Origin of the sequence: Rathayibacter sp. KR2-224, from assembly GCF_049446075.1 — a bacterium.
Classification (GTDB): domain Bacteria; phylum Actinomycetota; class Actinomycetes; order Actinomycetales; family Microbacteriaceae; genus Humibacter.
On sequence record NZ_JBMSEB010000001.1, the window covers coordinates 1,025,196 to 1,080,391 of the forward strand.

Genomic DNA, 55,196 nt, shown 5'->3' on the forward strand with positions numbered 1-55,196 from the left:
TACAGGCCGACGGAGATGACCCCGCCCAGGAGCGGAAGGCCGAACACCGACCACACGCTCTTCTGAGCGGTAGCGTCGACGCGGCCTGCAGCGGTCCAGTGCGTGGCAATCACGGCGGGCAGCGAGGGGTAGACGGCGACACCGAGCGCCACCGTTGCGCAGACGACGGCGAGCGACGCCAGAAGCCACCCGATAGGTGGATGCCCCGTCTCGCGCGGCGATGCGTCGGCCACGAGGCGAGTGGGCTTGCCCACGTACCATCCGCCCTCACGTTTGGCCTTGACGATGCGACGCCTGACAACGACGTACGCGGCGAACGACAGGCCTACGAAGCACAATGGCATGGCGACGGCCGCAACGGCCGGGAAAGAAGATGCGCCCGCAATCCCGAGGACAGCGCACACGACCCATGCCGCAGCAATGCTCCACCGATAGAGCCGCACCGAAGCTCGCACGACCGGGTCGTTGCTCCGCTCCGTCGGCACGCTCACGCCGAGCGGAAGCGTCGGCCGCACGATCGAGGGCATCGCCAGCAGGATCGCCGCGATCACGGCGGTGATGGCGACGTTGAAGATCACGACGAACGCGGTCACGACAGGCCTCCGAGCCGGGGGTTCTGAGACTGGAAGCCGGCGATTGCGTCATCGACGAGCTCGGTGATGCGCCCGGCTGTGGCGCCGTGAGCGATCGCCTCTGCGACGAGGGTGCGCATGCGCGATCGCCACGCGTTCTCGGTCGCTTCGTTCCAACCGTGCAGAGCGTCAGGGGCGACGACGGATCCCGCGCTCCTGTGAGTGGTGAGCAGCCCTTCGCCTCGCAGAAGGTCGTACCCCTTGGCGACGGTCGCAGGGTTGATTCCGAACTGGACCGCGAGCTGGCGCACAGAGGCGAGCGGAGCGCCCGGTTCCAGTTTCCCGGCCGCTATGCCCTCCACGATGCGATCTCGAAGCTGCTGATACAGAGGGACCTCGGAGACCGGATCGATCTCGAGCTGCATGGCGCCCTCCCGCCTCGAACTGTACTACTGATCATAGTACAGCTAGTACAGGTGAGGAGCAGCCTGCTCCGCAGCGCGGCCCGAGGGGTCAGACGGTGAACATCGCGGAGATCCGTTCAGCTTCTTCGGCACTCGGATGCCAGGACGCACCGGCCTCGGTGTTCGCGCTCACCTGCTCCGGCGACGTCGCTCCCGCGATCACGCTCGTCAGTCCCGGCTGCGCCAGCAGCCAACCGAATGTGGCCTGCAGCATCGTGATGCCGCGCTCGTCGCAGAACTGCTGGTAGGCATCCATCGCGTCCCAGGGCGCCTCGTCGAGGATGTGCTTGCGCTGACGCATGATGCGGCTGTCGTCGGGACCGCCTGAGCGCGAGAACTTGCCGGTGAAGAGGCCGTTGTAGAGCGGGAAGTAGGGCAGGAACCCGAGGCCATAGTGGCGCACCGCAGGGAGCACCTCATGCTCGGCGGCACGGTGCACGAGGTTGTACTCGTTCTGGGCGGAGACGAACTTCGGATGCCCGTGCAGCACGGCCTGATACTCCGCGTCCGCGATCTGCCACCCGGCGAGGTTCGAGTGTCCGATGTAGCGCACCTTGCCCTCACCAATGAGGTCGTCGAGCACGTCGAGCGTCTCCTCGATGGGGGTCGACGCGTCGGGTGCGTGCAACTGATAGAGGTCGATCCAGTCCGTCTGCAGGCGGGTGAGCGAGGACTCGACCGCGCGGCGAACGTAGCGGCGGGATCCGCGCGCGCCCCAATCCGGGCCGTTCGTGCCGCGCATGTCCATGCCGAACTTGGTCGCCAGCACCACCCGGTCGCGCCGCACCTTGAGCGTGTTGCCCATGAGCCGCTCGCTCAGCCCTGGCTCGCCGCCGTAGACGTCCGCGGTGTCGAACAGCGTGATGCCGGCGTCGATTGCGGCGTGGATCACCGCATCCGTGCCCTCCTGCGTCTGGGTTCGCGTGCCCGCCCGGCCGAAGTTGTTGCAGCCGAGGCCCACGGTGGAGACGACGAGGCCGGAGTGTCCGAGGGTGCGGTATTCGATGTCAGCCATGGGTCCACGTTATGACGGCGGGCGGGGTCGTGGTTTCGATACGCGTGCCGCTTCGCCGCGCGCTACTCAACCAGCGGTGCTGCGGGGGTGTCAGCGGCCGGCCGCGTACCCCTGCATGCCTCGCGGGTTGGCGGCCGCCCACAGCACGGACGGCGCGCCGCCGTGAGCCCGCGCACTGCCGACCCCGCTGAGCCTGCCCAGCGTCCACGCGCCGGAAACGGTGACACGGTGTCCGCGTCGTTCCAGTTGCGCGATCACGTCTTCGCCCACACGGTCTTCCACGACGAGACCAGCGGGTTCCCAATCGCGCGGCCAGAAGCTGGAGAGGTGGCTCGTGGTGTGGAACGTGGGCGCGTCGATCGCGGCCTGCGGGTCCCACCCGGCCACGAGCATCCGCAGCAGTGCCGGGAGCTGCCACTGGTCCTGCTGATCGCCGCCTGGCGTGCCCAGCGTCATGACCCGCTCGTCGTCGGAGGCGGACGCCGTCACAAGCGTCGCCGAGAGTGTCGTGCGCGGGCGGGCACCCGGCCTGAGGGCCGACGGCGAGCGTTCGTCCAGCCACGCCATCTGCAGCCGCGTGCCCAAGCAGAAGCCGAGCTCCGCGACGGTCGGCGAGGACTGAAGCCATCCGCCGGAGGGCGTCACGGTCACGACGTTCCCATGGGCGTCCACCACGTCCAGATGGCACGTGTCGCCGCGGGTCTGCCCGTGCCTGTCGACGGTGGGCTCGCCGACACCCATGTCCGCCCCAGCGGCCCGCGGTCGCTCGTCAGACGTCTGCACTTCAGGCCGCTGATCATCAGGCGCCTCGGCGAGGCCATCGTTGGCGGTTCCCACTGCCACAGCCGGCAGATAGGGCGGCCGGCCGTTCGGGGAACCCGGACGCAACCGAGTGCTTGCGGTGTCTCCGATCAGCGCCGCCCGGCTTTCCGCATACTCCGGCGAGAGCAGCGTCGCAAGCGGCACGTCGGCGAAGTCCGGGTCCCCGTACCACGCATCCCGGTCGGCGAGCGCCAGCTTCTCCGCTTCGGCGATCACGTGGATGCCGAATGCCGTGCCCGGGTCGAGGTGTTCGTCGGTGAGCCCGTGCAGACGTCCGTACCCGTCCAGGATGGCCAGCGCCTGCAGCAGCACGGGCCCCTGACCCCACGGCCCCGTCTTGTGCACGCGCCATCCGCGGAAGTCGTACCAGAGCGCATCCTCGCTACCCGCCGCGAAAGCCGACAGATCGGATGCCAGCAGCACGCCCGCATGATCGCGACCGTCGCTGTGCCTGTGCGGTCGGCTCGCGGCGCGTTCCACCGCCTCGGCGATCGAACCCGTCTTCCACTCCCGGCGCGCAGCGAGAATGCGCTCCTCGCGTGACGACTCACCGTCGCCTGCGGCCACGAGCCGACGCAGCACGGCGGCGTACGCCGGGTTCGTGATGACCTGACCGGCCTTGGGCGGGTTGCCGTCGGCATCCAGCCACAGTGCCGCAGAGGTGGGCCAGTGCTCGAGGAAGAGCCGCCGCACGCGATCGATCGTCGTCACGACGTTCTGGTGCACCGGATGCCCGTGCTCGGCATACCCGATCGCGTACGCCAGAACCTCCCCCAGCTCCCACGTGCCGTGTTCGGCGAGCAGCCAGAGCCAGGCGTCGACCGAACCGGGCACGGCGGCAGCGAGGGCGCCAGCACCGGGGACATCGGCGAGCCCCTCGACGTCGCGGTAGTGGGCGATAGTCGCGCCTGCGGGAGCCGGACCCTGTCCCATGAGCACTCGCACGTCGGCGCCAGCGGGCCGGTAGAGCCCGGTGAGGTCTCCGCCAGGCCCGTTCAGGTGCGGCTCGACGATGTGCAGCACGAACCCCGCCGCGACGGCGGCGTCGAAGGCATTGCCACCGCGCTCCAGCACGGACTGCGCACTCGCCGTCGCGAGCCAGTGCGTGGACGCCGCCATGCCGAACGTTCCCCGAAGGGTCGGGCGCGTGGTGAAGGCCGGAGGCGGAGCGAACGTCACCGCTCGACGGCTTCCCGCTCCGGCTCGACCTCTGGCTGCGGGAAGATCGCGTCGAGCAGCGTGCGCACCCAGGAGATGAGCTCCGCGTCGGGCAGCGGCTCGCCGTCTTTCACGGGCAACGGCACGAGCAGCACCTTCTGCGCCGTCACGATACGGGACTTCGGATACAGGCGCTGCAGCCGCACCTGCAGGGAATCGGGCAGTTCCGCGGGCGCGATGCGCAGGTTGGAGCCCATGGCGACCACGTCGGAGAGGCCCGCCTGTTGTGCGCGCCTGCGCAACCGCGACACCGAGATGAGGTTCGTGACGGCCTCGGGCGGCTCGCCGTAGCGGTCGGTGAGCTCGTCGAGCACGAGGTCGATGGCATCCGGCTTCGCGTTGGGGCCGGATGCTGCCGACAGCTTCTGGTACGCCTCCAACCGCAGCCGCTCCGAGTCCACGTACTCCTCGGGGATGTGCGCGTCGACCGGCAACTCGAGCCGCAGCTCGGTCTGCCCCTCTGCGACCTCGCCGCGGAAGGTGCCCACGGCCTCGCCGATCATCCGCAGGTACAGGTCGAACCCCACGCCCGCGATGTGTCCGGACTGCTCGCCGCCCAGGAGGTTGCCGGCGCCACGGATCTCGAGGTCTTTCAGCGCAACCTGCATGCCGCTGCCCAGCTCGTTGTTCGCCGCGATGGTGGACAGGCGGTCGTGAGCGGTCTCCGAGAGCGGTTTGTCGGCATCCCAGAGGAAGTACGCGTACGCGCGCTCGCGTCCACGGCCCACCCGGCCACGCAGCTGGTGCAGCTGCGAGAGCCCGTACTTGTCGGCCCTGTCGATGATGATCGTGTTCGCGTTGGCGATGTCGAGACCCGTCTCGATGATCGTCGTCGAGACGAGCACGTCGAACTTGCGCTCCCAGAAGTCCACGACGATCTGCTCGAGCGCGTGCTCATTGAGCTGACCGTGCGCGACGGCGATGCGCGCCTCGGGCACCAGCTCAGCCAGCTGCGAGGCGACGCGCTGGATGCTCGAGACCCGGTTGTGCACGAAGAACACCTGGCCCTCGCGCAGCAGCTCGCGCCGGATGGCCGCGGCCACCTGCCGCTCCGAATACGGCCCGACGAAGGTGAGAATCGGATGCCTGTCCTCAGGCGGCGTTGCCAGCGTCGACATCTCGCGGATGCCCGTCACCGCCATCTCCAGCGTGCGCGGGATGGGCGTAGCGCTCATGGCGAGCACGTCGACGTTCGTCTTCAGCCGCTTGAGGGCATCCTTGTGCTCGACGCCGAACCGCTGCTCCTCGTCGATGATGACGAGGCCGAGGTCTTTCATGGTGAGGTTCTTGGAGAGCAGCCTGTGCGTGCCGATCACGACATCGACGGTGCCGTCGGCCAGGCCGTCCAGCACCTCCTTGGCCTCGCGGTCGGACTGGAAGCGGCTGAGCTGACGCAGGTGCACGGGGAATCCGGCGAACCGCTCCTGGAAGGTCTCGAAGTGCTGGCGTACGAGCAGCGTCGTCGGCACGAGCATGAGAACCTGCTTGCCGTCCTGCACTGCCTTGAACGCCGCGCGTACGGCGATCTCCGTCTTTCCGAAGCCCACGTCGCCCGAGATGAGGCGGTCCATCGGGATCGGCCGCTCCATGTCGGCCTTCACCTCGTCGATGGTCTGCAGCTGGTCTGGCGTCTCGACGAACGGGAACGCCTCCTCGAGCTCGCGCTGCCACGGCGTGTCGGGCCCGAACGCGTGGCCCTTCGACGCCATGCGGGCCGAGTACAGCTTGACGAGCTCGACGGCGATGTCGCGCACGGCCTTGCGCGCCCGCCCCTTCGCCTGCGCCCAGTCGCTTCCGCCCATCTTCGACAGCTGGGGCGCCTCGCCGCCGACGTAGCGGCTGAGCAGGTCGAGCTGATCGGTCGGCACGTAGAGCTTGTCGCCCGGGTAGCCGCGCTTGGACGGCGCGTACTCGAGCACCAGGTACTCGCGCTTGGACTTGACGGCATTTCGGCCGCCACTGGAGACCTCGCGCTGCACGAGCTCCACGAACCTGCCGATGCCGTGCGTCTCGTGCACGACGTAGTCCCCCGCCTTCAGCTGCAGCGGGTCGACGACGTTCTTGCGGCGAACGCCGAGCTTCTTCACCTGTCGAGAGTCGTAGCCGATCGTGCGGCCGTAGAACTCGGTCTCCCCGATCAGGGCGAGCTTCGCCTCAGGGAGTTCGAAGCCCTGCTCGACGGATGCCGCCAGCACGTAGGCGACGCCGGTCTCGGCATCCGCCGGGTAGTCCTCCGCCTGTCTGGCCGCGACCCCGTGCTCGGAGAGCACGTCCACCGCTCGCTCCACGAGGCCGTGCCCTTCGGCGACGATCGCGACGCGCCACCCCTCGGACAGCCGCGCGGCCACATGCCCGACGGCGCCGTCGACGTTGCCAGCGAAGCTCGGCACCGTCCGCGCCGCAACGCGTACGTAGTCCCCCGCCGATGCCACCAGGTCTTCGACGGACTGCTTCGCGATGGACGATTCAGCCGGCACGACGGGTTCCGAGCCACCCGTGTCGAAGCTCGAGAAGGTCCACCACGGGTGGTCTGGCGCCTTCTCTCCCGGCCGGCTCAGCTTCGCGGCGTCGCGCAGCTGCCGCAGCGACATGAAGTCCCCCGAGGCCAGATCGATCGGAGCTGCGGCGCCCACCGTCGCCGCGCTCCACGCCGCCTCCAGGAACTCGCGATTGGTCTCGGCGAGGCTGACCGCGCGCGCTGCGACGCGCTCTGGCGACATCACGGCAACCGCGGCACCGTCTGGCAGGTATTCGGTGAGGGGTACCAGGCGGTCGACGAGCGCGGGCGCCAGGGATTCCATGCCCTCGACGGGGATGCCCTCGGCCACCTTGGTCAGCAGCTGTTCGAGCCCCGGGAACTCGTGGGCCATCTCCGCTGCCCGCTGGCGCACGGCATCCGTCAGCAGCAGCTCGCGTGCCGGAGCGAGCTCGATGCTCGGCACGTCGTGCGAGAGGGACCGCTGGTCCGCCACCGAGAATGCCCGGATCTGCTCCACCTCGTCGCCGAAGAAGTCGACACGAACGGGATGCTCGGCCGTTGGCGGGAAGACGTCGAGGATGCCTCCGCGCACCGCGAACTCGCCACGGCGCGTCACCATGTCGACCCTGGAGTACGCCAGGTCGACCAACCTCGAGGCGATACCCGTGAGGTCGTTGCCCCTGCTGCCTTCGCGCAGTTCGATGGGATCGAGCGCATCGAGACCGGCGGCAAGCGGCTGCAGCGCTGCGCGCACCGACGCGACGACGATGAGCGGATGCCCCGCTTGCGGCGTCCACGTTCCCATGCGCCGCAGTGCGGCCAGCCGCTTGCCGACGATCTCTGGACTCGGGCTCAGACGCTCGTGCGGAAGCGTCTCCCACGCCGGGAACTCGATGATCTCGGCGCTCGGCGAGACGCCGTGGAGCGCCGAGCGCAGGCCTTCTGCTTCGCGCCCGGTGGCGGTGACGACCAACAGCACTTGCTTGTCGACCGGACGGGTGCCGAGCAGCGCCGCCGCGAGCGGTACGCGAAGCCCGGTGGTCACCGAGAAGTCAGCGTCGCGATTCGCATAGGCGAGGGCGTCAGCGAATGTCTGGGCGCGCGAAAGCGCCCCGGTCAAGCCCTCGAGGATCACTGAATCAAGTGTAGGGCTCTGGGAATAGTCCCGCGGATCATGCGTTTGCATATACGCGCGGCGACGTCGCGCATCCTTTCCTTCCATTCGTTCGTACGAGGAGAACCATGACCGACACCGCCACCACCACACTCGACATCCCCGGTTACCGCGAGGGCACCTGGGTCATCGACCCCGCGCACAGCGAAGTGAGCTTCAGCATCCGTCACCTCATGATCAGCAAGGTGAAGGGCAAGTTCGAGAAGTTCGAGGCGACTTTCGTGACGCCTGCCAACCCGCTCGAGGCGACCGTGACGGCAAGTGCAGAGGTGGCATCCATCAGCACGGGTGACCCGAACCGCGACGGCCACCTGCGCACCGGTGACTTCTTCGAGGCGGAGACCCACCCCACCATCGACTTCGTGTCGACGGGGGCGCGTGTGGAGAACGGCGACTTCTTCGTCGACGGCAACCTCACCATCAAGGGCGTCACCAAGCCGGTCACCTTCGAGTTCGACTTCGGCGGCTTCGGCGGCGACCCGTACGGCAACTACAAGGCCGGCGCGAGCGCGAAGACCGTGATCAATCGCGAGGACTTCGGTCTCAGCTACAACGCCGCGCTCGAGACCGGCGGCGTGCTGCTCGGCGAGAACGTGACCATCACGCTCGACCTGCAGGCCGCGCTGCAGCAGAACGCCTGAGCATCCCGATGCTCGGCCCGAACGGGCGCTGACCGCTTCGGGCAATCGTCGAGCCACCCCTGATCCGATCGGATCGGCGGGTGGCTCGGCCGCGTCATGGCAGGGTCGCGTGGATAGGCTCGGGCCATGGCCACCGAGATCACGACCATCGAATACATGGTTCCCGCCGAGGTGTATGCGCGCTACGGCGCCGACTTCGACCCTGAGGCGGTGAACGACGCGGTGCTGGCGCAGCTCAACTCGATCATTCCCGAGGGCGTCGTCGTTCAGCGCAACGGCAAGGTTTTCGCCGAGGCCGGCGTCGAAGACGTTGCCAGGGAGCTGGACTGGAAGCAGCTGCTCGACCACATCGACCTCGACCAGATCCTCGCGGCGCACGGCCGCTGAGCGTCGGAGATCCGACGGCGGCGCCCGCGGTTCAGGTTCACCATCCAGCGCCGTAGCACAGGAACGGCGTGACGATGCCGGTGCGCGCCTGCGCCCGAGCCAGGGCGACGGCCGGTCCGGCGCCACACGAGAGGCCCTCGTGAACAGCACTCAGCACTTCGCAGGCGTCGTCGTCGTTCACGCTCACGGGAGAGGCGATCACGCTTCTCGTTCCTGCGTGCAGCCACGTGCGAGCCATGCCGAGCGCCTCGTGCCCCCAACCGACCGACGACCTCCCCAACTCGCACGCTGAGATCAGCACGGTTTCGGGCAGGTGTTGGATGCGCTCGACGTCGTAGCCGAACCACGGCCCATCGGCCAGCTCGATGCCCGAGAAATACGGGTTGTCGGCCGCGTGCCGCCCGTGGCCGGTCAGGTGGAACACATCCACCGCGGCGGCGAGTCCCGCCGCCTCATCCGTGGTCGCCGCCACGCCTTCGATCACCCGGGCATCCGCCCATCCGGATGCCGCACGCATCGCCTCCTCCGCACCGCGCGGCACCCGCGGTCCAACCACGAACCCCGCGCTGCCCCGGCGGTGCGTGCCACGCTCTTGCTCCGCGATCCACCTCGTGGCGGAGGGAGGCAGTGCGACGGCATGCCCTGCGAGGCCGGGCAGCATCGTCCATGGCACGCCCGCCAGCACACCGGGTGCCACGACCACGAAGCGCGAACCATCGCGCGCCGCACGGGGCGATGCCGACATGATCGGCGCGATCAGCAGCTCGTCGAGCATCTCGAGGCGCCCGCGGAGGGATGCCTCGACCGCCTCCCCCATCGCACCGCCGAGCCTCGCGGCGTGCACGTCGAGGTCGGCGAAGAGCGCTGCGCGCTCGGCCGTGTCGTATCGGCCCGGTGATAGTTCGATCGTTCGCGAGACATCGTTCTCGACGATCAGCGCCACCAAGCGCTGCCCCGACCACACGTACGCCACGAGCACCGTCTCCGCATCGAGCGCCGAGTGTGCATCGTCGAGCGATGCCAGCTGCGCCACCACTCCGGCCCCAGTCTTCGCCCACTGCCTGATGCGGATGCGCTCCCGCAACTGAGCCTCGAGCCGCTGAGCCTCCGGGCCGGGATCCGCTGCGACCCGCAGCGCACGGAGGCGCGCGAGGTCGGCCGCCGCCTTCGCGTCCGTTGGCGGACGCGGCGACACGGAATGGCTCGCAATGCTTCTCGCTCTCTCGGACCACTCGAAGACGTTGCGCGACTCGCCCGATCTGAGCGCCGCCGAGATGCCCGCTTTCACCAGGCTCTGGCCGTGCATCGCGGTGCTGGCCTGCAGATCGACCGAGCCGAACAGCGCTTGCCACTCGGCCAGCTCATCGAGGCCGCGGGACGCTTCGCGTGCTGCTCGCCGATCGTCGAAGAGCACGGATGCCGCTTCAGCTCGCACCTCCCGCGCCAGCAGGCGGCGCGTGATCGGGGCCGCACCCGCAACCCTGATGCGCTTCAACGCATCCCGTGCCGCGCCCACGCCCCCTCGCCGCACACGCACCCGAGCCGCGATCAGCCGGAGCTCGCGCGCGTCCTCGTGCAATCCATGCCGCGCCAACTGGGTGGAGACGTCGTCCAGCTCGTCGAGAAGACGCTGCGATCTTCCCCCGTTGGCGACCGACGCTCGCAAGGCCACGGCACGTGCGCGAAGCGCACCAGCCAGGTTCCCGTGCGATTCGTAGAGGCGACTGGCAGACCGCGCCTGACGCACGGCGGCGGCGAGATCCAGGTACAGCAGAGTGCGGGCCCGGCGCCAGACGACATCCGCCTGACGAAGCCGCAACCGTCGGGAGCTATAGACCGCCGCCGCCTTGGCGAGCACTGCTGAGGCCTCGAATGCCATGCCCGCGGCGACGAGAGCCTCGGCCCGATCGACGTCGCCCACTGCGGCGTCAACGGCGGATGCCGCGGATGCGCGGGAGCGCGCCGCTTCCATGTAGCGCAATGCCGACACGAGATCGCCGGCCAGCAGCGACGCGTATCCCTGGTTGTGCGTCGCCTTGGCCGCATCGTCGCTCAGGCCGGCCGTGTGCAGGAGCCGCGCCGCCTCGCCGAAGTCGATGCGGGCATCCTCGAACCTGCCGAGGTCGAGCAAAGTGTTGCCGCGGTTCATGGCGATCGTGCCTGCCGAGACAGGATCTTCTTCAAGGCCCCGCCGAGCGATCGTGAAGAGCCGGAGGGCTTCGTGGAGGTCTCCCCTGCGCAAGGCGACGAGACCCGACTGACCGAGAAGCACGGAGCGTGTGTGCTCGCTGATCCCGCCGATGCGGATGGCATCGCGACACAGCTCCGCCGCCTCGTCGAGCCGGCCTATTGCGATCAGGAGGTAGGCCCGGGTGCCCGCGATGCGCGCGCGAAGGTTCGCATCCTCCGCGCGGGTCGCCGCCTCCACGAGGCTCCGTCGCGCCGCGGCGTGCCGCCCTGCGTTGGACTGGGTCAACCCGCGCTCGTAATACTCGAGCGCAGTGAGCATTCTTCGATTATGGCCGTCTGGGTCGTCCCGATCGCCACGTCCTGCTGCGATCGTCTGCTTGTCAGCGTGCTTTCGGTGCCTCGTTCAGCACGAGCTCGATGGCCTTGGCCGCGCGCTCCCGCCGCTCCTGTGCGGTGTTCGCGGGTCCGAGTCCGTCGATCGCCGAAGCGATCCTCCCAGCGACGACGGGAGCCGCGAACGACGTTCCGCTCCACACCGCGAACCCGCCGCTGAAGTCATCCGGATCGATGGACGAACGGTGCCTGCCTTCGAACCAGCGGGAGCCGGACGGGTTGAATCCACCGTTCAGGTGCGGCATCGTGCTGACGACCGACGCGCCGGGTGCCCAGGTTCTGACCCACGGCCCGTCGTTGCTGAAGAGCGCAACCGTGCCGTTCGGGTTGAGTGCGCCGACCGAGACGATCGGCGTTGCCTCGTCGTCCGGCTGCACGAGGGACCCGTCGCCGCCTGGCCAGTCCCACAGCGCTGCCGGGAATTGCGGGCGGTCGGTGGAATCGTTGCCCGCCGAACAGACGACGACAGTGCCGGTGCGCCCGATGGCGGAGAGCAGACCGTAGAGCGTGAGGTCGTAGAGGCCGTCCTGTGGCGTCTCGTGGTAGTAGCCGAGCGACAGGACGAGCACATCCAAACGGATGCCCGGCTTGCCGTGCTCGTCGTCGGCCACCAGTTGCGCCACGCTCGCGAGTGCATCGAGCAGCTGGTCCTCGCCCACCGTGCCGTCCGGCTCCACGATGCGCCAGGCGATGATGTCGGAGTCGGGACTGGCCTGGTGGATGAGCCCGGCGATGAAGGTGCCGTGGCCGGCAACCGAGTCGAGGGCGCCATCGAGAGGCCCGTCGACATCACCATGCACCTCGCTGTCGTGCTGGGCGTCTCGATATCCGATCGGCTTCACCGTGCCGTCTGGAAGGGTCAGCGATACGTCGCGGCGCACGACCTCGTCGCCTTCGCGTTCGTCGAACCAGGGATGGCGCCCGCATCCGCTGTCGAGCACCGCCACCACCGATCTGTCCGACCGTGCCGAGCGCGCAGGCGGCGGCAGCGTGACCGCCACCGGCTGCAGTCCGCCCGTTCCCGGGTACGCGTAGCCGACGACCGCGCCGAACGCGCCCGTGACGGGATTCGTCCTGTCATACGGGTTCGTCCTGTCGTACGGGTTGGTGCGGTCGTACGGGTTGGTGCGGTCGTACGGGTTCGCCGCCAGCGTCGCGCCGACCTTGAGAACATGGTTCAGGCCGACGCCGGGGAGCTTGTTGCCGGGCGCCAGCATCCTCGCGCGTTGCAGCACGAGCCACGCATTGGGAGCCTGGGTGCTGCCCTCGCCCGGGACGATCGCAACGCGCTGAGCACCGAGTGCTCCCGTCGCCCACGGGTGCTGCTGGGAACGACGAGCCCTCGCGTCGTGGTCCTCCGGCAGGGCGGCCACCGAAACCATGTGCTCTCTCGGGATGCTCCAGCCGAACGTCTCGGCCGCACGGCCGAGAAGCTCGAGTGTGCCATCGACGTCGCCGAGCGTCGAGACGAGCAACTGGTCTGGCGCGTACACGGTCGGATGTGCCAGCACTCCCGGCACCGGGATGGCGTTGGCGGCCTCTGACGTGAGCGTCGACGCTTCGGCCGGTGGCAGCTCCGGTTTCCAGTGCCTCACGTGGCGCAACGGGTTGGCGTTCTCTGGCATGCTCGGGTCCTCCGGTTCAAAGTGTGAAAGCCGCCGTCGTCCAGACGGTCGGTCCATCGGATGTCTCCGCCAGCCACACGGTCGCCGTGCCAGGCCGTACGCCCACGAAGGCGAAGCGGCCGAAGGCATCCGAATCGACCGAGCGTTCCCGGCCGTCGACCTCGATGCGCGCGACGCCGGCCGTCGCCGGCGCGCTCCACCCGTCGATGCGGAACCCCTCCGGCTCGCGCGTGATGCGCAGCAGCACCTCGTAGCCGTCGGAGGCGAATCGCAGCGTGCGCTCGCCGTCGCCTCGCACGTTCTCGAACGCGAGCTCTTCGGCGAGGAGCTCGAGCACGACGAGGTCGCCGTCGAGCTCCGTACGCTCGATCGCCTCGAGGGCCAGCGCATCGAGGTCTGCGGGTGGCGGGTCGCTTCGTTCCCACATGTCGCGAAGGGCGGCGAGAAGTTGCGGATCTCCGAGCGTTTCGGGTGTCATCGGATCCCCTCCGCTTTCAGCACGGTTCGAAGTCGGTCAAGGCAACGGGAACGGGTGGGGCCGATGCTTCCCACCGGCATCCCTGTCTCGGCGGCTATCCGGTGATAGTCGGGACGTTCGTCGAACGCGACGATGCGTAGAAGCCGCTGGCAGCGTTCGGAAAGTGTGTCGACGCTGCGCCAGAGCACGGCATCGGAAATGCGGCGAACGGCGGCGTCTTCCGCGGACGGTGCCGCTTCGAGACGTGGTTCGAGATCGATCGTTTCGACGGGTGTCGAATGGTCGAGCTTCTTCACCGTTCGCCAGGCCTCACGTCGCGCCGTGACTGTGAGCCAGGCGTACACGGCGGCCGGATCGTCGATCGAGGCGTATCCCCTCACGAACTTGGCCCACGTCTCCTGGACGACGTCTTTCGCCGTCGACTCGTCGAGCCGATGGGCCCGCACGACGTGCCAGAGCACCGGGTTCATGGTCTGCACCAGCCGGCTCATTGATTCGCGGTCGCCGTCGAGCCACGAGCGGAAGGCATCCGCCGCCACCGCATATGCGGGACGGGCGGATGCCTCCCCGGGTTCACCATGCCCCATGGACACCACTGTGGCGTGCAGGTCGGGTTGCGGCAAGACGATCACTCCGGCCGAATGACAGCGATCGGTTGCGTGGCCTCCGAGGCGATGCGGTCGAGAAGACGCGCTCGCTGCTCGGAAGTGCGATCCGTCGGGTATATCGCGGTGTCTTGCCCCTGCTCATCGGTCATGGTGAACCACCTCTCGACAGTGCAAGAGCGGATGTCCGCCCGCCTGATACATGGGGAACCGGAATTGCTTGCACACCCTCAAGCACCGTGTTGCTTCAGCGGCCGTTGTATCAGCGCGCCCTCCTGCTGCTCTTCCCCAGTGCAACCGATTCCCACCTGGAAGCGCGAACACGAGGAGCAAACATGTCTGGAGTGCATCCCCCGCTGCCCAACGAGGTGCCGGGAGGCCTGCCTGAGCTGATCATCGGCCCGGACGGCCGTGTCTACGCCGCCTCGGCCAACACCACCATGGTCGTCGTCCCCAGTCGCGGGCGCCGCCATCGGTCCGTCCATCGGCGCTGACGTCGCCGCCACTCCTCAGTACCCAGACGCGTCGCGGGGCCCGGCGAGAGACTCAGACCCAGCCGTCGACCGCTTGCATGAAGCCGTCGAAGTCATCGCGGTTCACGGTGTGACCCGCGCCGGGCACAATGCGCACCTCGAATCCGAGGGCGCGCAGGCCGTCGGCCACATCGGTACTGACCAGCCGAGAGTCGTCGGCCAGCACGAGCAGCGAAGGAACCGCCATCGTCGCGGGAGGCGCCATCTCTGCGCCGTTCAGAAAGTCGAGAGCCCGCCGGTCGAAGCGCGAGAAGTCCTCGACCTCGATCTCGACGTCCTCTTGCGCCCACCGGGGGTTGGCCTTGGCGACCGCCGCCGCGTTGGAGGAGAGAAGCCTGCGCAGGAACAACGGGGTGAGCATGCGCTGCCACCAGGCGACCTTCGGCGGCGTGAACGCCGGGTCGACGTAGATCGCGCGTTGCGGCTGCAGCCGGTCGACGGCCCTCGACAACGTCAAACCGCCGAGCGAGTGCCCGATCGCGAGCTCAGGATGCGCCGGAACGCTCTGCAGGAGGCTGTCGGCGAGCAGGTCGAGGGTGTATCGCTCCGCACGCGGGCTCTGCCCGTGCCCCGGAAGATCGACGGCGATCGCGCGGTATCCCTTGTCGGCCAAGGCCGGACCCAGCACGCGCCAGTTCCCCGAGCTGGAGAAGATGCCATGGACGAGCACGGCGATGCGGTCGCCCTCGCCCCATTCCCTCGTGAAAAGCTGCATAACTGCAGGTTATCGTGTCAGTTCTCGCGGCCGTGGTAGCGCTGCTGTGCCGCGAGCAGGCCGTCCGTGGTCACAAGCTCCACGGCATCCGCCGCATCGGAGACGAGGTTGGGAAGCCCCTGTCTCTCGCTTGACGTGAACGGGCTGAGCACGTGGTCCGCAGCATCCGTTCGCCCGGGTGGACGCCCGATGCCCACCCGCACCCGAACGAACTCCGGGCTGCGCAACGCGCTCGCGATGTCGCGTACGCCGTTGTGCCCACCGTGGCCGCCACCCGACTTGAGCTTGAGGGTGTCGAACGGGATGTCGAGTTCGTCGTGCACGACGATCAACCGCTCGGGCTCCAGGGAGTAGAACCGCATGAGCTGCGCGACGGGGCCGCCCGACACGTTCATGAACGTGTTCGGCTTGGCCATGACCAGGCGAGGGCCGCCGGGGACGATGCGTCCCTCGGCGACCCTCGCGTTGGTCTTGTGCGACTTGAAAGGCGCGGATGCCCGGCGCGCGAGCTCGTCCACCACCATCTGCCCGATGTTGTGGCGGGTGCGCTCGTACTGCGTGCCGGGGTTGCCGAGGCCGACGATGAGCCAGGGCTGTTCCGCCATACCGTGCGCCTAGCCGGTGAGCTACTCCGCCGACTCTTCGGCGGTCTCGGCCTCGGCGGTCTCGGTCGCCTCTTCCGTTCCCTCGGCCGCGGCGGCGGAGGGAACCGTGATCGCCACGACGAGCGCGTCAGGCTCGCTCACGAGCGTGGCACCGCTCGGCAGCGGGATGTCGGCCGCGGTGATGTGCGTGCCGTCTTCGAGACCGTCCACGTTGACGACGACGCGCTCCGGAATGTGGGTCGCTTCGGTGTCGATGAGCAGCGTCGAGAGGTCCTGCACCACGATGGTGCCGGAGAACGACTCGCCCTCGATGTGCACGGGAACCTCGACCTGCACACGCTCGCCGAGGCGAACGGCGATGAGGTCGATGTGCTCGATGATCTGGCGCACCGGGTCTTTCTGCACGTCCTTCACGAGGGCGAGCTGCGAAGTGCCATCGATGTCGAGGTCGAGCACGGCGTTCGCCTTGCGCAGGATGAGGCCCATCTGGTGCGCGGGCAGGGTGACGTGCTGCGGGTCGACGCCGTGCCCGTAGAGCACGGCCGGGATCTTCCCTGCGGCACGGATCTTGCGCGCAGCGCCCTTGCCGAATCGGTCGCGGGTCTCCGCGACGACCTTGTTGCTGTCGTCAGCCATGGTGATGTCTCGCTTTCGGTGGGCTAGCGGCCCACGTCGTTTTGGGGATTCGTTGTCAACTCGTGCTGCATGTCAGCGTGAGGACAGACGTGAGCCTGGTCCACCGCGTCGATCACGGATGCCCGTGCCGCATGAGCGGCGCACCGCACGTTCGCGCGGCCGGCATCCCTCGCCGAAGTTCGGTGTCCCAGCCTACCAGGCCCAGGAACGCAGGCAGATCGTTCCCGCTACAGACAGATCGCGCCGCAACAGGCAGATCGCACCTGTTTCCGAGAGGAGAGCGCGATCGTGCCTGTTTCGCCGCAGCGAGCCGGGGAAGGAGGGCCTACCAGTCGTGCATGCTTCCGTCGAGCAGGCGGTTCACGGGCAGGTAGGCGCCTGCGTACGGGTGCGCAGCAGCGACCTCGTCGTCGTACTCCACGCCGAGTCCAGGAACATCCGACGCGTCGAGCATGCCGTTCTGGAACGTGTACGTAGTGCGGAATACCTCGTGCGTGACGGGAGCGTGGCGCATGTACTCCTGGATTCCGAAGTTCGGGATCGCCAGTCCCAGGTGAACGGCGGCCGCCAACCCGACCGGCGAGATGTCGGTGGGGCCGTGGGCGCCGGACTTGATCTGGTAGACGGCCGCGAAGTCGAAGATGCGCCGAAGGCCTGTGATGCCGCCCGCGTGCGTGACGGGGCTGCGCACATAGTCGATGAGCTGCTCCTCGAACAGCTCCCGGTAGTCCCAGATGGTGTTGAACACCTCCCCGATCGCCAGCGGAGTCGTCGTGTGCTCGCGCACGCGTCTGAGCACGGCCTGGTTCTCGGCCGGCGTGACGTCTTCGAGCCAGAACAGGTCGTACGGCTCAAGCGACTTGCCGAGCTTGGCAGCCTGGATGGGGGTGAGTCTGTGATGCGCGTCGTGCAGCAGCGGCAGCTCGGGTCCGAACTCGTTGCGCACGGCTTCGAAGACCGTTGGAATGTGGCGCAGGTAGGCGCGCGTGTCCCAGGTCTCCTCCACGGGCAGGGCGCTGCGCCGCGCCGGCTCGTAGTCGTAGCGGGCATCCGTTCCTGCAGCGGTTCCCGCCTCGGCGTTGCGGCTGGACGCGACGCCGTACACGGAGGGCAGACCGGGGATGCCGGTCTGAATGCGGATGGCGCGGTACCCCTCCTCGAGGTGCTCGCGAATCGAATCGAACAGCTCGGGCAGCTCCAGTCCCGATGCGTGCCCGTACACCGTGAGACCGTTCCGGCTCCTGCCGCCCAGAAGCTGGTAGAGCGGCATGCCTGCTGCCTTGGCCTTGATGTCCCACAGCGCCGTGTCGACGGCGGCGATCGCGGCCATCGTGACGGGTCCGCGCCGCCAGTAGGCACCGCGGTAGAGGTACTGCCAGGTGTCTTCGATACGGCTCGCGTCCCGCCCGATGAGCAGTGGAACGACGTGCTCCGAGAGATACGCGGCGACGGCGAGCTCGCGACCGTTGAGCGTCGCGTCGCCGAGGCCCGTGTACCCGTCGTCCGTCGTGATGCGCAGGGTCACGAAGTTGCGGCCGGGGCTCGCAACGAGCACCTCGGCGGACTGGATCAGCATGTCTCTCCTTGGGTTTCAGTTCACGTACACGCGTTTGGCCAGACCCGGCTGCAGCACGTCGAGCGCCTCAGGCAGATCGAGGCCGTGTGCACGACCCCATGCCTCGATGGTGGCGAGGGATGCCTTGCCGGGCTCGTCGCCGGCATCCAGCCTCGCCGAGACAATGGCGGCTTGCCGCTGCCTGAGCTTGTGCAGGTCACCGTCTGCGATCTGCGTCAGCCGGTGGGCTATCCGTGGGTTGGCGAAGCGGGTGCGGAGCGCGGCGAGGAATGCGTCGATGGTCTCGTCGTCGAACGGCAGAAGCACCCTCGCTTCCGTCCAGAGCTGCTCGAGGACTGCCCTGCATTCCTTGTCGCCGAACGATTCGGCGACGGTGTCGTGTCCGCGCGGCAGTCCGATCGCTGCGAGCAGCGTGTGGCCAGCATTGAGGAGCCACAGCTTGCGGCGCTCGTACGGCTCGATGTCCTCGACGAAGCGCGCGCCGGCCAGGTCCCACGACGGACGTCCCGCCGGGAAAACCCCGCTCAATACCCACTCGCTGAACGGCTCGGTGACAACAGGTGCTGCGTCGTCGTATCCGGTGAGGGTGCGCGCGGTCTCGCGATCGGCATCCGTCGTGCCGGGCGTGATGCGGTCGACCATCGTGGAGACGAACGAGACGTTCGCCTCGGTCCAGCTCGCCAGGTCGGCGTCGCCGATCTCGTCGAGCACGATACGGCGAAGCGCCTCGCCATTGGCACTCAGATTGTCGCAACTCACGAGCGCGATGGGACCGGCGGATGCCCTCGCCCGCGCCGCCAGACCGCGCACGATGCGCGCCGCAGGCGTCTCCGTGGCGTTCTCGCCCGGCTGCGTGCTTTCGTACCCGCGCTCGGTCACCGTCACGGTGAGGATCGCCACGGCCGGATCGGCGATGGTGCGCTCCCATGCCGAGCCCGCGCCGTCGTGCGCCTCGCTGATGGACTGCACGATCTCGGCCGTGTCGCCGTCCGCCGCTCGTGTGATGAGCGTGTAGACGCAGTCCTGCGCTGCCAGTGCTCGCGCCGCTTGCGGGGAGCGACCGGTGAACGCCGCGATACCCCATGGAGCGGGGCTGCGGCCATCCGCTCGGCTTTCCGCGTCGGCCCTCTGCGTGTACCAGGCCTGATGCGCACGGTGGAAGTGCCCTAGCCCGAGATGCGCGATGCGCACGGGATGCCGTGCGGTGCGCGCCTCAGAAATCGATGACATGCTCGTCTTCGTCGCCGCGCTCGCCCGATGCGGCACGCACTGCGCGCTCGTGTGCAGCCCGCACGAATGCGAGGTTGCCTGCGGTGCGCTCATCAAGGGGCTCGATCGTCGAGAAGTCCTCGAGCGTGACCCAGGCGTCGTAGCCCACCTCGACCAGGGCGGCGAAGTATGCGCCGACATCCACCTGGCCGTCGCGCAACTGCTCCCAGCTCTCCCGCCACACGAGCGAGCCGTCCTCGCGCCTTTGCTCGGTTGGATGCCACGCCACGCTCTTCACGTGAACGTGCGCGAGGTACTCCCCCAGCAGCTGGAACCCGGCGAGGTAGTCCTCGTGTCCTTCGATGACGAGGTTGCCCGAGTCGTGGATGACCCCGACGTGCTCCGGGTCGAGACCGTCCACGAGCCGATAGGCGGCGGACGCAGAGGAGACGATCGTGCGATGGTGCAGCTCGATGACGGCCTGCACGCCGTGGCCTGCGGCCCGTTCGGCCACCCATTCCAGGTCGCGTCTGGCGCGGGAGAACAGGTCGCGATAGTTGCCCGTGCCGAGCGCGGGCATCGTGACGCGCACCCGGGGCGCGCCGAGCTCGGCGGTCGCGGCGAGCATCCGCTCGGTGTTCTCGCGGTCGTGGACGCTGGTGTAGCCCCCGATTCCGGAGAATTCGAGACCGGCCTCATTCGTGATGCGCGCGATCTCGGAGAGGTGGTCCTCGAGCCCGGTGAGCGGCCAGGTCGCCCGATTGCCCGCCCAGAATCCCGGCTCCGGAGCATCCTGCTGGTTCGTGATGCGCCACTCGATGCCGTCCCAGCCCTGAGCGGCGAGCGCCGCAGCAGCCTCGGCAGGGGTCCACTGCGGCGTGGAGGCGGTGAACACGGAGAACTTCATGCGCGCACGCCCTCCTTTCTGATCTCGGTGCGAACATCCTCGTCGTCGTACGTGCCGGCGAGCACGTCGTCGACGAGCACCTCGCTGCCAAGGGTCGCCGAAAGGTAGACGGATCGCACGACCGCGAGCGACAGCAGTGCATCCGCCACCGTGACGCCCGGCCGGCGACGTGAGCGGATGGCGTCCACGATGTCGTCGTACTGCCTTCTGTGCCCGATCACGAACGCGTCGGCGCCGCGTTCGCTGCCGAACAATTCGGATGCCTCGACGAGCTCAGCTGCGCGGTTTCCGCTTGCCGAGCGGGTCGGGTCGGCGTTCGCGGCGGCATCCGCTCGACCGCCAGAGGCGAAGTAGGCCAGCTGGTCGCTCTCGATGATCGCCGACCCGTTCGAACCGTGCACCTGCACCCGCACGGTCAGGCCAGGGTAGGCCGCGGTCGTGGCGTGCAGCACGGCGATCGCCCCGTTCTCGAATCGCACGGTGGCGACTGCCGTGTCTTCCACCTCGATGCGTTCGTGCGCGAGGCGCGCGGTGTGGGCGTACACCGCAACCGGACGGCCGAGGAACCACACGAGCAGATCGACGGTGTGCACGCCCTGGTTCATCACGGCGCCTCCGCCGTCGAGTTCCCATGTGCCGCGCCACTGGCCGGAGTCGTAGTACTCCTGCGTGCGCCACCACGCCACGGATGCCACGGCGCTGGTCAGCGTGCCGAACTCGCCCGAGTGCGCTGCATGAGCAACGACGACCGACGCCGGGTCGAACCTGTGCTGACTGATCACGGTGGTGATGAGTCCTCGCCGCTCGCCCTCTTCGGCGAGTTCGAGGATGCGCCTGCCCCGCGCCACCGAGACGTCGAGCGGTTTCTCGATCACCACGTGGCTGCCCGCTGCCAGAGCCGTCTCCGCGAGCCGAACGTGGAGACCGCTCGGAGTGAGGATCACGACGAGGTCGACGGGATGCTCCGCGAGCGCCCGCCCCAGATCGGCGAAGATCGCGGGTCGCGGCAGACCGCACTCCTCGGCGAGAGCCGCGACGCGCTCGGCGGCCGGAGTCACCGGGTCGACAAGGGAATCGATGGCGACGTCGCCTCGTGCCGCGAGTGCGCGAACGTGGTTGTCGGCGATGACGCCGCAGCCCACGATGGCGGCCGTGAGTCGCTGTGATACGTCGGTCATGCTACGGAGACCTCCACCTGGTCGAGCAGACGGGCGAAGGCCCTGGCGGCCGTGCCGAATGCGCGGGGGCCGGAGAACCCGCCGAGCGAGAACGCGTCGGCCAGGTGCGGTTCGAGCGAGGCGAAGCCGCGGTAGCCGGCATCCCGCAAAGCCGTGACGGTTTGAAGCAGTTCGCCGTCGCCCTCGCCCGCCGGAACGACCTTGCCATCTGCTGCCAAAGCGTCTTTCACCTGCAGGTACTCGACGTACGGGGAGAGCGGCTGCCAGCCGTCGGAGTACGGCCGCACGCCGCACTGCACGAAGTTGGCGTTGTCCCACGCCAGACGCAGGGCGTCCGAGCCCACGGACTCGACGATGTCGAGCACGCGCTCGGGCACATCGCCGTAGATCTCCTTCTCGTTCTCGTGCAGCAGCACGACGCCTTCGCGTTCCGCCAGATCGGCGAGCGCACGCATGCGCACGAGCACGTCGTCGCGGATCTGCTCCACCTGAATGCCGTCAGCGCGATAGAACGAGAAGATCCTCACGTAGCGCGACCCGAGCGCATGAGCTGCCGCGATAGCCCTGCCCAGCCGTTCGACCTCGTGCTCGACGGGCAGCGAAACATCGACCTTGCCGATCGGAGACGCGATCGCGGACACCCCGAAGCCTGCGCCGTCGAGCGCCGACTTGAGGCCCGCGAGCTGTTGCTCGTCGAAGTCGACGACGTTGACGCCCCAGGCGCTGCGCACCTCGATATGCCTGGCCCCGAGTGCTTCGAGCACGGCGATCTGAACGTGGGGATCGTCGTCGATCTCGTCGCCGAATCCGGAGAGTTGCCAGGTGACGTCGCCTGCCACCGTTGGAGAGCTCATGTCTTCGACCCTAGGCAGAGCTGCAAGGCGGCTGCAAACGTTTGCCAGGGTTTGCCACGGAAGCGTCGCGGCGTCTGCGCGTGCGTCTGCTCCTTGGCCGGGGGATCACCTGAACGGGCCGGCGGGCTTCCGCTGTCACAAAGTGCGAATGTCGGCGCCGGGCACCCGCTTTTTGCGACAGCGGAACGAGCGTCGGCCGGCGCGACCTTGCGATAACGCCCGAACGGCCCGCGATCAGCTGATCATCTCGTGGAATCCGGTGAGCACGGAGCTTCCGCCCGTGATACCGAACACCTCGAGCGAGAGGATGCGCGTGACGGGCACCGAACCGTCGGACGACGGCGGATGCTGCGCGTCGTATTGCACGTCCGAGCCGTTGTCGAGAACCGCCTGGAACGACGCGCAGTAGGTGTTCACGCCGCCGCTGAAGGACATCGACGTGGCGACCGTGTCGGTGCCTGCGCCTTTCGAATCCCGCGTGTCCAGTCGGAATCCGGGGATCGTCACGCTGTCCATGGAGAGCTTGAGCACCGTTGCCGTGCTGCCGTCGGACAGGCGAACGGTGGCGAGGCCCACGTAGCGAAGACCGGAGAACGACAGCGACGACCCCTGCAGCAGAGCCGGCTTGCCCGAGAAGACCGGCGAGTCCGAGGGCGGAGCGATGAGCTGCGGGCCGGTGGGAGGGGCTGGCGCGCCGGTTGCGTCGCCGCTCGCCGTGCCGCTTCCCGCTCCGCTGCCTCCGCTGTCGCCCGACCCTGCACTCGGAGAAGGCGACGGGCTCGACGGAGCGGACGGGCTCGGCGTGGGCGTCGAACAGTTGCCGATGAAGCCGAGGATGCAGGTGCCTGTCGCCTCGGCCGCTGCCGCCCGCTGCGGCATGGCCGCGGCCAGCCCCAAGGTGGTGACGGCTGCGAGCGCGACGACGAGGGCGCCACCGGAGACCCGGCGCGACGCGGCCCTGCGCCGCGTTCGACGGCCGGCCGGGCGGCCGGGGTGCTCGTCCGCGACCGCCGCGGCGTCGCGGGACAGCACGGCCTCGTTGCCGGCGTCATCGCTCGTCGCGTCGCCCTCAATCCCTTCTTCGACGAGCGCCGTGTTGGCACTCGTGTCGTCGGCCTTCTGGTCGTCTACCTTCGCGTCATCTACCGTTGCCTCGTCTGCGTTCGGCCCGTCTGCCTTCGCGTTGTGTGCTGTGCGCGGCATCCACGACACGATCAGCACGCCGCCCACCGCCGCGAGGATCATGCCGACGAAGAATCCGCCGAGGTTGACACCCACGAGCGAGTACACGGCCACGACGAGCCCGATGACGCCGTAGAAGATGCGGTGCTGCGGCATGACGGCCGCGAGAATGCCCACGAGTGCCAGCACGATGGGGATCAGCATCGCCTGGAAGCCCTCGATACCCACCTGCACGCGCATGCTTCCGACGCTGAGTTGCCCGGAGAAGAACATCTCGGCGCCGGCCAGCACCATCAGCAACCCGCCGACGAACGGGCGCTCACGACTCCAGGTCGTGAAGGCACGCCACCATCCGCTGAGGGTCTGCATCGTTCTTCCCGTTGTTCTCGCCGCTGCGATCAGAAGCAGGTCTGGCCGTCGGTGAGCTCCAGGTGCAGGCCGGCGAGGTTGAACACCGAAGCCTGCGTGCTCCACGCCGTCTGCTGGAGGTTGTTGATCTCCACCGAGTCCGCGTCTTGCGCGAAGTCACCCGCCGAACCCTTGGCATCCGTGTTCACGGTTGAGGCGTCGACACCGATTCGGATGTTGTTGAACGTCGCGTCCCCCTTGAGATCCGTCATGCCGATCTGAAGGTTCGTCGCTGTGGCCGGCGTGCCGCCGCCACCAGCCGTGATCTTGAGGCCCATCGGCATGCCCGGAACCACGACCGATTGGCAGAGGTCGTAGAGCTTGGCGCTGGCGATGTTCGCCACCGACACCGGATGCGTCGAGCCGTCTTTCAGCTGAGCTGTTCCGGCGTATTGCGAGAATCCGGTGCCCTCCAGCTTCGATGCGCCGACCTGGAACGTCGATCCTGAGACGGTGAACGCAACGGGCACGGCGCCCTGTGCCACGCCCGTCATGAGCAGGCTCGCGGCGATTCCGACAGGGATGGCGGCAAGAGCGACACGACCAGCCCGCTTCGCGGTGAGGGAACGCAGCTTCATAGATCCTCCTTGATCCAGACGTCACTACTGACCGAACGTCAGTAACTATCTACCACGAGTCGGCGAGCTAGCGCCAGTCGAATGTGTCGACCCGCGAACGGGGCACGTTTTCGCAGCCGACTCGAACCGCCGGCTCGGCTCCCGCGCACCCGGCCGACCCTATGCTCGAAGCCATGCCTTCCGAGCGCCGAATCCGCATGACGCCGGAGGATCGCCGTGCTCAGCTCGTCGCCCTCGGCGTCGCCGCGCTGGCGGATCGACCACTCGACCAGTTGAACATCGAGGACCTGTCTGCCCAGGCCGGGGTCTCACGCGGTCTACTCTTCTACTACTTCGACTCCAAGCAGGGCTTCCATCGCGAGGTTGTCAGGGCGGCGCGGGACGGCATGCTGAATGCCACGGAGCCGCAGCTGGAACTGCCGCCACTGCAACGCTTGCATGTCACGCTTGCGAAGATCGTGGAGTTCGTACGCGACCATCGCAGCACGTTCGTATCGCTCGTGCACGGCGTGGCCAGCGGTGACCAAGAGGTGCGGGCCGTCGTCGAGGAAGCCGAGCAGATCCAGACCCAGAGGGTGACCGCCGTGTTCCGCGAGCTCGGGGTTCCGCAGTCGCCTCTGCTGAGCGTTGCCCTGCGTGCCTGGGTCGCTTTCGCGGAGCAGGCTCTGGTGGAAGGCGAGCTCGTCCCTGGCGCGGAGGGTGACGAGTCCGCGCGGGAATTCGTACGGTTCCTGGAACGAAGCGTGCTGGCGATCGTCGAGTCCGTCGCCGGTCCTGTCCCGGGTTCCGCCGGCGGGACGTAGCCGAAGTTCCAGGTGCACCTTGGCAATCGGTTGCCATTTTGTTGCCAAGCCTTCCGCCCGTTGATTGGCTGTCGGTATGCAGGCAGCGAGCAACGGTGCACCCCGCCCAGTGACTCTCGCCGACATCGCCCGGCAGGCCGGCGTCGCGGTGTCGACGGCGTCACGCGCGCTGTCCAATCCAGGGAGGGTGAACTCGGCAACTCGTGAGCGCATCGCCGGCATCGCCCGAGAGCTGGGGTACTCCCCTAATTCACCCGCGAGGGCACTCACCTCCGGCAGAACCGGATCCATCGCCGTGCTCGTCTCCGACGTGACGAACCCGTTCTACTTCGGGATCATCAAGGGAACGCAGCGGCAGCTGAAGGCATCCGGGTACTCGCAGCTGCTCATCGACACCGACGAATCCGATCAGAACGAGGACGACCTGTTGCACAGGCTGCGCTCGTCGTTCGACGGTGCCGTTCTCGCCGCCTCGAGGCTGTCCGATCGGGTACTCGCCGAACTCGCTTCGGAGCTGACGCTCGTCGCCGTCAACAGGCAGACCAGAGGCGTCTCCACGGTCTTCATCGATACGCCCAAAGGCATCGAACAGGCGGTCGAGCATCTGGTCTCGCTCGGCCACCGTGATCTCGCCTACGTCTCTGGACCCGAGACCTCATGGCCCAACGAGGGCAGATGGCGCAGATTCGTGAAGAGCGGAAGGGCGCACGGCGTGACCACCCGCCGCCTCGGTCCGTTTTCGCCCCTGCGGAGTGCAGGGGCTGCGGCTGCTGACGCCGTGCTCAACACGGGCGCCACTGCGGCGATCGCCTTCAACGATCTGCTCGCGATCGGGATGCTGCAGCACCTGTCAGCGCGCGGCATCCGGGTGCCAGACGAGATCAGCATCGTCGGCTGCGACGACATCTTCGGCGCGGACTTCTGCAATCCGCCTCTGACCACACTGACGGCCCCCATCGAACAGGCCGGGCGGCTGGCCGTGACGCTGCTGCTCGCGCAACTGGATGCCGGCGCCGCCCCGGTTGCGCGGCGCGGGCTGACGCTGCCTACGCATCTCACGGTTCGATCGTCGACCGGGCCAGCCCCCGCGCACGAAGCGACCACCGATCAGGAGGACCCCACCCCATGACCGCACTGAACCACCACCCCGACCGGCTCCTGCCCGCCGATCCGGCAACGCGCGACGTGGCCAGGCGGCTGTACTCGGAAGTCGCCGACGCTCCCATCTACTCCCCGCACGGCCATGTGGACGCACGAATGCTGCTCGACGACGAGGCCTTCGGCGATCCCGCCTCGCTGCTGATCACGCCGGACCACTACGTGACACGCATGCTGCATGCCGTCGGAGTGCCGTTCACCCGGCTCGGGCTGCCCAGGAAGGGCGGCAAGGACGACGCCGTGTCCGAGCAACCGGCATCCGGTCGCGAGATCTGGCGCAGGCTGTGCGAGAACTGGGACGCCTTCCTGGGCACGCCCGTTCGTTACTGGTTCGAGAGCGAGTTCACCGACGTGTTCGGACTGACGGATGCCCCGTCGCCGCAGACCGCGGACGCCCTGTACGACCAGTTGTGCGACGCACTCGGCCGCCCGGAGTTCCGGCCGCGCGCGTTGTTCGACAGGTTCCGCATAGCGGTGCTCGCCACGACTGACGACCCGGCAGACGACCTCTCTGCGCACCTCGCTCTGCGCGACGACCCCTCGTTCACCGGTCGAGTGGTGCCGACCTTCCGGGCCGACAGGTACATGCATCCGCTCCGGCCGGACTGGCCGGCGGCCCTCGAAACGCTCTCCGCCGTGTCGAACATCGACTGCGGCACCTACTCCGGGCTGCTCGATGCCCTTCGTTCACGCCGCGCCTATTTCAAGGCCGCCGCAGGGACGGCCACCGACACCGGCGTGATCGATGCTGGAAGCGATCCGCTCGAGCCGGAGGAGGCCGAGCGTATCCACCGGGAGGCGTTGGCCGGCACCGTGAGCCGGCGGGATGCTGACGCGTACCGCCGCAACATGCTCTATCGACTAGCGGAGATGAGTGCTGAGGATGGGCTGGTCATGCAGCTGCACGCCGGCGTCATCCGCAACCACCACCAGCCGACGCTCGATGCGTTCGGGCCGGACACCGGCCACGACCTGCCCGCCGTCGGGGCTTACACAGTGCCGCTCACGCCCATCCTTCGGGATTTCGGCGTGAACCCGACGTTCCGGCTCGTGCTGTTCACCGTGGACGAGACTCTGTTCTCGCGGGAGATCGGGCCGCTCGCCGGTTTCTACCCGAGCGTCTACGCGGGCGCGCCGTGGTGGTTCCTCGACTCCCCGGCCGGCATCTGGCGGTACCGGGCCGCCGTCAGCGACTCGGCGGGTTTCACGAAGACGAGCGGCTTCATCGACGACACGAGGGCGTTCTGCTCGATTCCCGCACGGCACGACATGTCGCGCCGATCGGATGCCGGCTACCTGGCATCCCTCGTCACCTCGCACCAGCTGTCCGAGGACGACGCGCTCGGCGTGGCCAAGAGACTGGTCGCGGACATCCCGGTCTCGACCTTCCGCCTGTAAGTGCGGCCGAAGGCCACCTGTCTACGCCACCTTGCGGCGAGTGCGCCACATCTTGTGGCGCTCTCGTCGCAACCTGGCGCGGTCCTACGCGAGACCGCGCTGCAGCGTGTGGGCGACGGCGCTAGAGGTTGATCATGTGGCCGACGAGGCCGTGGAAGGCATCCTGCATCGACTCGGAAAGCGACGGGTGCGGATGCACATTGCGCGCGAGTTCGAGCGCCCCGAGGTCCCATTTCTGAGCGAGCGTGAGCTCCGGCAGCAGCTCCGAGACATCGAGCCCCACCATGTGACCGCCGAGCAGCTCGTGGTACTTCTTGTCGGCGACGAGCTTCACGAAGCCACGGGCATCGCCCAGCGCGTGAGCCTTCGCGTTCGCCAGCATCGGGAACGTCGACACCTCGACGTCGTACCCCGCATCGCGCGCCTGCTGCTCGGTCAGGCCGAAGCTCGCCACCTGCGGCTGCATATATGTCGCTCGAGGCATATTGCGGTAGTCGCCCAGCGTCATGGTCTCAGCGCCGCCGATCGTCTCGGCCGCGACGACGCCCTGGGCCTCGGCCACGTGCGCCAGCTGCAGCTTGGCGGTGACGTCGCCGATGGCGTAGATGCCTGGCACGTTGGTGCGCATGTAGTCGTCGATCGCGATGGCGCCCCGCTCGGTGAGCTCGACGCCCGTATTTTCCAGCCCGTAGCCCGTGACGTTGGCGGCGAATCCGACCGAGATGAGCGCCTTGTCGGCAGTGATGCTGCCTTGCGCGCCGTCCGCACCCGTGTAGGTCACCGTCACCTGATTGCCTTCGTCGACGACCGTCTCCACCTTCGTCGAGGCCAGGATGGGCACGCCGAGCGCCTTGAAGTGCTTCGTGACCTCCTTCGACACGTCAGCGTCTTCGTTGGGAAGCGCGCGGTCGAGGAACTCGATCACGGTGGCCTGCACGCCGTAGTTCGCCAGGATGTAGGCAAACTCGAGACCGATCGCGCCCGCACCGACGATGACCATCGATTTCGGCAGGTCGCGGGTCAGGATGAGCTCCTTGTACGTCACGACGTTGTCGCTCAGCGTCACGCCTGGCAGCAGCCGTACCGTCGATCCCGTCGCGATGATCGCGTTGTCGAACGTGAGCTGCTCGGTTCCTCCGGCCGCGAGCGCGACGTCCATCGACTTCTGGCCGGTGAAGAATCCGTGCCCGTCGTACTGGGTGACCTTGTTCTTCCGCATCAGGAAGTTGACGCCCTTGGCCCGGGCATCCGCCACCTTGCGGCTGCGGTCCCAGCCCACTCCGTAGTCCGCGTGGATGTCGCCGGAGATGCCGAACTCGGCTCCCTCGCGTGTGACGAGACCGAGTACCTCGGCGTTGCGGATCAGGGTCTTGGCCGGAACGCAGCCGATGTTGAGGCATACCCCGCCCCAGTACTGCTGCTCGACGATGGCCACCTGCAGACCCAACTGCGCGGCGCGCACCGCGGCGACGTAACCGCCGGGGCCGGCTCCGAGCACGACGACGTCGAAGTGGGGCATGGGATTCCTCCTGTGTGTGCTTGAGGGTTCTACTATTCCGCAGCGGCCAACTGTCCGCAGGCGCCGTCGATCTCCTTGCCGCGGGTGTCGCGGAGGGTGGTCGGAACTCCGGATGCCTCGAGCCGGCGCACGAACTCATCCGTGACATCCTGCTCGCTCGCGGTCCAGATCGAACCCGGCGTCGGGTTGAGCGGGATGGGGTTGACGTGTACCCAGCCGCGGCCCCGCTCGTTGAGCTTCTGCGCTAGCAGATCGGCACGCCATGCGTGGTCGTTCATGTCTTTGATGAGTGCGTACTCGATGGAGACGCGACGGCCCGTCTTCTCGAAGTAATAGCGGGCGGCATCCAGCGCCTCGTCGACCTTCCAACGCGAGTTCACCGGGATGAGCTCGTCGCGCAGCCCGTCGTCCGGCGCGTGCAGCGAAAGGGCGAACGTGAGTGGGATGCCTTCATCCGCCAGCTTGCGGATGGCTGGCACCAGACCGACCGACGACACCGTGATGCCACGTGCAGACATGCCCAGGCCGTCCGGCTGTGGGGCGAGCAGCGTGCGCACGGCGCTCATCAGGCGCTTGTAGTTGGCAAGCGGCTCCCCCATGCCCATGAAGACGATGTTGTGTACGCGCTCCGCTTGACCGGACGCGCGGTGGCCGAGTTCGCCGTCGGCGATTGCCCGGTTTGCGGCGACCACCTGGTCGACGATCTCGGCGGCCGAAAGGTTGCGCGTGAGTCCTGCCTGGCCCGTGGCGCAGAACGGGCAATTCATACCGCAACCGGCCTGCGACGAGATGCACAGCGTGATGCGTCCCGGGTAGCGCATGAGCACGGATTCCACGAGGGCTCCGTCGAAAAGCCGCCAGAGGAACTTGATGGTGCGCCCATCGTCGGTGCGCAGCCGACGAACCTCCATGAGCAGCGGAGGCAGCAGAGTGGAGACGAGCTCTTCCCGGCCGGATGCCGGAAGGTCGGTCATGGCCGAGGCATCCGTGGTGCAATGCGTGAAATAGTGCGTGGAAAGCTGCTTGGCGCGGAAGGCGGGCAGGCCGAGCTCTTCGACCTTCGCCTTGCGTTCCGCTGGGGTGAGGTCGGCGAGATGCGTCTCGGGCTGCTTGCGGCGAGGCGACGCGAACTGCAGCGCTGGGCGTCCGTCGGCCGCGAGCTGCTGCGTCCATCCCTCGGTCGTAGGCCGAACCTGGGGCCGTGACGTCGCCTCGGCATCGGCGCCGTCCGCACGCCCTGCGCCGCGCCCGGCCTGCCTGATCGTCGTCTCGCTCACCGATCAATTGTGTCAGGCCGCCGCTGGGCGTTCACCGCCACTGCCCGTCCGAACCCTGTCGGTGGTACAGCTTGATGCATGCCTGAGACGAACGAGCGCGTCACGCGCACCGTGGAGTTGGACGTCACCCTTCCGGTGGCCGAGCCGGTGGGCAGAGTCGAGGTGCGACGCATCCGCATGCTCGCCGGCACACCAGCGGGTGCCCATGTGCACAACGGTCCCGTCTTCGGAACCATTCTGAGCGGCCGCGTGCGGTACGCGTTCGCAGGCGGAGCAGAGAGCATCCTCGGGCCGGGCGACGTGTTCTACGAGCCGCAAGACGTTCGCATCGACCATTTCGACGCGCTCGAAGACGCCGTCGAATTCATCGGAGTGTTCCCGCTGCAACCCGGCCAAGACGCCGCGATGTCGCCCGCCTGAACCTAGTTCGTCTGAAGCTCGTTCGACTGCTGCTCGTTCGACTGCTGCTCGTTCGACTGCTGCTCGGTCGCGTGACACTCGGTGCCGGGCCCGACGCTCAGGGCGCCTGGCGCTCCTCGCCGACGTCGGCCGCAAGCGCGGCACGGATGTCTGCCACGGTCTGCCCGACGGACCCGTCCGAGCGGAACACCGCACCGAACTCGTCTGGTCCGAGTGGCTCGAGCGCCGCGAGCTGGGAGCCCAGGAGCCCGGCCGGCATGTACTCGTGCACCCGCACGGCCAGCCGCTGCTGAAGCGTGTCCGGCTCCGGATCGAGGTGAGCGAAGAAGGTGTCAGGCGCATACTCCCTGAGCAGGTCGCGGTAGCGGCGCTTGAGGGCGCTGCATGCCACGATGACGCCGTCGCCCACGGCGAGGCGCTCGCCGATGGTGCGCAGCCACGGCTCCCTGTCCGCGTCGGTCAATGGGATGCCCGCGCGCATCTTCTCCTTGTTGGCGGCCGGATGCAGGTCGTCGCCGTCGATGAAGACGCGCCCAGAGGCATCCGCGAGGGCATCGCCCACGACCGTCTTGCCCGCGCCGGATACCCCCATGAGGACTATGGCGGGCAGCTGGGCGGGAGGCACGACGGTCATGCTCCCCATTCTTCCGGATGTCGCGCTGTGCGGGCGGCCCCCGACACGAAGGGGAATGCAGGGTCCCCTAGAGTGGAAACCCCTGGGTGGGATACCACCTCAGGTGACGCTCCCCGAGTTCAGCCCCGTCTTTCTAGGAGAAGTGCCGTGCCAGAAGTGTCGAATACGGTGAAGTCCGTTGCGAACATCGGTGTTGTCGGGCTGGCGGTGATGGGCTCGAACCTCGCCCGCAACCTCGCCAGCCGCGAGGGCAACACCGTGGCGATCTTCAACCGTTCGTACGAGAAGACCCAGACACTGCGCGACGAACATCCGGAGGCGGGATTCCTTCCGGCGTCCAGCTATGAGGAGTTCGCCGCGACGCTGTCCAAGCCCCGCACCGCGATCATCATGGTGCAGGCCGGACGCGGCACGGACGCGGTCATCGACGAGCTCGTCAAGGTGTTCGAGCCCGGCGACATCATCGTCGACGGCGGCAACGCGCTGTTCACCGACACCATCCGCCGGGAGAAGGCGGTGCGGGAGACGGGCATCAATTTCGTCGGCGCCGGCATCTCCGGCGGCGAAGAGGGCGCACTGAACGGTCCGTCGATCATGCCTGGCGGCTCTGACGAGTCGTGGGTCACGCTCGGGCCGATCCTGCGCTCCATCGCGGCAGTGGCGGAGGGCGAGCCGTGTGTGACGCACGTCGGGCACGACGGGGCTGGGCACTTCGTGAAGATGGTGCACAACGGCATCGAGTACGCCGACATGCAGCTCATCGCCGAGGCGTACGACCTCATCCGCCGCGGAACCGGCAAGAGCCCTTCCGAGATCGCCGACATCTTCGCCGAATGGAACAAGGGCGAGCTGGAGAGCTACCTCATCGAGATCACGGCCGAGGTGCTCAGGCAGGTCGACGCCGAGACCGGAAAGCCGCTCGTCGACGTCATCCTCGACCAGGCTGGCGCCAAGGGCACCGGCGCATGGACCGTGCAGACCGCGCTCGATCTGGGTATCCCGGTCTCCGGTATCGCCGAGGCCGTGTTCGCGCGGTCGCTCTCGAGCAAGCCGGAGCAGCGGAAGGCGGCATCCGACCTCCCGGGCCCCAGCGCGCAGTGGCACGTGGAGGACGCCGACGCTTTCGTCGAAGATGTGCGACAGGCGCTCTACGCGTCGAAGATCATCGCCTACTCGCAAGGCTTCGACGAGATCGTCGCAGGCGCCGAGCAGTACGGCTGGGACATCAAGAAGGGCGACATCGCCGCCATCTGGCGCGGGGGCTGCATCATCCGTGCGCAGTTCCTGAACCGCATCACCGAGGCGTACGCCGACGACCCTTCGCTTGTCGCTCTGCTCACCGCGCCGTACTTCAAGGACGCCCTCGAGCGCACCCAGGAGTCCTGGCGCCGCGTGGTGGTTGCCGCAGCACAGGGTGGCATCCCCTCCCCCGCGTTCGGCTCGAGCCTTGCGTACTACGACGGTCTGCGGGCCGACCGACTGCCCGCGGCGCTCGTTCAGGGTCAGCGCGACTTCTTCGGAGCCCACACGTACAAGCGCGTCGACAAGGACGGCGTGTTCCACACGCTGTGGTCGGGCGACCGCTCCGAGATCGAGGCCGCGCCGTCGTCGCACTGATCACCTGCTGAGCGCTCAACAGGTCAGCGCTCGTCCGCGGTCAGCGCTCGCGTTCTCGCCCCCTGTCTCGATGGGACAGGGGGCGAACGCGTTCAAAGGCTGGCTTCGGCCACAGCCTCGGCCGCTTCCGCAGCCCGTGCTGCTCCAGGCGTTCGCACGAAGAACGCGGCCACCACTGCGGCGAGCGAGAGCACAGCTCCCACGGTGAACGCGAGGGCGATACCGGATGCCGTGGCATCCCGCACACTTGAGCCCGCGTCACGCAGAGCGCCGCTGCGCACCGACATCACCGCGACGAATAGTGCAGTGCCCGCTGCACCCGCGACCTGCTGCACGGTGCCGATGATGGCGCTGCCGTGCGAGTAGAAGCGCTCGGGAACTGCGCCGAGACCGGCCGTGAAGAGCGGCGTGAACAAGAACGCCAGCCCAACGCTCAACACGATGTGCGCGCCGAGCAGGTACCAGGGCGAGGTGTGCGCGCCGACGAAGGCGAGCATCCAGAGCGCCGCGCTCACGGCAACCGCTCCCGGAACCAGTAGCCGCGCAGCCCCGAACCGGTCGTACAGCCTGCCGACTAGCGGCGCGAGCAATCCCATGATGAGGCCGCCGGGCAGCAGGAGCAGTCCGATGAACAGCGGGTCGAGCCCGAGAACCTGCTGCATGAAGATAGGCAGCAGGATGATGGTGCCCAGCAGCGCCGCCATGCTCACGGCCATCAAGACGATCGACACCGAGAACACGGAAGAGCCGAACGTGCGCAGATCGAGCAGCGCTCGGTCACGTCTTTGCAGCATGAGCTGCCGCGTCACGAACGCGAGCAGCGCGATGCCGCCGATGACGAACGCGATCACCATCAGAGCAGCGCCGTCCGTCGCGCCCTGCTCCGTCGCGCCGATACGACTGAGGCCGTACACCAGGCCGCCGAAGCCGAACACAGAGAGCACGACCGAGAGAACGTCGATCGGCACCTGCGCGGGCGTCGAGACGTTCCGCACCCGCCACGCCCCGACGAGCAGCATCGCCACCGCGATGGGCAACACGAACCAGAAGATCCACCGCCAGGCGAGCACGCTGAGGATGACGCCGGCGATCGTCGGACCGATGGCAGGCGCGACGGAGATGACGATCGAGACGTTGCCCATCGTGCGTCCACGCCTCGACGGCACGACGACCGTCATGATCGTCGTCATCAAGAGCGGCATCATGATCGCCGTGCCCGACGCCTGAACGACCCTCGCAGCCAGCAGCACTCCGAACATGGGTGCCGTCGCTGCGATGAGCGTTCCGGCGCTGAAGAGCGTCATGGCCGCGATGAACATAGCCCTGGTGCTGAAGCGCTGCAGCAGAATGCCCGTGATCGGAATGACGATCGCGAGCGTGAGCATGAAGGCGGTGGTGAGCCACTGACCAGCGCGTGCATCCACGTGGAAGTCGCGCATGATGTCGGTGATCGCCACCGACATGATCGTTTCGTTGAGGATGACGACGAACGTCGCCACGAGCAGGAGCCAGAGCACCCGGGAGTCGCGCTGAGTCGTGTCGCCGGAGCCTCCGACGACTGCGGGCTGTGCGGTCATCGCGCCAGCGTAGCGAGCACGTGCGACATTCGCCGGTTCGATACCCTTTCCTCGTGCTGCAACCGAGGCGACTACATGCGTGAACCCAAATGGCGTGAGACCGGCGAAGACCCCGACTACCGCTTCTCGCTCGCCAATGAGCGCACGTTCCTCGCCTGGATCCGCACAGCACTCGCGATCCTCGCCGGCGCCGTTCTCCTCGAAGAGTTCTCCGCCAAGATCGGCCCGCACTGGGTCATGGTCGTGCTTTCCGTCGTGCTCGGCGCACTGTCGGCCGCACTCGCGGTCATCGCCTACCTGCGCTGGCGCGGCAACGAGATCGCCATGCGCCAGGGGCGACGACTGCCGTTGACCGTGGCCGTGCCGCTCATCGCCGCGGTCGTGCTCGCGGTCGCCGCCGTTCTCACCGTGCTCATCGCCGTCTACGGACGATGACCGCCACCTCTGCGCGCGACCCCGGACTGCAGGGCGAGCGCACCGCGTTGTCCTGGTCGCGCACGTGCCTCGCGCTGGCGGTCAACGGTCTGCTCGCGCTGCGCAACGGTTGGGCCAGTGGCACCGTTGTGCTCACGGTGACGGGCGTCGTTCTGCTGCTCGTGGCATCCGCGTTCGTGGTCTACGGCAACCTGCGCGGCCGAGCGCTTGCCGGCAACGGACGGCATCACGACCGGCCTCCCCAGGCAGCGCCCGCCGTGCCGTTCGCGCTCCTGGCGCTCGCCACCCTTCTGGCCTGCGCGACGGGAATCGCCTCGATCCTCATCGACCGCTAGCGGGCATCCGCCGCCTCTGCCCGCCCGCCGCAGGTGTGAAGCTCCGCGATCTATGCGGCGCCGTCGAACATCGAGGTGACCGAGCCGTCCTCGAAGACCTCGTGGATCGCGCGCGCTAGGAGCGGCGCGATCGGCAGCACGGTGAGTCCCGGGAATCGCTTGCCTGCTGCCACCGGGATGGTGTCGGTCACGACGACCTCGTCGATCGAGGCATCCTGCAGACGCTCGGTGGCCGGGTCGCTGAACACGGCATGCGTCGCAGCCACGATGACACGCTCCGCTCCGTTCGCCTTGAGCGCCTGAGCTGCCTTGACGATGGTGCCGCCGGTGTCGATCATGTCGTCGACCAGCAGGCACACCCTGCCGCTGACCTGACCGACGATCTCGTTCACGGTGACCTGATTGGCCACGTTCGGATCACGTCGCTTGTGGATGATGGCCAGCGGCGCGCCCAGGCTGTCCGACCACTGGTCGGCGACGCGCACGCGCCCGGTGTCTGGCGACACCACGGTCAGCTGTTCCCTGTCTCGCGGCGAGAGCGTGCGCTTGAAGTACTCGAGCAGCACTGGCTTGGCGAACAGGTGGTCGACCGGGCCGTCGAAGAAGCCCTGAATCTGCGCGGCATGCAGATCCACGCTCATCACGCGGTCCGCCCCCGCGGTCTTCAGCAGATCGGCCACGAGCCTGGCGCTGATCGGCTCGCGACCCCTGCCCTTCTTGTCCTGTCGCGAATACGGATAGTAAGGGGCGACCACGGTGATGCGCTTCGCGGAGGCGCGCTTGGCGGCATCCAGCATGATGAGCAGCTCCATGAGCCACTCGTTGACCGGGGGGCCGAACGACTGGATGAGGAACACGTCGCAGCCACGGATCGAGACCTCGAACCTCGTCAGGATCTCGCCGGATGCGAAGGTGCGGTACTCGGTCGGCACGATCTGGGTGCCGAGTGCCTCGGCGACCTCGTGGGCGAGGTCCAGGTGGGAACGGCCCGCCGCCACCACGAGCCGCTTCTTGGTCTTGGCGACGATACCAGGAGCTATGCCGCGTTCCCGATCGAGATCAACCGTCTTGTCTTTGCGAGCCATCGTTCGCTTCCTGTGCGGACCTGGCACGCTGCGCGACCTCGGCGGCCGCCGTGCCCGGTCGGTTCTTCTCGACCCATCCCTCGATGTTGCGCTGAGGGGCGACACTCAGGGCCAGCGCACCGGCTGGGACGTCCTTGCGGATGACGGCGCCGGCACCGGTCTTCGCGCCGTCTCCGATCCTAACGGGCGCCACGAACACGTTGTGCGACCCGGTGTGCACCTCGTCGCCGATCTCGGTGCGGTGCTTGGACAGGTCGTCGTAGTTGGCGGTGATGGCTCCGGCACCAAGGTTGACCCCTCGACCGATGGTGGTGTCACCCACGTAGCTCAAGTGCGGAACCTTGCTTCCCTCGCCGATGTGCGAGTTCTTCGTCTCGACGAAGGTGCCGATCTTGCCGCTCTCGTCGAGAACGGTTCCGGGCCGCAGGTACGAGAACGGGCCAACGGATGCGCGCGCGCCGATCACAGCGAGCGTCGCGTCGGCGCGCTTCACGGTCGCCCCTTCGCCGACCTCGCAGTCGACGAGGGTGGTGTCGGGGCCGATCACGGCATCCTTCGCCACGACCGTGGCACCCTTCAGCTGGGTGCCGGGCAGGATGGTCACGTCGTTCTCGAGCTTCACGGTGAGGTCGATCCACGTCGTGGCCGGGTCTTGCACCGTGACGCCGTTCAACTGCCATCCGCGGACGATGAGCGCGTTGAGCCGCGCTCCCGCCTCGCTGAGCTGTGCCCGGTCGTTGATGCCCTCGGCCTTCCAAGCCTCGGCGAGCGGCACCGCCTGCACCTCGCTGCCCGCGCGGCGGAGCAGTTCGATCACATCGGTCAGGTACTTCTCGCCCTGCGCGTTGTCGGTCGTCACGTTCGCCAGCTGGTCGCGCAACGCACTAAGGCCGAAGACGTAGACGCCTGCGTTGATCTCACCGATCTCGTGCTCCTCAGGCGTGGCATCCTTGTGCTCCACGATGCGGTCGAGTGAGCCGTCGTCGTTGCGCACGATGCGCCCGTAGCCTGCCGCGTCAGGCACCATGCTGCTCAAGACGGTGGCGGACGCCCGGCTGCCGCGGTGGCGACCGACGAGATCGTTCAGGGTGTCGGCATCCAGCAACGGAACGTCGCCGTTGAGCACGAGCACATCTCCCGCGAAACCCTCGGGCAGCGCGTCAACGGCCTGCTCGACGGCGCGACCCGTGCCCGGCACCTCGTCCTGGTCGACGATGACCGCGGATGGCAGATCACCGCTGATGACCTCGGAGAGCCGGTCCCGTTCGTGGCGCACGACTGCGAGAACGACGGCCGGCTCGAGCGCGCTGGCCGTTGCGAGCACGTGGCTGACGATCGGCGCACCTGCCAACTGGTGCAGCAGCTTCGGCGTCGCGGACTTCATGCGGGTGCCCTGGCCCGCGGCGAGCACGATGATGGCGAGATTCGGATCGGTCACCGTACAAGTATTCCCGACGCTCGCTGCCGCCGGGCCCGCCGCTCTGTAGCCGGCGATCCCCGCCGCTCTGTCGGCGACGAGCTCCGCCGCCAGGACTCGAACCTAGACCTAACAGCTCCAAAGGCTGTCGTGCTGCCATTACACCACGGCGGATCGCGCCATCCAGTCTGCCAGAGTCACGCTGCCCTCCGGCACGCCGCCGCCGCCGGCTCGTCGTGCTCGGCTCGTCGCGTTCGGGAAGATCCGGGAGCGCGAGTTCGCCATCCTGAACGGCTGTCCGGCCCGCTTAGGCCTGCGCCTGGCCGGATGCCTTGCGCACCAGCTCCGCGATGCGCTGCTCCACCTCTGGCGTGAGCACGTTCAGGGCGTAGTAGATGGGCCACATGTCGCCGTCGTCGAGCTTCGCCTTGTCGCTGAAGCCGAGCGTTGGGAAACGGGCCTTGAACTTGCTCGCGGGCTGGAAGAAGCAGATGGTGTCGTTCCCGACCGCGTAAGCAGGCATCCCGTACCAGGTCTTGAGTGTGAGACCCGGTGCTGCAGCAACGATGATCTCGTGCACCCTCGTGGCCGTCGAGCGATCCGGCTCGGGCATCGCCTCGATCTTCTCGAGCAGGTCGCGCTCGCCGTCTTCCTGTGTGGCCTTTCCGCCACGCTTCGCGGTCTTCTTCAGCTCCTCCGAGTACTCCTTCAGTGCCGCGCGCTCATCGGCAGTGAACGTTGGCTTCGTCGATGTCTTCTCTGTTGCAGCCATGACAGCTCTCCTCGTGCTTTCGATCTTTCCGGTGAATTTTCCTCATGGTAGGCAGCGGCCGTGCGCGAGAGCTTCTTCGAAACTGCTCCATCCACGCTCGATAATGGTGGGATGCCGGAGCACGCTGATGAGGTCGACCGGATCGTCGACGCCTGGAAGCGTGAGCGTCCGGATCTGGACTTCGCGCCGCTGCAGGTGCTCTCCCGGGTCGACAGGCTTTCGAAGCACCTGGACCGTGCCAGACGCGGCGCATTTGGACGCTCCGATCTTCAGCTGTGGGAGTTCGACGTGCTCTCCGCGCTGCGCAGGGCCGGCTCGCCCTATCAGCTGAGCCCGAAGGCGCTGCTCACCCAGACGCTGGTCTCATCCGGCACCATGACGAACCGCATCGACCGGCTGGTCGAGCGCGGGCTTGTCGAGCGGCAGACCGATCCCCACGACGGGCGAGGCATCCTCGTGCGCATGACCCAGCAGGGGCTCACGCGAGTGGATGCCGCGATCACCCGACTCGTAGACGCGGAAGCCGAGCTCTTGCGCACGTTGGCGCCCGCTGACCAGAACCGGCTGGCGGCTCTTCTCCGCAAGCTCAGCCTCGACTTCGACTGAGTTCGTCTGTGGCGCTCGTCGGCGCTTGCGTTGCCCCTCACGGTCGAGTGTTGCACGGGAATCGAGGCGATTCGTTCCCTCACCTGCCGTCCCGCCGGATATGGCTCGGTTGCTCGATAGTCGAGGGCAGAATGGGCGAATGGTCAGTCCCCGCGTCTTCGAACTCCGCACGTACTACACGCATCCAGGCAAACTGCCGGATCTGCAAGCCCGGTTCCGCAATCACACAAGGGCATTGTTCGAGAAACACGGCATTGAGAACGTCGGATACTTCACGCCGGCCGATGGGCAGGCGCAGAACACTCTCGTGTACCTCCTCGCGTATCCGAATCGAGAGGCGGCGACGGCGTATTGGGACGCGTTCGCGAGCGACCCCGAATGGGTCGCCGTGAAGGCCCGGTCCGAAGAGAACGGGCCGATCGTCGACCATCTCGAATCGGTCTTTCTCAGCCCGACGGACTTCTCGGCGCTCAATTGACCAGCGCGAAGAAGCAGGACGTAGCGCACCGACGCCCGAGGAGGGACCGAGCTTCCACGTAGAAGGAGCAACGGCTGCGCGGAGGATGCCTTCGCTGCGGGAGCAGTAACATCCGGCCATGGGAACCGTGAGTGGCGTGCCGGATCAGGCGGAGCCGCATTTTGATGTACCGCAGCAGGTCACACCGTTCTCCGAGCTGGGCACCCCGATCGAGCACTGGCCGTGGTGGGCCCCTGCCGGCTGGGTGCTCGTGGCCGCGACGAGCCTGGTCTTCTACGAGTCATGCTGGCGCTTTCCCCGCTTCTCATTGCTGCGATCGTGGGCCGCCGGCTCTGGCGCAGGACGCTGCGCTACCGCCGGTCGCCGGCCGATCTACGCGTTGCCATCGTCGGTGCCGGGTGGAGCGGCCTGCAGTGCCTTCAGCGCTTCAACGAGATCGGGGTTGAGCAGGTAGACGTATTCGAGCGTTTCAGCGATATCGGGGGCACGTGGAGCCCGCATCTGCGTTACCACGGGCTTCAGATCCACGGCAGCATGACTGTCACGTCGTTCGACGGGTTTCCATACAGTGACGACCCCGACGTGCAGCGAGGCAAGGTCATGGCGGAAGAGGTGGAGCGCTATATCCACCGCTTCGCCGACGCTCGAGATCTGACGTCGCGCTGCCAGCTCAACAGCACGGTGCAGTCGCTGGATTACTCGTCTGCAAATCGCACGGCGACGTTGACCGTCACCGACAGCCGCACGGGCGAAGAACGGTCCGCCGGCCCATACGACCTTGTGATCTGGGCGTCGATGGCGGCCGTCGGTTCGATTCCCGAGCTGCCTGGCGCGGAGGAGTTTCACGGGCGACAGCTGCACACGGTGTCGTACTCCGATGCAGAGTTCGATCAGATCATGCGCGATAAGAAGCGGGTCGTCGTGGTCGGCGCCGGCAAAGGGGCTTGTGACGTCGCGCTGAGCCTTCGACGCGCCGGCTATGAGAACTTCACGTGGCTGATGCGCAGACCGTACCTGTTCTACAAGTACGAAGCATTGCTGCACGATGCGTCACCGATGAACAAGGTCCGTGGCCTCACCTATTTGGCGACCGTGCTTTTCACCGGTGTCTCGCGGCGCTTCGGGGCCATCCTGCACTGGTCGTCGGGTCACCTGCACTCGCTTGGGCGTCCGCACACCGACTTCACACGATTCCACGGCGGGCTCCTTTGTCCGACTCAGCGTCGAGAGCTCCGCGATGTCCCTTACACGATTGGCAACCCTGTTCGTTTTCAGGAAGACGGCCTCGTTCTCGAGGACGGCACCGAAGTGCCGGCTGACCTCGTCATCTGGGCAACTGGCAACAGCACCGGCATCGACACCCTGCAACTGAGGAAGGACGGGAGCGCCTTCACCTTGAACCCGAAGGCCAAGCTGTACAACCATTTCGTTGTTCCGGACCTCCCCGTGCTCGCCTCCTCGACCGCACTGTGGACGACCTTCGGTCCGATGCGTGCCACGAATGCGGCCGACTTGGCCGTCTATCACCTAGCCGTACGCAAGGAGCGCTCGCAAGGGCAGATGCACAGGGCCGCGCAACGGCAGATCAGCCGGAACAGCATCCTGCACTCGTTCATCTGGGCGCACGACGCGTGCTGGCTGCAGCTGTGGGTGCATTTTCACATCGACCTGGTGCTGCAGGGCATAACTCCGGTGGAGGCCTTCTTCAAGCACGCCTTCGAAGTCTTCGTGCTCGGGAAAGAGACGCCGCTGCGATTCAACCTGCTTCCGTCCGGGCGCCCCGCTGCACCTGCTCGGCGTGGTTTCAAGCCGCCAACTGCCTCTGCAGACGTGCCTCGGGGCTCCGAGTAACGCGGGCTTCTGACGGCGCACCCCGCTGCCCAACTGCTTTCGCTTGGAACTGCGCCCATCCGCCCCGGTCGCAGTTCATGGGGCCCGTGGGCGAAGCGCACACGAGTCCCTTCCCCTCAGCCACGGGATGATGCAGCTCAGCTGACGACGAGCGGCGCGAGTTCGCGCTCGGCCCAGGCGCGGAACGTCGTCGGCGACGCCGTCTGCGCGGTGCGCGTGACCGCGTTGTCGAGCCCAGCGTTCTTCGCCGACATCATCCCGACCATGCCGTCCGCCATCGCCGGCGACGCTCCGCGCGCGAGCAGCCCCGCGCGGAACGTGTCGAGGTCGATCTGTGTGTACTCGATCGGACGCGCGAGAACATCGGACAGGATCGCGGCGACATCGGACATCGATAGGTCTTCAGGCCCTAGCATCGGGCGATCCTGCCGACCCGACCACGATCGGTCGACGAGGAGGTCGGTGATGACGTCCGCAATGTCGTCGACGGCGACCATGGGAACTTTGAGGTCGGGACGCAGCACGCCGGTGAGGCTGCCGTCGCGCAGCGCCGCGACATCGTTGAGGATGTTGTCGAAGAAGCCCGGCAACGTGATGGCGCGGAACGCGGCGCCGGTCGCTGCGAAGAGGTCCTCGACGGCGAGGCCGTGGCGCACAAGTCCCGATTCGCCTGGGACGCCTCGTCCGAGGTTCGACACCGCGACGACGTGCCGCAACTGATGGCGGCGCACCGCTTCGGCGGCAGGCCGGGCGAGTTCTTCCATGCCGTTCTCTAGTGCCTCGGCACGCCAGGGAGGCGGCGTCAGCCAGAACAGCGCGTCGGCGCCGGTCAGTGCCGCATCGATCACCGCAGAATCGCCGTGCGATCCGACGACGATCTCCGCGCGGCTGGTGGTGTCGGCGGGAAGAGCGTCGGGATTGCGGGCGATGACACGCACGGGCTCATCGGCGCGGAGGAGCACTCGTTCGAGAACGCGGCGGCCGATGCGGCCGGTAGGGGTGGTGAGAACGATCATGAGTTCACTCTCGGGGTCGCCGATGCACAGCGTCCAATACCTTCTCGGGACGTCCGATACCCTCAGGGCATGGATCTCGACCTTCGCAAACTGCGCTATTTCGTTGCGGTCGCCGAGGAGCTCCACTTCGGGCGCGCGGCCGAGAAACTCCTCATCGCGCAGCCCGTGCTGTCTCGGCAGATGATGGCGCTCGAGCGCGAGATCGGCGTCGGGTTGCTCGACCGCTCGGGCCGCCGCGTTGCCCTCACCCCGGCGGGCGAGCGGCTGGCCGACGAGGGCCGCAGACTGCTTGCTTCTGCGACGTCGGCAGTCCGCCGCACCCATCAAGCGGCCCGCGGTCTCGACCGCATCGTGGTCGGCTTCGCGCCCGGCTTGCGCGTCGCGCCCGCCGTGGCTGCAATCGGCCAGGTGGCGCCTGAGCTGGATGTCGCCCTGATCGAACTCGTTTGGTATGAGGGCGCCGACGCGGTGCGCGACGGTCGAGCAGACATCGCCGCGGTACGTGAACCGTTCGATGCCGACGGCCTGGTCAGCGTGCCGCTCGGCGCCGAACCGAAGCTCGCCGTCCTCGCTGCGCACCATCGCTTGGCCGGAAAGCGGCGACTGCGGCTGAGTGACCTGGAAGGCGAGGGCCCTTTCGAAGCAGACCGGCGCTGCGCGGGAATCGAGGGAACGGTGGAGCTTGCGGCATCCGGCCGGGGCGTCGCGATGCTGCCGCGCAGCGTCGCCACCCTCTACGCACGCCCGGGTCTCGTGTTGCGCCCGATTGTCGACCGTGAGCAGCTCGGCATCCGGCTCGTACGGATGTCGGCCCCGCACGACCGCGTTCGCGAGCTCTTCCAGGTGGCAGCAGAAGCGCTTGGTGCATCGCGATCCGACGACAATGGCAATGGTCGAGGCATTGCCGCCAATTCTCCTTGACCCCTGAGCGTTTCGTATGCCGACAGCCGCTCGCGGTAAATGCTGTAGCGCCAGGGATCCGCGTTCTCGCGGAATCAGTGCACGAGCATCAGTACCGCGTCGCTGAACGCCGCGGGGTCTTCCTGCGGCGGGTTGTGCCCGACCCCTGGCACCACGACACGCTGGAAGGAGCCAGAGAAGTAGGACGCGTGCTCGGACGAGTCAGGCAGACAGCTGACAGCCCGCGCTACGCCCGGGAGTTCATGGGGCGCATGGGCGAAGTGCACACGGTTCCCCAAGGCAGGCTCGATAGCGTCGGCTTCGTGACCACCGTCGACTCAAAGCGCCACGGATCCCCGCGGCCGCTGCTCAGCCCGCGCACCCTGGAGCTGCTCGAGCAGGCGGACAGCGGAACGCTCTCCGATCTCACCGCCCTGCGCGACGAGGTCGAGCGATTCCTGATGCGCTACCGATTCGGGCTCTCCGAGGTCGAGACGAAGCTCAACATCCTGCGCGACGAGTTCAACCTGACGGCGGGCTACAACCCGATCGAGAGCATCTCGTGTCGGGTGAAGACCATGGAGGGCGTGCTCGAGAAGGCCGCACGCAAGGGCATCGACCTCGATCTCGAGGCCATCAAGGAAGGTCTGTCGGACATCGCTGGCGTTCGCGTGATCTGCAGCTTCGTCAGCGATGTGTATCGCATCGTCGAGCTGCTGACGTCGCAAGACGACATCACCGTGCTCCTGGTGAAGGACTACATCGAGCATCCGAAGCCGAACGGGTACCGCAGCCTTCACGTCATCCTCGAGGTTCCCGTGTTCCTCTCCGGCGGCCCAGAGCAGGTGCGCGTCGAGGTGCAGTTCCGCACCATCGCCATGGACTTCTGGGCGAGCCTGGAGCACAAGACCTACTACAAGTACGACGCGCAGGTTCCCCAGCATCTGATCGACGGCCTCACCGAGGCGGCCGAGACCGCAGCCCACCTCGACGCGACCATGGAGCGGCTGCACCTGCAGGTTCGCGGCCACGAGCCTCCCGTGCGCACCATGCGCGTGTAGCATCGAGCGGATCGCCATGACCGCAACCGTCTTCGCCGCATCGCACGGCACCTCATCCCTCGACGGTCAGGTGGCCGTACGCCGTCTCGTTGAGCAGGTGGCGGCATCCCTTCCGCTGCGCGTCGTCGGATGCCACGTCGACGTCGAGCAGCCGGATGTCTCGACCGCGATCGCGCAAGCGCCAAACACCGAGCGGGCCGTGATCGTGCCGCTGCTGCTGTCGGCTGGGTACCACGTCTTCGTGGATCTCGCCGAGACGGCGGACTCCTCCCCCGTGCCGGCGCAGGTCTGCGCGGCGCTCGGCCCCGACGAGCGCCTGGTCGAGGTGCTCGCCCTGCGCCTGGCCGAGGCCGGCTACCGGGCGGGCGCCGGCGTCGTGCTCGCCGCCGCCGGTTCGAGCGACCAGCGTGCCGTCGACGACTGCCTTGCCACAGGCAGGATGCTCGCCACCCACCTTTCGACGCCCGTCACGGTCGGCTTCCTGTCGGCCGCAACGCCGTCGCTGGCCGACGCGGTCGCGCAGGCGCGAGACGCAGCCCCCGACGTGCCCGTCTTCACCGCCACCTACCTGCTGGCGCCGGGGTACTTCCTCGACCTCGTGCGCCGCGCCGGTGCCGACCACGTTGCCGCACCCCTGTTGACTCCGGACTCCACGCCGCAGCAGCTGGTCGACATCGTCGTCGACCGAGCCTCGGCCGTCGTGCAAAACCCCTAAGTGCGCCAAGCGCAACCACGTCACGAAATGTGACGCCGTGTGTACGGCTGTTGCGTCGGCATCGCGATGCCCGGCCGGCGAAACGTAGCGTGAACGCGACATCCGTCTCGCCCCTTCGTCTGCTTTCGGGGCATCCATCAGCGAGGTGAGCATGACGTCAGTGGAATCGCGCCCGGCCAGGCTTGTGCGTCCGCCACGCACCGGTGTGCCGAACGGGCAGTGGAAGGTCGACGGTCGCGCGCCGCTGAACGGCAACGAGGAGCTCAAGCAGGCCGACGACGGCCTCAACGTGCGCGATCGCATCGAGACCGTCTACGCCAAGGGCGGTTTCGACAGCATCGACTCGGGCGACCTGCACGGCCGCTTCCGCTGGTGGGGCCTCTACACCCAGCGCAAACCGGGCATCGATGGCGGGCGTACTGCGACGCTCGAACCCGAGGAGCTCGAGGACCGCTATTTCATGATGCGTGTGCGCATCGACGGAGGCGCCCTGACGACGCAGCAGTTGCGGGTCGTCGGCGAGATCTCGCGTGAGTTCGGTCGCGACTCGGCCGACCTCACAGACAGGCAGAACATCCAGCTGCACTGGGTGGAGATCGAATCGGTGCCGGAGATCTGGCGCCGGCTGGAGGCCGTCGGCCTGCGCACGACCGAGGCGTGCGGCGACGTGCCGCGCGTCATCCTCGGCAGCCCGGTCGCCGGCATCGCGGCGGACGAGATCATCGACCCAACACCCGTGATCGACGAGATCTCGCGTCGTTACATCGGGAACCCGGAGTTCTCCAACCTGCCGCGCAAGTACAAGACGGCCATCACCGGGCATCCGAGCCAGGATGTCGTGCACGAGATCAACGACATCGCCTTCGTCGGCGTCGTGCACCCGCAACTCGGGCCCGGTTACGACCTCTGGGTCGGCGGCGCACTGTCGACCACGCCAAGACTCGGCGAGCGCCTCGGCGCGTTCGTCACCGAGGAGCAGGCGGCAGATGTCTGGGAGGGCGTCACCTCGATCTTCCGCGACTACGGCTACCGCAGGCTGCGGAACAAGGCCCGGCTGAAGTTCCTGCTGGCCGACTGGGGTCCGCAGAAGTTCCGCGAGGTGCTCGAGCGCGAGTATCTCGGGTTCGAGCTCGCCGACGGGCCGGCTGCTCCCAAGCCGGCAGGTCCCGGCGACCACGTCGGCGTGCACTGGCAGAAGGACGGCAATCACTACATCGGCGTCGCACCCACGGTCGGCCGGCTCTCAGGCACCACCCTCGTGGCACTGGCCGACGCCCTCGAGGCGCACGGCTCGCACCGGCTACGCACGACGCCGCACCAGAAGCTCGTGGTGCTCGACGTGGCCGGGGACCAGGTCGAGCCACTCATCGCGCGGCTTGATGAGCTCGGACTGTCCGCCAGGCCGAGCCCGTTCCGGCGCTCGACCATCGCCTGCACGGGTCTGGAGTACTGCAAGCTGGCCATCGTCGACACCAAAGACACCGCGACGGATGCCATCGCGGCGCTCGAGGGACGGCTCGCCGGTCTCGAACTCCCGCACCCGATCAGCCTGCACATCAACGGATGCCCCAACTCGTGCGCGCGTATCCAGACCGCAGACATCGGCCTGAAGGGGCAGCTCATCACCGACGAGCACGGCGTTCAGGCGCCCGGGTTCCAGGTGCACCTGGGCGGCGGGCTCGCCTCCGACACCCGTGAGGAAGCGGGTCTCGGCAGAACCGTTCGCGGACTCAAGGTCACCTCAGAGGACCTCGTGGACTACGTCGAGCGCATCACCAGACGCTGGGTCGGCGAACGGGCCGACGATCAGACCTTCGCCGAATGGGCGTTGTCGGCCGACGAGGAGGCACTGCGATGACGTCAGAGATCGCACCGACCACGGGTGTACGCGTGGCCAAGCGCGAGGAGCCCGAGCTACGGGCGCTCGCCGAGCGTGGCGCGGCCGAACTCGGGTCGCTCACCGAGCACGAGGCATCCGCGGCAGACGTGGTCGCCTGGGTGGCCGAGAACGTGCCCGTCGGAGCCGCGGCGGTGGCCTGCTCCATGGCCGACGCGGTGCTGCCGCATGTCGTTGCGCAGTCGCTGCCCGGTGTCGACGTGCTGTTCCTCGACACGGGATACCACTTTCTCGAGACCCGCATCACTCGAGACGAGGTCGCCAGAACGCTCGACGTGCGCCTGGTGGACGTGCTGCCGGAGCAGACCGTTGCACAGCAGGATGCCGCGCACGGCAAAGACCTCTTCGCCCGCGACCCTGGACTGTGCTGCCAGCTGCGCAAGGTGGCGCCGCTTGCGAAGGCGCTCTCCGGCTACGAGCTCTGGTTCACGGGTGTTCGCAGGGACGAGTCTCCGACGCGCACGAACACACCGCTCATCGACTTCGACGAGCGGCACGGGCTGATCAAGGTGAACCCGCTCGCTGCGTGGACCTTCGACGAGCTGCTCGATTACGCGGGAGAGCACTCGGTGCCGCTCAATCTGCTGCTCTCCAACGGGTACCCGTCGATCGGCTGCGAGCCGTGCACGAAGCCCGTCGCCCCTGGTGAGGATCCGCGGTCAGGCCGCTGGGCCGGACTCGCGAAGACGGAATGCGGGATCCACCTATGACCGCGACAGAGCTGACCGCGACGGAGCCGGCTACGCCAGCGCCGGCCACGCCGGCGCCCGCCACCACAGCGCCCGCCACCACAGAGCCGAGCGCGGTGAATCTCGTTCCCGCATCCGGCGTCGACAGCGCGCTCGACGTGCTGGAGAACGAGGCGATCCACATCATCCGCGAGGTGGTGGCCGAGTTCGACCGGCCGGTCATGCTGTTCTCGGGCGGCAAGGACTCCGTGGTCATGCTGCACCTTGCCGCCAAGGCGTTCTGGCCGGCGCGCATCCCGTTCCCCGTGTTGCACGTGGACACGGGCCACAACTTCCCCGAGGTGCTCGAGTTCCGCGACGCGACGGTCGCCCGCCTCGGGCTCACGCTCGAGGTCGCGAACGTGCAGGACTACATCGACGACGGCCGCCTGTTCGAGCGCGCAGACGGCACCCGCAACCCGCTGCAGACGGTTCCGCTGCTCGACGCCATCCGTGACAACAGGCACGACGCGGTCTTCGGCGGCGGGCGGCGCGACGAAGACAAGGCGCGAGCCAAGGAACGCATCCTGTCGCTGCGGGACGAGTTCGGTCAGTGGGACCCGCGCAACCAGCGACCTGAGCTCTGGAACCTCTACAACGGCAGGCACACGCCTGGCCAGCACGTTCGCGCGTTCCCGATCAGTAACTGGTCGGAGCTCGACGTGTGGCGCTACATCGAGCGCGAGAACATCGAGCTGCCGACCCTCTACTTCGCGCACGAGCGTGAGGTCTATTGCCGCGACGGCATGTGGCGCGCCGTATCGCCGGTGTCTCCGCCGCGCGACACCGAGGCCGTCGAGGTGCGCACGGTGCGCTACCGGACCGTTGGCGACATGTCGTGCACGGGCGCTGTCGAATCGGACGCCTCAGACGTGGCATCCGTCGTGCGTGAGGTCGCGGCATCGACGCTGACGGAGCGCGGTGCGACCCGAGCAGACGACCGCATCAGCGAGGCCGGCATGGAAGACCGCAAGAAGGACGGGTACTTCTGATGCGCGCACTGTTCCGTTTCGCCACGGCCGGCTCGGTCGACGACGGCAAGTCGACGCTCGTGGGTCGCCTGCTGCACGACTCCAAGTCGATCCTCGCCGACCAGTGGGATGCCATCGCCCGCGTGAGCCAGGAGCGCGGCTTCGGCGGCGGCGAACGCGTCGACCTTGCTCTGCTCACGGACGGCCTGCGGGCCGAGCGGGAGCAGGGCATCACCATCGACGTCGCCTACCGCTACTTCGCAACCGACAGGCGAAGCTTCATCCTCGCCGACTGCCCCGGGCACGTGCAGTACACGCGCAACATGGTCACCGGCTCCACCACGGCGGATGCCGTCGTCGTGCTGATCGACGTGCGCAAGGGTGTGCTGGAGCAGACCCGTCGGCACCTCTCCGTCGTGCAGCTGCTGCGCGTTCCGCACCTGGTGGTCGCCGTCAACAAGATCGACTTGGTCGGCTACGACGAGTCCGTGTTCCGTGCCGTGGAGCGCGACGTGCTCGCGGTAGCATCCAGCCTCGGCCTCGAGGACGTCATCGTCGTTCCGGTGTCGGCGCTCGAAGGCGACAACGTGGTGAACAAGTCGCCCAGCACACCTTGGTACGACGGCCTTCCGCTGCTCCAGCTGCTCGAGAGCCTCGAGGTGATCGACGAGGTGGAGAACACGCTGGCGCCGTTCCGGTTGCCGGTGCAGACCGTCATCCGTCCGCAGGGTGCACTGGCACCCGGGCTCGACGCGGATGCCTTCCACGACTACCGCGCGTTCGCGGGGCAGGTGGCGTCCGGTTCCGTCCGGGTGGGCGACGAGGTCACTGTGCTGCCCGCGGGCATCCGCACCCGGGTGACCGCGATCGACATCGCGGGGCGCAGTCTCGAGACGGCTGTCGCCTCCCAGTCGATAGCGCTCCGACTCGCGGACGAGATCGACGCGGCGCGAGGCAGCGTCATCGTCGCAGCAGGAGACGAGCCGTTGCTCGTGCCGGAGCTGACCGCGTCGCTGTTCTGGCTCGACCCGCGCCCGCTCCAGCCTGGAGCACGCGTGCTCGTGAAGTACGGAACCTCGACCGTGCAGGCCATCGTCGCCTCGCTCGAAGGCCGCCGCGATCTCGAAACGCTCGAACTCGAGTCCGCCGAGCGCCTCGAGGTGAACGACATCGGCAGCGCTCGGCTGAGGCTCGCGTCGGCGCTTCCCCTTCTCCCCTACTCCGTGCACCGCAGAGCAGGCGCATTCGTCGTGATCCACCCGCAGGACGGCGCCACCCTCGCGGCGGGGATCGTCACGAACGAACCGAGCACCACCGACACGAGGACAGCAGCATGACTTCACAGCTCTCACGACGTGCCTTCTCACAGCTCGCCGTCGCCGCCATGGGCGCGGCGGTGGTCGGGACGCTCGCCGGATGCTCCGCTGCTGACGCCGCACCGACCGCCTCCGCCGGGAAAGCCGCAGTCAAGGGCACTGCGGCCACGAAGCTCAGGCTCGGATACTTCGACAATGTCACGCACGCACCGGCGCTGGTCGGGCTGCAGCAGGGCATCCTCAAGAAGAGCCTGGGTTCCACCTCGATCACGACGGAGATCTTCAACGCCGGTCCGGCTGCCGTCGAGGCCCTGAGCGCCGGCGCGATCGACGCTGCATTCATCGGGCCGAGTCCCGCCATCAACTCCTTCGCCTCCAGTGGCGGAGAGTCGATCCGCATCATCGCGGGAGCCACGAACGGCGGCGCCGCGCTCGTCGTGGCGAAGGGCATCACGAAGGCATCGCAGCTGAAGGGCAAGACGCTCGCAACGCCCCAGCTGGGCAACACGCAAGACGTCGCTCTGCGTACCTGGCTCGCCAAGCAGGGGTTCACCACCTCGCTCACAGGCGGGGGCGACGTCACCATCACGCCGACGGACAACGCCCAGACCCTCGCGCTGTTCAAGCAGGGCAAGATCGACGGCGCGTGGCTGCCGGAGCCGTGGGTCTCGCGGCTCGTCATCGAGGGCGGCGCGCACGTGCTCGTCAACGAGACATCGCAGTGGACAGGCGGCAGGTTCCCAACCACGGTGCTGGTCGCCAATCAGACCTTCATCGACGCGCACGGGCCGACGGTGAGCGCCCTGCTCAAGGGTCACGCGGCATCTGTCGACTGGCTGAACTCGCACTCGAAGGCGGATGCCGCGACATCCATCAACGCCAAGCTCGTCGCCGACAGCGGGGCGAGTCTCGACAACACCGAGCTGACCAGAGCGCTCGGGCAGGTGACGTTCAGCCTCGACCCGGTCGCCTCGACGTTCGCGCTGCTGCAGAGCCACGCGGTCAAGCTCGGCCTGACGAAATCGGCCGACCTGCACGGCATCTTCGACCTCACCGCTCTCAACACGCTGCTGACGGCCGCGAAGAAGCCCGCGATCTCCCCCGACGGGCTCGGAGTGAAATGACGACCGCACCGCCCGCCATCAGCATCGACGGCCTCACGAAGCGCTTCGGGGCCGGACAACCGCTCGTGCTCGACGGCATCGAGCTGCAGGTGGCGCGCGGCGAGTTCGTGTGCCTGCTCGGGGCATCCGGGTGCGGCAAGTCGACACTGCTCAACATCATCGCCGGGCTCGAACAGCCCACGTCCGGCACGGTGAGCGTGCCAAGCGGGCGCACCGCTGTCATGTTCCAGGACTCGGCGCTCTTTCCGTGGCTCACGGCGCAGCGCAACGTAGAGCTCGCGCTCCGGCTCGGCGGCGTGCCTGCCGGTGAGCGTGTCACCCGTGCGCTCGAACTCCTCGAGCTCGTCAACCTGGCCGACGCGGCGGCGAAGCGTCCGCACGAGCTCTCGGGCGGTATGCGGCAGCGTGTCGCCCTCGCCAGGGCACTCGCACAAGACCGCGACGTTCTGCTCATGGACGAGCCGTTCGCGGCGCTGGATGCCATCACGCGCGACATCCTGCACGACCAGCTGGAGCGCATCTGGCGCGAGACCGGCCGCACGATCGTGTTCGTCACGCATAACGTGCGCGAAGCGATTCGATTGGGTGAGCGCGTCGTGCTGCTGTCATCGCGGCCCGGCAGGGTCGCCAGCGAGTGGCTCGTCGACGACGACCTGCACACCGGGGCCGACGGCGCGGATGCCGCACGCCTGGCCGCGGAGATCACGGAGCGGTTGCGCGGAGAGCTGGTGCGCCATGTCGCTTGAGGTCGACGAGCAGGCCCTCAGCATGCGGCCGCTGCACGGCGCAGATCGCTACGCCCTGGCCGAGGTAGAGGCGGGACTGGACTCCCTGCAGGCCCAGGAGCAGCGCCCGGCACGCTCGTGGCGCCGGGTGACGAGCAGCGTGCTGCTGCCGATCGCACTTCTCGCCGTGCTCGTCGCGGCCTGGCAGCTCTACGTTCTGATCGCTCACCCGCGGCCCGACATCGTGCCGAGCCCCGTGGCGGTCGCCCAATCGTTCAGCGACCTGTGGTCGTCCGGGCGATTCGGCCAGGCGATGCTCACGAGCCTCGAACGCGGCGTGCTGGGCTTCCTCATCGCCGTGGCGGTCGGGACGCCGCTCGGCCTGCTGCTGTCGGAAGTGCCGCTGCTGCGCCGGGCGCTCGGCCCGCTCATCTCCGGACTCCAGGTGCTGCCGTCCGTCGCGTGGGTGCCTGCCGCCATCCTCTGGTTCGGGCTCTCCGACGCCACGGCGTACTTCGTCGTTCTGATGGGCGCTACACCGTCGATCGTGAACGGTCTGCTGTCCGGCGTCGACCAGGTTCCGCCCCAGTTCCGCCGCGTGGGCACGGTGCTCGGCGCATCCCGCTGGCAGCAGGCCACGCTGGTCGTCCTTCCCGCCGCGCTGCCCGGGTACGTGGGAGGCCTCAAGCAGGGCTGGGCGTTCTCGTGGCGGTCCCTCATGGCGGCGGAGATCATCACCACCGGCGGCACGATGGGCTTCGGCCTCGGCACGCTGCTCGATCAGAGCAGGCAACTCGCCGACCTGCCCGGCGTGATCGTGACGATCGTCGGCATCCTCGCCATCGGCATCGTCGTCGAGCTGCTCGTGTTCGCACCGATCGAGCGCCGGATGGCACGCCGACGCGGTCTCGCACGCAGCGCGGGTCAGCGGATCGGCTCCACGGGGAGTCCCCTGTGACGGGAGGTGCGCTGACCGGATCCGTCGCACTCATCGGCGGCGGACCGGGCGACGCGGGACTCATCACATTGCGCGGGCTGGAGCTGCTGCACGACGCCCAGGTGGTCGTCGCTGACCGGCTCGGGCCCAGGTCGCTGCTCGACGAACTGGACGACGATGTCGAGGTGGTCGATGCCGGCAAGCATCCTGGGCATCATCCCGTGCCGCAGAAGGAGATCAACCGCATCATCGTGGAGCACGCCCTCGCGGGGCGGCGAGTCGTGCGGCTGAAGGGCGGTGACCCCTTCGTGTTCGGCAGAGGGCACGAAGAGGTCGAGGCGTGCCAGGCGGCGGGCATCACGGTCGAGGTCGTTCCCGGCGTCACGAGCGCGGTCGCGGTGCCGGCCGCGGCGGGCATCCCGGTGACCGCCCGCGGAGTGGCCAACGGCTTCACGGTGCTCACCGGCCACGAAGACCTCGACGTCGTGCCTGGCGGGAGCGACCACACCGTGGTGCTGCTCATGGGCATCGGCGGTCTGGCTGCCAGCGCCGCCGCACTCACGACCGACAGGCGGCCGACGTCTACCCCGGTCGCGATCATCGAGGATGGCTTCGGCCCACGGCAACGCGTGACGATCGGAACCCTGGGCACGATCGCTGCGGTCGCCGCCCTGGCAGACGTGCAGCCCCCTGCAGTGGTCGTCGTCGGGGATGTCGTCTCCCTACGCCGCGAGAACGCCGGCGGCTAGGACTCGAGCGCGACCACGAGGCCGACGCCGAGCTCGATCGTGAGTTGCTGTCCGAAGAACGGAACGGCCAAGACGGCCTGAGACGCTTATTCGCCGTGGCCTCGGCGAGCTGCCCACTCCGACCGGAGTATGCCCATCAGCACGTTGTCTTCGTACCGCCCCCGCACCCAAGCGTGCTCGCGCTGCCGACCCTCGATCACGAAGCCGGCCTTCTCGTAGGCTCGCAGCGCGCCGAGGTTCGAAGCGATCGCCTCGAGGTGCACACGACGCAGGTTGCAGCGCACGAAAGCGAACTCGACAAGCTGCGAGATCGCCTCGGTGCCGATTCCGTTGCCGCGCGCTCCCGGAGCCAGCGCGATGCCGACCTCCGCGTGGCGAGCGAGTTCGTCGAACCCGAACAACGACGCGCTGCCCACGGCTTCGCCGTCCGCGTCGATCACGAACTGCACGGTGCGCCCGCCCGCGTCGGCACTCCGCCCCAGGCGAGCCTCGAAGGCGCTACGTGTGAGCGGCACCGGCGACGACGGACCCTGCTCCTCCCACGTCTCGAGCTCGGACGCGAGCGCGAACAGCATGTCCAGGTCGGCGTCGGTTCGCGCACGAAGAGTGACGGCAGCGGAGGTGGGCATGCGGCGTACGTTACCGGTTGCTCAAGACGTTGGGAATGCCGGTGGCTTCAGCGGCGCGATACGACTTCCCGTCGTCACCGGCCGATTCGCGCAGGTGCGGATCGCTCCGCCCGTGCGCGTGCGGCATGCGCGAGCACGTCGAGGAGCGACGCAGTGTCGTCCCAGCCGATGCAGGCATCCGTGATGCTCTGCCCGTACACGAGCGCGCCGCGGCCGGCCTCGGTGAGCGGCTGGTTGCCCGGCACCAGGAAGCTTTCTGCCATGACTCCTGCGATGGGGTCGCCCGAGGTGATCTGCTCCGCGAGCTCGCGCAAGACGGATGCCTGCCGCACGTGGCTCTTGCCGCTGTTGCCGTGACTGGCGTCGACCACCACGCGAGGCGTGAGGCCGGCCCGCGAGAGCAGCGCTGCGGCATCTGCAACGCTCGCGGAGTCGTAGTTGGGTGCGCCGCGACCGCCGCGCAGGATGACGTGGCCCGCGTCGTTGCCGCTCGTGGACACGAGCGCCGCTCGGCCGTCGTCGTCGACGCCGAAGAACACGTGCCGCTGCGCCGCAACGGTGCAGCCGTCAACGGCCACCTGCACGTCGCCATCCGTGGCGTT

General features: G+C 67.9%; 52 protein-coding genes, 1 tRNA gene and 1 pseudogene (2 of these 54 cut by a window edge). 24 read left to right on the forward strand and 30 right to left on the reverse strand.

Translation table 11 applies throughout. The features are described from left to right. The 5 genes from ACO2Q7_RS04825 to mfd all read right to left on the reverse strand — a co-directional run. Window positions 1–593 carry the 5' portion of a DUF1648 domain-containing protein gene (locus ACO2Q7_RS04825; protein ID WP_423354486.1) on the reverse strand. 541 nt of this gene lie to the left of the window's left edge, so only the first 593 of its 1,134 coding nucleotides appear in the window; its start codon is at window positions 591–593; the stop codon falls past the left edge of the window. Then, window positions 590–997, reverse strand: a complete 408-nt coding sequence (locus ACO2Q7_RS04830) for a GntR family transcriptional regulator (protein WP_423354487.1) — start codon at window positions 995–997, stop codon at window positions 590–592. The genes ACO2Q7_RS04825 and ACO2Q7_RS04830 overlap by 4 nt, the downstream gene beginning before the upstream one ends. Window positions 998–1,085: 88 nt before the next feature. Then, window positions 1,086–2,051 carry an aldo/keto reductase gene (locus ACO2Q7_RS04835; RefSeq protein ID WP_423354488.1) on the reverse strand — a complete coding sequence of 322 codons (966 nt, stop codon included), beginning with the start codon at window positions 2,049–2,051 and terminating at the stop codon, window positions 1,086–1,088. Window positions 2,052–2,141: 90 nt separating this feature from the next. Next, on the reverse strand, window positions 2,142–4,052 hold the full coding sequence (locus tag ACO2Q7_RS04840; RefSeq protein WP_423354489.1) for a gamma-glutamyltransferase family protein: 1,911 nt from the start codon (window positions 4,050–4,052) through the stop codon (window positions 2,142–2,144). Further along, a complete protein-coding gene (gene mfd, locus ACO2Q7_RS04845) occupies window positions 4,049–7,705 on the reverse strand; it encodes a transcription-repair coupling factor (protein WP_423354490.1) in 3,657 nt (1,218 codons plus the stop codon). Before mfd ends, ACO2Q7_RS04840 begins: the two co-directional genes overlap by 4 nt. Window positions 7,706–7,812: 107 nt before the next feature. Here mfd and ACO2Q7_RS04850 point away from each other — a divergent pair, with 107 nt between their 5' ends. Next, window positions 7,813–8,385, forward strand: a complete 573-nt coding sequence (locus tag ACO2Q7_RS04850) for a YceI family protein (RefSeq protein ID WP_423354491.1) — start codon at window positions 7,813–7,815, stop codon at window positions 8,383–8,385. Between the two features lie 126 nt (window positions 8,386–8,511). Further along, a complete protein-coding gene (locus ACO2Q7_RS04855) occupies window positions 8,512–8,772 on the forward strand; it encodes a hypothetical protein (RefSeq protein WP_423354492.1) in 261 nt (86 codons plus the stop codon). Window positions 8,773–8,809: 37 nt separating this feature from the next. Here ACO2Q7_RS04855 and ACO2Q7_RS04860 read toward each other — a convergent pair whose 3' ends face one another. The 4 genes from ACO2Q7_RS04860 to ACO2Q7_RS04875 form a co-directional block, all read right to left on the reverse strand. Then, complete coding sequence (locus ACO2Q7_RS04860; RefSeq protein ID WP_423354493.1) at window positions 8,810–11,281, reverse strand: CHAT domain-containing protein; 2,472 nt, start codon at window positions 11,279–11,281, stop codon at window positions 8,810–8,812. 61 nt (window positions 11,282–11,342) lie between these two features. Further along, complete coding sequence (locus ACO2Q7_RS04865; protein WP_423354494.1) at window positions 11,343–12,980, reverse strand: S8/S53 family peptidase; 1,638 nt, start codon at window positions 12,978–12,980, stop codon at window positions 11,343–11,345. A 16-nt stretch (window positions 12,981–12,996) separates the two neighbouring features. Then, window positions 12,997–13,458, reverse strand: a complete 462-nt coding sequence (locus tag ACO2Q7_RS04870) for a hypothetical protein (RefSeq protein ID WP_423354495.1) — start codon at window positions 13,456–13,458, stop codon at window positions 12,997–12,999. Continuing rightward, window positions 13,455–14,045, reverse strand: coding sequence for an RNA polymerase sigma factor (locus ACO2Q7_RS04875; RefSeq protein WP_423354496.1), 591 nt, complete (start codon window positions 14,043–14,045; stop codon window positions 13,455–13,457). The genes ACO2Q7_RS04870 and ACO2Q7_RS04875 overlap by 4 nt, the downstream gene beginning before the upstream one ends. Before the next feature lie 353 nt (window positions 14,046–14,398). Here ACO2Q7_RS04875 and ACO2Q7_RS04880 point away from each other — a divergent pair, with 353 nt between their 5' ends. After that, window positions 14,399–14,557, forward strand: coding sequence for a hypothetical protein (locus ACO2Q7_RS04880; RefSeq protein ID WP_423354497.1), 159 nt, complete (start codon window positions 14,399–14,401; stop codon window positions 14,555–14,557). Window positions 14,558–14,609: 52 nt separating this feature from the next. Here ACO2Q7_RS04880 and ACO2Q7_RS04885 read toward each other — a convergent pair whose 3' ends face one another. The 10 genes from ACO2Q7_RS04885 to ACO2Q7_RS04930 all read right to left on the reverse strand — a co-directional run bounded on the left by ACO2Q7_RS04885 (window position 14,610) and on the right by ACO2Q7_RS04930 (window position 24,444). Continuing rightward, the gene (locus tag ACO2Q7_RS04885) at window positions 14,610–15,311 is read right to left on the reverse strand and encodes an alpha/beta fold hydrolase (RefSeq protein WP_423354498.1); all 702 of its coding nucleotides are present in this window, start codon (window positions 15,309–15,311) and stop codon (window positions 14,610–14,612) included. Between the two features lie 17 nt (window positions 15,312–15,328). After that, entirely contained in the window at window positions 15,329–15,916 is a 588-nt protein-coding gene (gene pth, locus ACO2Q7_RS04890; RefSeq protein WP_423354499.1) for an aminoacyl-tRNA hydrolase, read from the reverse strand. A gap of 21 nt (window positions 15,917–15,937) precedes the next feature. Beyond that, window positions 15,938–16,552, reverse strand: coding sequence for a 50S ribosomal protein L25/general stress protein Ctc (locus tag ACO2Q7_RS04895; RefSeq protein WP_423354500.1), 615 nt, complete (start codon window positions 16,550–16,552; stop codon window positions 15,938–15,940). A 325-nt stretch (window positions 16,553–16,877) separates the two neighbouring features. Then, window positions 16,878–18,128 (reverse strand): D-mannonate dehydratase ManD, encoded by a 1,251-nt coding sequence (gene manD, locus ACO2Q7_RS04900; RefSeq protein ID WP_423354501.1) that lies wholly within the window; start codon window positions 18,126–18,128, stop codon window positions 16,878–16,880. Window positions 18,129–18,143: 15 nt separating this feature from the next. Then, window positions 18,144–19,358: a mannitol dehydrogenase family protein gene (locus ACO2Q7_RS04905; RefSeq protein WP_423354502.1), complete on the reverse strand. Its 1,215-nt coding sequence runs from the start codon at window positions 19,356–19,358 to the stop codon at window positions 18,144–18,146. Continuing rightward, entirely contained in the window at window positions 19,342–20,244 is a 903-nt protein-coding gene (locus ACO2Q7_RS04910; RefSeq protein WP_423354503.1) for a sugar phosphate isomerase/epimerase family protein, read from the reverse strand. The genes ACO2Q7_RS04905 and ACO2Q7_RS04910 overlap by 17 nt, the downstream gene beginning before the upstream one ends. After that, the gene (locus ACO2Q7_RS04915) at window positions 20,241–21,422 is read right to left on the reverse strand and encodes a Gfo/Idh/MocA family protein (protein WP_423354504.1); all 1,182 of its coding nucleotides are present in this window, start codon (window positions 21,420–21,422) and stop codon (window positions 20,241–20,243) included. The genes ACO2Q7_RS04910 and ACO2Q7_RS04915 overlap by 4 nt, the downstream gene beginning before the upstream one ends. Further along, window positions 21,419–22,276, reverse strand: a complete 858-nt coding sequence (locus ACO2Q7_RS04920) for a sugar phosphate isomerase/epimerase family protein (RefSeq protein WP_423354505.1) — start codon at window positions 22,274–22,276, stop codon at window positions 21,419–21,421. The genes ACO2Q7_RS04915 and ACO2Q7_RS04920 overlap by 4 nt, the downstream gene beginning before the upstream one ends. Window positions 22,277–22,510: 234 nt before the next feature. Continuing rightward, complete coding sequence (locus ACO2Q7_RS04925; protein ID WP_423354506.1) at window positions 22,511–23,827, reverse strand: DUF6114 domain-containing protein; 1,317 nt, start codon at window positions 23,825–23,827, stop codon at window positions 22,511–22,513. Between the two features lie 29 nt (window positions 23,828–23,856). Continuing rightward, complete coding sequence (locus ACO2Q7_RS04930) at window positions 23,857–24,444, reverse strand: DUF6230 family protein (RefSeq protein ID WP_423354507.1); 588 nt, start codon at window positions 24,442–24,444, stop codon at window positions 23,857–23,859. A 173-nt stretch (window positions 24,445–24,617) separates the two neighbouring features. Between ACO2Q7_RS04930 and ACO2Q7_RS04935 the strand changes: the two genes are divergently transcribed. The 3 genes from ACO2Q7_RS04935 (at window position 24,618) to uxaC (ending at window position 27,803) form a co-directional block, all read left to right on the forward strand. Beyond that, a complete protein-coding gene (locus ACO2Q7_RS04935) occupies window positions 24,618–25,247 on the forward strand; it encodes a TetR/AcrR family transcriptional regulator (RefSeq protein WP_423354508.1) in 630 nt (209 codons plus the stop codon). Between the two features lie 76 nt (window positions 25,248–25,323). Beyond that, window positions 25,324–26,376, forward strand: coding sequence for a LacI family DNA-binding transcriptional regulator (locus ACO2Q7_RS04940; protein WP_423354509.1), 1,053 nt, complete (start codon window positions 25,324–25,326; stop codon window positions 26,374–26,376). Beyond that, window positions 26,373–27,803, forward strand: a complete 1,431-nt coding sequence (gene uxaC, locus ACO2Q7_RS04945; RefSeq protein ID WP_423354510.1) for a glucuronate isomerase — start codon at window positions 26,373–26,375, stop codon at window positions 27,801–27,803. Before ACO2Q7_RS04940 ends, uxaC begins: the two co-directional genes overlap by 4 nt. A 121-nt stretch (window positions 27,804–27,924) precedes the next feature. Here uxaC and lpdA read toward each other — a convergent pair whose 3' ends face one another. After that, the gene (gene lpdA, locus ACO2Q7_RS04950; protein ID WP_423354511.1) at window positions 27,925–29,322 is read right to left on the reverse strand and encodes a dihydrolipoyl dehydrogenase; all 1,398 of its coding nucleotides are present in this window, start codon (window positions 29,320–29,322) and stop codon (window positions 27,925–27,927) included. Between the two features lie 32 nt (window positions 29,323–29,354). Then, complete coding sequence (gene rlmN / locus ACO2Q7_RS04955) at window positions 29,355–30,584, reverse strand: 23S rRNA (adenine(2503)-C(2))-methyltransferase RlmN (protein ID WP_423355964.1); 1,230 nt, start codon at window positions 30,582–30,584, stop codon at window positions 29,355–29,357. 93 nt (window positions 30,585–30,677) lie between these two features. Between rlmN and ACO2Q7_RS04960 the strand changes: the two genes are divergently transcribed. Next, the gene (locus tag ACO2Q7_RS04960; RefSeq protein ID WP_423354512.1) at window positions 30,678–31,019 is read left to right on the forward strand and encodes a cupin domain-containing protein; all 342 of its coding nucleotides are present in this window, start codon (window positions 30,678–30,680) and stop codon (window positions 31,017–31,019) included. A gap of 97 nt (window positions 31,020–31,116) precedes the next feature. Here the strand turns inward: ACO2Q7_RS04960 and ACO2Q7_RS04965 are convergent, their stop codons facing one another. Then, window positions 31,117–31,653 (reverse strand): gluconokinase, encoded by a 537-nt coding sequence (locus ACO2Q7_RS04965; protein ID WP_423354513.1) that lies wholly within the window; start codon window positions 31,651–31,653, stop codon window positions 31,117–31,119. A gap of 156 nt (window positions 31,654–31,809) precedes the next feature. On the opposite strand from ACO2Q7_RS04965, the gene gndA reads away from it, so the two are divergent. Further along, window positions 31,810–33,270, forward strand: a complete 1,461-nt coding sequence (gndA, locus tag ACO2Q7_RS04970; protein WP_423355965.1) for an NADP-dependent phosphogluconate dehydrogenase — start codon at window positions 31,810–31,812, stop codon at window positions 33,268–33,270. 92 nt (window positions 33,271–33,362) lie between these two features. On the opposite strand, the gene ACO2Q7_RS04975 is transcribed toward gndA, so the two are convergent. Next, complete coding sequence (locus tag ACO2Q7_RS04975; RefSeq protein ID WP_423354514.1) at window positions 33,363–34,847, reverse strand: DHA2 family efflux MFS transporter permease subunit; 1,485 nt, start codon at window positions 34,845–34,847, stop codon at window positions 33,363–33,365. A 75-nt stretch (window positions 34,848–34,922) separates the two neighbouring features. Between ACO2Q7_RS04975 and ACO2Q7_RS04980 the strand changes: the two genes are divergently transcribed. Both ACO2Q7_RS04980 and ACO2Q7_RS04985 read left to right on the forward strand, forming a co-directional pair. Next, window positions 34,923–35,282, forward strand: a complete 360-nt coding sequence (locus tag ACO2Q7_RS04980) for a YidH family protein (protein WP_423354515.1) — start codon at window positions 34,923–34,925, stop codon at window positions 35,280–35,282. Further along, window positions 35,279–35,617 (forward strand): DUF202 domain-containing protein, encoded by a 339-nt coding sequence (locus tag ACO2Q7_RS04985; RefSeq protein ID WP_423354516.1) that lies wholly within the window; start codon window positions 35,279–35,281, stop codon window positions 35,615–35,617. The genes ACO2Q7_RS04980 and ACO2Q7_RS04985 overlap by 4 nt, the downstream gene beginning before the upstream one ends. A gap of 50 nt (window positions 35,618–35,667) precedes the next feature. On the opposite strand, the gene ACO2Q7_RS04990 is transcribed toward ACO2Q7_RS04985, so the two are convergent. The 4 genes from ACO2Q7_RS04990 to ACO2Q7_RS05005 all read right to left on the reverse strand — a co-directional run bounded on the left by ACO2Q7_RS04990 (window position 35,668) and on the right by ACO2Q7_RS05005 (window position 38,891). Beyond that, window positions 35,668–36,702, reverse strand: a complete 1,035-nt coding sequence (locus tag ACO2Q7_RS04990) for a ribose-phosphate diphosphokinase (protein ID WP_423354517.1) — start codon at window positions 36,700–36,702, stop codon at window positions 35,668–35,670. Next, window positions 36,677–38,140, reverse strand: coding sequence for a bifunctional UDP-N-acetylglucosamine diphosphorylase/glucosamine-1-phosphate N-acetyltransferase GlmU (gene glmU, locus ACO2Q7_RS04995; protein ID WP_423354518.1), 1,464 nt, complete (start codon window positions 38,138–38,140; stop codon window positions 36,677–36,679). Before glmU ends, ACO2Q7_RS04990 begins: the two co-directional genes overlap by 26 nt. Window positions 38,141–38,221: 81 nt before the next feature. Then, window positions 38,222–38,293, reverse strand: a tRNA-Gln gene (locus ACO2Q7_RS05000). A 133-nt stretch (window positions 38,294–38,426) separates the two neighbouring features. Then, window positions 38,427–38,891 carry an iron chaperone gene (locus ACO2Q7_RS05005; RefSeq protein ID WP_423354519.1) on the reverse strand — a complete coding sequence of 155 codons (465 nt, stop codon included), beginning with the start codon at window positions 38,889–38,891 and terminating at the stop codon, window positions 38,427–38,429. 111 nt (window positions 38,892–39,002) lie between these two features. Between ACO2Q7_RS05005 and ACO2Q7_RS05010 the strand changes: the two genes are divergently transcribed. The 3 genes from ACO2Q7_RS05010 to ACO2Q7_RS05020 all read left to right on the forward strand — a co-directional run bounded on the left by ACO2Q7_RS05010 (window position 39,003) and on the right by ACO2Q7_RS05020 (window position 41,826). Further along, the gene (locus tag ACO2Q7_RS05010) at window positions 39,003–39,497 is read left to right on the forward strand and encodes a MarR family winged helix-turn-helix transcriptional regulator (RefSeq protein ID WP_423354520.1); all 495 of its coding nucleotides are present in this window, start codon (window positions 39,003–39,005) and stop codon (window positions 39,495–39,497) included. A 139-nt stretch (window positions 39,498–39,636) separates the two neighbouring features. Next, entirely contained in the window at window positions 39,637–39,975 is a 339-nt protein-coding gene (locus tag ACO2Q7_RS05015) for an NIPSNAP family protein (RefSeq protein ID WP_423354521.1), read from the forward strand. Window positions 39,976–40,257: 282 nt separating this feature from the next. Then, window positions 40,258–41,826 (forward strand): FAD-dependent oxidoreductase, encoded by a 1,569-nt coding sequence (locus tag ACO2Q7_RS05020; RefSeq protein ID WP_423354522.1) that lies wholly within the window; start codon window positions 40,258–40,260, stop codon window positions 41,824–41,826. Window positions 41,827–41,963: 137 nt separating this feature from the next. Here the strand turns inward: ACO2Q7_RS05020 and ACO2Q7_RS05025 are convergent, their stop codons facing one another. Then, window positions 41,964–42,842 carry an NAD(P)H-binding protein gene (locus ACO2Q7_RS05025; RefSeq protein WP_423354523.1) on the reverse strand — a complete coding sequence of 293 codons (879 nt, stop codon included), beginning with the start codon at window positions 42,840–42,842 and terminating at the stop codon, window positions 41,964–41,966. A 69-nt stretch (window positions 42,843–42,911) separates the two neighbouring features. Between ACO2Q7_RS05025 and ACO2Q7_RS05030 the strand changes: the two genes are divergently transcribed. The 11 genes and pseudogenes from ACO2Q7_RS05030 to cobA all read left to right on the forward strand — a co-directional run. After that, window positions 42,912–43,763, forward strand: coding sequence for a LysR family transcriptional regulator (locus tag ACO2Q7_RS05030; RefSeq protein WP_423354524.1), 852 nt, complete (start codon window positions 42,912–42,914; stop codon window positions 43,761–43,763). A gap of 344 nt (window positions 43,764–44,107) precedes the next feature. Beyond that, window positions 44,108–44,803: a GTP pyrophosphokinase gene (locus tag ACO2Q7_RS05035; protein WP_423355966.1), complete on the forward strand. Its 696-nt coding sequence runs from the start codon at window positions 44,108–44,110 to the stop codon at window positions 44,801–44,803. A gap of 16 nt (window positions 44,804–44,819) precedes the next feature. After that, entirely contained in the window at window positions 44,820–45,518 is a 699-nt protein-coding gene (locus ACO2Q7_RS05040) for a sirohydrochlorin chelatase (protein ID WP_423354525.1), read from the forward strand. A gap of 151 nt (window positions 45,519–45,669) precedes the next feature. After that, entirely contained in the window at window positions 45,670–47,376 is a 1,707-nt protein-coding gene (locus ACO2Q7_RS05045; RefSeq protein WP_423354526.1) for a nitrite/sulfite reductase, read from the forward strand. Beyond that, a complete protein-coding gene (locus ACO2Q7_RS05050; protein ID WP_423354527.1) occupies window positions 47,373–48,125 on the forward strand; it encodes a phosphoadenylyl-sulfate reductase in 753 nt (250 codons plus the stop codon). Before ACO2Q7_RS05045 ends, ACO2Q7_RS05050 begins: the two co-directional genes overlap by 4 nt. Then, window positions 48,122–49,135, forward strand: a complete 1,014-nt coding sequence (gene cysD / locus ACO2Q7_RS05055) for a sulfate adenylyltransferase subunit CysD (protein ID WP_423354528.1) — start codon at window positions 48,122–48,124, stop codon at window positions 49,133–49,135. The genes ACO2Q7_RS05050 and cysD overlap by 4 nt, the downstream gene beginning before the upstream one ends. Then, window positions 49,135–50,451: a sulfate adenylyltransferase subunit 1 gene (locus ACO2Q7_RS05060; protein WP_423354529.1), complete on the forward strand. Its 1,317-nt coding sequence runs from the start codon at window positions 49,135–49,137 to the stop codon at window positions 50,449–50,451. The genes cysD and ACO2Q7_RS05060 overlap by 1 nt, the downstream gene beginning before the upstream one ends. Further along, a complete protein-coding gene (locus ACO2Q7_RS05065; RefSeq protein ID WP_423354530.1) occupies window positions 50,448–51,554 on the forward strand; it encodes an ABC transporter substrate-binding protein in 1,107 nt (368 codons plus the stop codon). Before ACO2Q7_RS05060 ends, ACO2Q7_RS05065 begins: the two co-directional genes overlap by 4 nt. Further along, window positions 51,551–52,300 carry an ABC transporter ATP-binding protein gene (locus ACO2Q7_RS05070; RefSeq protein WP_423354531.1) on the forward strand — a complete coding sequence of 250 codons (750 nt, stop codon included), beginning with the start codon at window positions 51,551–51,553 and terminating at the stop codon, window positions 52,298–52,300. Before ACO2Q7_RS05065 ends, ACO2Q7_RS05070 begins: the two co-directional genes overlap by 4 nt. 22 nt (window positions 52,301–52,322) lie before the next feature. Next, a complete protein-coding gene (locus tag ACO2Q7_RS05075; RefSeq protein WP_423355967.1) occupies window positions 52,323–53,237 on the forward strand; it encodes an ABC transporter permease in 915 nt (304 codons plus the stop codon). A gap of 17 nt (window positions 53,238–53,254) precedes the next feature. Next, window positions 53,255–53,965 (forward strand): annotated as a pseudogene (gene cobA, locus ACO2Q7_RS05080) (uroporphyrinogen-III C-methyltransferase); the annotation flags it as partial. 86 nt (window positions 53,966–54,051) lie between these two features. Here cobA and ACO2Q7_RS05085 read toward each other — a convergent pair. Together ACO2Q7_RS05085 and ACO2Q7_RS05090 are read right to left on the reverse strand one after the other, a co-directional pair. Continuing rightward, a complete protein-coding gene (locus tag ACO2Q7_RS05085; RefSeq protein WP_423354532.1) occupies window positions 54,052–54,594 on the reverse strand; it encodes a GNAT family N-acetyltransferase in 543 nt (180 codons plus the stop codon). A gap of 74 nt (window positions 54,595–54,668) precedes the next feature. Beyond that, on the reverse strand, window positions 54,669–55,196 hold the end of the coding sequence (locus tag ACO2Q7_RS05090; protein WP_423354533.1) for a 3-deoxy-7-phosphoheptulonate synthase. Its footprint extends 618 nt past the window's final position; 528 of the gene's 1,146 nt are visible here — the last part of the coding sequence; the start codon falls outside the window, past its right edge; it ends in the stop codon at window positions 54,669–54,671.

What these genes read in the sequence shown, in the direction of transcription:
- ACO2Q7_RS04940 (WP_423354509.1), top strand. Translation starts at nt 25,324, where the DNA reads ATGCAGGCAGCGAGCAACGGTGCACCCCGCCCAGTGACTCTCGCCGAC.
- ACO2Q7_RS04960 (WP_423354512.1), top strand. Translation starts at nt 30,678, where the DNA reads ATGCCTGAGACGAACGAGCGCGTCACGCGCACCGTGGAGTTGGACGTC.
- ACO2Q7_RS04880 (WP_423354497.1), top strand. Translation starts at nt 14,399, where the DNA reads ATGTCTGGAGTGCATCCCCCGCTGCCCAACGAGGTGCCGGGAGGCCTG.
- pth (WP_423354499.1), bottom strand. Translation starts at nt 15,916, where the DNA reads ATGGCGGAACAGCCCTGGCTCATCGTCGGCCTCGGCAACCCCGGCACG.
- ACO2Q7_RS05030 (WP_423354524.1), top strand. Translation starts at nt 42,912, where the DNA reads ATGGATCTCGACCTTCGCAAACTGCGCTATTTCGTTGCGGTCGCCGAG.
- ACO2Q7_RS04885 (WP_423354498.1), bottom strand. Translation starts at nt 15,311, where the DNA reads ATGCAGCTTTTCACGAGGGAATGGGGCGAGGGCGACCGCATCGCCGTG.
- ACO2Q7_RS04975 (WP_423354514.1), bottom strand. Translation starts at nt 34,847, where the DNA reads ATGACCGCACAGCCCGCAGTCGTCGGAGGCTCCGGCGACACGACTCAG.
- ACO2Q7_RS04830 (WP_423354487.1), bottom strand. Translation starts at nt 997, where the DNA reads ATGCAGCTCGAGATCGATCCGGTCTCCGAGGTCCCTCTGTATCAGCAG.
- ACO2Q7_RS05065 (WP_423354530.1), top strand. Translation starts at nt 50,448, where the DNA reads ATGACTTCACAGCTCTCACGACGTGCCTTCTCACAGCTCGCCGTCGCC.
- ACO2Q7_RS04835 (WP_423354488.1), bottom strand. Translation starts at nt 2,051, where the DNA reads ATGGCTGACATCGAATACCGCACCCTCGGACACTCCGGCCTCGTCGTC.
- ACO2Q7_RS04925 (WP_423354506.1), bottom strand. Translation starts at nt 23,827, where the DNA reads ATGCAGACCCTCAGCGGATGGTGGCGTGCCTTCACGACCTGGAGTCGT.
- ACO2Q7_RS04855 (WP_423354492.1), top strand. Translation starts at nt 8,512, where the DNA reads ATGGCCACCGAGATCACGACCATCGAATACATGGTTCCCGCCGAGGTG.
- ACO2Q7_RS05010 (WP_423354520.1), top strand. Translation starts at nt 39,003, where the DNA reads ATGCCGGAGCACGCTGATGAGGTCGACCGGATCGTCGACGCCTGGAAG.
- ACO2Q7_RS04930 (WP_423354507.1), bottom strand. Translation starts at nt 24,444, where the DNA reads ATGAAGCTGCGTTCCCTCACCGCGAAGCGGGCTGGTCGTGTCGCTCTT.
- lpdA (WP_423354511.1), bottom strand. Translation starts at nt 29,322, where the DNA reads ATGCCCCACTTCGACGTCGTCGTGCTCGGAGCCGGCCCCGGCGGTTAC.
- ACO2Q7_RS05085 (WP_423354532.1), bottom strand. Translation starts at nt 54,594, where the DNA reads ATGCCCACCTCCGCTGCCGTCACTCTTCGTGCGCGAACCGACGCCGAC.
- cysD (WP_423354528.1), top strand. Translation starts at nt 48,122, where the DNA reads ATGACCGCGACAGAGCTGACCGCGACGGAGCCGGCTACGCCAGCGCCG.
- ACO2Q7_RS04935 (WP_423354508.1), top strand. Translation starts at nt 24,618, where the DNA reads ATGCCTTCCGAGCGCCGAATCCGCATGACGCCGGAGGATCGCCGTGCT.
- ACO2Q7_RS04980 (WP_423354515.1), top strand. Translation starts at nt 34,923, where the DNA reads ATGCGTGAACCCAAATGGCGTGAGACCGGCGAAGACCCCGACTACCGC.
- ACO2Q7_RS05025 (WP_423354523.1), bottom strand. Translation starts at nt 42,842, where the DNA reads ATGATCGTTCTCACCACCCCTACCGGCCGCATCGGCCGCCGCGTTCTC.
- ACO2Q7_RS04965 (WP_423354513.1), bottom strand. Translation starts at nt 31,653, where the DNA reads ATGACCGTCGTGCCTCCCGCCCAGCTGCCCGCCATAGTCCTCATGGGG.
- ACO2Q7_RS05040 (WP_423354525.1), top strand. Translation starts at nt 44,820, where the DNA reads ATGACCGCAACCGTCTTCGCCGCATCGCACGGCACCTCATCCCTCGAC.
- ACO2Q7_RS04910 (WP_423354503.1), bottom strand. Translation starts at nt 20,244, where the DNA reads ATGAAGTTCTCCGTGTTCACCGCCTCCACGCCGCAGTGGACCCCTGCC.
- ACO2Q7_RS05050 (WP_423354527.1), top strand. Translation starts at nt 47,373, where the DNA reads ATGACGTCAGAGATCGCACCGACCACGGGTGTACGCGTGGCCAAGCGC.
- ACO2Q7_RS04895 (WP_423354500.1), bottom strand. Translation starts at nt 16,552, where the DNA reads ATGGCTGACGACAGCAACAAGGTCGTCGCGGAGACCCGCGACCGATTC.
- ACO2Q7_RS05045 (WP_423354526.1), top strand. Translation starts at nt 45,670, where the DNA reads ATGACGTCAGTGGAATCGCGCCCGGCCAGGCTTGTGCGTCCGCCACGC.
- ACO2Q7_RS05005 (WP_423354519.1), bottom strand. Translation starts at nt 38,891, where the DNA reads ATGGCTGCAACAGAGAAGACATCGACGAAGCCAACGTTCACTGCCGAT.
- ACO2Q7_RS05070 (WP_423354531.1), top strand. Translation starts at nt 51,551, where the DNA reads ATGACGACCGCACCGCCCGCCATCAGCATCGACGGCCTCACGAAGCGC.
- ACO2Q7_RS05075 (WP_423355967.1), top strand. Translation starts at nt 52,323, where the DNA reads ATGCGGCCGCTGCACGGCGCAGATCGCTACGCCCTGGCCGAGGTAGAG.
- ACO2Q7_RS04920 (WP_423354505.1), bottom strand. Translation starts at nt 22,276, where the DNA reads ATGAGCTCTCCAACGGTGGCAGGCGACGTCACCTGGCAACTCTCCGGA.
- ACO2Q7_RS05020 (WP_423354522.1), top strand. Translation starts at nt 40,258, where the DNA reads ATGCTGGCGCTTTCCCCGCTTCTCATTGCTGCGATCGTGGGCCGCCGG.
- ACO2Q7_RS04990 (WP_423354517.1), bottom strand. Translation starts at nt 36,702, where the DNA reads ATGGCTCGCAAAGACAAGACGGTTGATCTCGATCGGGAACGCGGCATA.
- ACO2Q7_RS04860 (WP_423354493.1), bottom strand. Translation starts at nt 11,281, where the DNA reads ATGCTCACTGCGCTCGAGTATTACGAGCGCGGGTTGACCCAGTCCAAC.
- ACO2Q7_RS04905 (WP_423354502.1), bottom strand. Translation starts at nt 19,358, where the DNA reads ATGTCATCGATTTCTGAGGCGCGCACCGCACGGCATCCCGTGCGCATC.
- ACO2Q7_RS04850 (WP_423354491.1), top strand. Translation starts at nt 7,813, where the DNA reads ATGACCGACACCGCCACCACCACACTCGACATCCCCGGTTACCGCGAG.
- ACO2Q7_RS05015 (WP_423354521.1), top strand. Translation starts at nt 39,637, where the DNA reads ATGGTCAGTCCCCGCGTCTTCGAACTCCGCACGTACTACACGCATCCA.
- ACO2Q7_RS04915 (WP_423354504.1), bottom strand. Translation starts at nt 21,422, where the DNA reads ATGACCGACGTATCACAGCGACTCACGGCCGCCATCGTGGGCTGCGGC.
- manD (WP_423354501.1), bottom strand. Translation starts at nt 18,128, where the DNA reads ATGCTGATCCAGTCCGCCGAGGTGCTCGTTGCGAGCCCCGGCCGCAAC.
- ACO2Q7_RS05060 (WP_423354529.1), top strand. Translation starts at nt 49,135, where the DNA reads ATGCGCGCACTGTTCCGTTTCGCCACGGCCGGCTCGGTCGACGACGGC.
- ACO2Q7_RS04865 (WP_423354494.1), bottom strand. Translation starts at nt 12,980, where the DNA reads ATGCCAGAGAACGCCAACCCGTTGCGCCACGTGAGGCACTGGAAACCG.
- ACO2Q7_RS04870 (WP_423354495.1), bottom strand. Translation starts at nt 13,458, where the DNA reads ATGACACCCGAAACGCTCGGAGATCCGCAACTTCTCGCCGCCCTTCGC.
- ACO2Q7_RS04985 (WP_423354516.1), top strand. Translation starts at nt 35,279, where the DNA reads ATGACCGCCACCTCTGCGCGCGACCCCGGACTGCAGGGCGAGCGCACC.
- ACO2Q7_RS04875 (WP_423354496.1), bottom strand. Translation starts at nt 14,045, where the DNA reads ATGGGGCATGGTGAACCCGGGGAGGCATCCGCCCGTCCCGCATATGCG.
- uxaC (WP_423354510.1), top strand. Translation starts at nt 26,373, where the DNA reads ATGACCGCACTGAACCACCACCCCGACCGGCTCCTGCCCGCCGATCCG.